This window comes from Allobosea sp. P4_C6 (genome assembly GCF_056402015.1).
Genome location: NZ_JBFUIF010000029.1, coordinates 1 through 57,340, shown reverse-complemented (window position 1 = coordinate 57,340; position 57,340 = coordinate 1). Strand labels below are relative to the sequence as shown.

General features: G+C 66.7%; 49 protein-coding genes and 2 pseudogenes. 25 read left to right on the top strand and 26 right to left on the bottom strand.

Annotated features, from left to right (window positions below):
• Positions 1-261 precede the first annotated feature (261 nt).
• A complete protein-coding gene (locus AC1DVA_RS19450; RefSeq protein ID WP_476806957.1) occupies positions 262-537 on the bottom strand; it encodes a YMGG-like glycine zipper-containing protein in 276 nt (91 codons plus the stop codon).
• A gap of 141 nt (positions 538-678) precedes the next feature.
• Positions 679-912 (bottom strand): annotated as a pseudogene (locus AC1DVA_RS19445) (IS110 family transposase); the annotation flags it as partial.
• A gap of 686 nt (positions 913-1,598) precedes the next feature.
• Between AC1DVA_RS19445 and AC1DVA_RS19440 the strand changes: the two are divergent.
• Positions 1,599-1,943, top strand: a complete 345-nt coding sequence (locus tag AC1DVA_RS19440) for a Rid family hydrolase (protein ID WP_265051886.1) — start codon at positions 1,599-1,601, stop codon at positions 1,941-1,943.
• Between the two features lie 48 nt (positions 1,944-1,991).
• On the opposite strand, the gene AC1DVA_RS19435 is transcribed toward AC1DVA_RS19440, so the two are convergent.
• Both AC1DVA_RS19435 and AC1DVA_RS19430 read right to left on the bottom strand, forming a co-directional pair.
• Positions 1,992-2,291, bottom strand: coding sequence for a hypothetical protein (locus AC1DVA_RS19435; RefSeq protein WP_265051885.1), 300 nt, complete (start codon positions 2,289-2,291; stop codon positions 1,992-1,994).
• Between the two features lie 163 nt (positions 2,292-2,454).
• A complete protein-coding gene (locus tag AC1DVA_RS19430) occupies positions 2,455-3,243 on the bottom strand; it encodes an enoyl-CoA hydratase/isomerase family protein (RefSeq protein ID WP_476806955.1) in 789 nt (262 codons plus the stop codon).
• Between the two features lie 176 nt (positions 3,244-3,419).
• Here AC1DVA_RS19430 and AC1DVA_RS19425 point away from each other — a divergent pair, with 176 nt between their 5' ends.
• The 9 genes and pseudogenes from AC1DVA_RS19425 to AC1DVA_RS19385 all read left to right on the top strand — a co-directional run bounded on the left by AC1DVA_RS19425 (position 3,420) and on the right by AC1DVA_RS19385 (position 15,722).
• Positions 3,420-5,768, top strand: coding sequence for a molybdopterin guanine dinucleotide-containing S/N-oxide reductase (locus AC1DVA_RS19425; RefSeq protein WP_476806954.1), 2,349 nt, complete (start codon positions 3,420-3,422; stop codon positions 5,766-5,768).
• A 105-nt stretch (positions 5,769-5,873) separates the two neighbouring features.
• Positions 5,874-7,178 carry an NAD(P)/FAD-dependent oxidoreductase gene (locus AC1DVA_RS19420; protein WP_476806953.1) on the top strand — a complete coding sequence of 435 codons (1,305 nt, stop codon included), beginning with the start codon at positions 5,874-5,876 and terminating at the stop codon, positions 7,176-7,178.
• A 139-nt stretch (positions 7,179-7,317) separates the two neighbouring features.
• Positions 7,318-8,955 (top strand): HAMP domain-containing methyl-accepting chemotaxis protein, encoded by a 1,638-nt coding sequence (locus tag AC1DVA_RS19415; RefSeq protein ID WP_476806952.1) that lies wholly within the window; start codon positions 7,318-7,320, stop codon positions 8,953-8,955.
• 24 nt (positions 8,956-8,979) lie between these two features.
• Positions 8,980-9,444, top strand: a complete 465-nt coding sequence (locus tag AC1DVA_RS19410) for a chemotaxis protein CheW (RefSeq protein WP_265051880.1) — start codon at positions 8,980-8,982, stop codon at positions 9,442-9,444.
• Positions 9,369-10,717, top strand: a pseudogene (locus AC1DVA_RS19405) (CheR family methyltransferase). The gene AC1DVA_RS19410 and the pseudogene AC1DVA_RS19405 overlap by 76 nt, the downstream one beginning before the upstream one ends.
• A complete protein-coding gene (locus AC1DVA_RS19400) occupies positions 10,717-11,397 on the top strand; it encodes a chemotaxis protein CheW (protein WP_476806951.1) in 681 nt (226 codons plus the stop codon). Before AC1DVA_RS19405 ends, AC1DVA_RS19400 begins: the two are co-directional and overlap by 1 nt.
• Positions 11,394-13,646, top strand: a complete 2,253-nt coding sequence (locus AC1DVA_RS19395; RefSeq protein WP_265051877.1) for a hybrid sensor histidine kinase/response regulator — start codon at positions 11,394-11,396, stop codon at positions 13,644-13,646. The genes AC1DVA_RS19400 and AC1DVA_RS19395 overlap by 4 nt, the downstream gene beginning before the upstream one ends.
• Positions 13,647-13,674: 28 nt before the next feature.
• A complete protein-coding gene (gene cheB / locus AC1DVA_RS19390; protein ID WP_265051876.1) occupies positions 13,675-14,691 on the top strand; it encodes a chemotaxis response regulator protein-glutamate methylesterase in 1,017 nt (338 codons plus the stop codon).
• An 11-nt stretch (positions 14,692-14,702) separates the two neighbouring features.
• Positions 14,703-15,722, top strand: a complete 1,020-nt coding sequence (locus AC1DVA_RS19385; RefSeq protein ID WP_265051875.1) for a GGDEF domain-containing response regulator — start codon at positions 14,703-14,705, stop codon at positions 15,720-15,722.
• A gap of 26 nt (positions 15,723-15,748) precedes the next feature.
• Here the strand turns inward: AC1DVA_RS19385 and AC1DVA_RS19380 are convergent, their stop codons facing one another.
• Entirely contained in the window at positions 15,749-16,453 is a 705-nt protein-coding gene (locus AC1DVA_RS19380) for an SDR family oxidoreductase (RefSeq protein WP_265051874.1), read from the bottom strand.
• 130 nt (positions 16,454-16,583) lie between these two features.
• Between AC1DVA_RS19380 and AC1DVA_RS19375 the strand changes: the two genes are divergently transcribed.
• From AC1DVA_RS19375 to AC1DVA_RS19365, 3 genes are all read left to right on the top strand, one after another.
• Positions 16,584-17,477, top strand: coding sequence for a LysR substrate-binding domain-containing protein (locus tag AC1DVA_RS19375; protein WP_476806950.1), 894 nt, complete (start codon positions 16,584-16,586; stop codon positions 17,475-17,477).
• Between the two features lie 102 nt (positions 17,478-17,579).
• Positions 17,580-18,743, top strand: a complete 1,164-nt coding sequence (locus tag AC1DVA_RS19370; RefSeq protein WP_476806949.1) for a M20 aminoacylase family protein — start codon at positions 17,580-17,582, stop codon at positions 18,741-18,743.
• Positions 18,744-18,850: 107 nt separating this feature from the next.
• Positions 18,851-19,858: an amino acid ABC transporter substrate-binding protein gene (locus AC1DVA_RS19365; protein WP_265055010.1), complete on the top strand. Its 1,008-nt coding sequence runs from the start codon at positions 18,851-18,853 to the stop codon at positions 19,856-19,858.
• A 102-nt stretch (positions 19,859-19,960) separates the two neighbouring features.
• Here AC1DVA_RS19365 and AC1DVA_RS19360 read toward each other — a convergent pair whose 3' ends face one another.
• Both AC1DVA_RS19360 and AC1DVA_RS19355 read right to left on the bottom strand, forming a co-directional pair.
• Entirely contained in the window at positions 19,961-20,599 is a 639-nt protein-coding gene (locus AC1DVA_RS19360) for an NHL repeat-containing protein (RefSeq protein WP_265051871.1), read from the bottom strand.
• A gap of 45 nt (positions 20,600-20,644) precedes the next feature.
• On the bottom strand, positions 20,645-21,853 hold the full coding sequence (locus tag AC1DVA_RS19355) for a helix-turn-helix domain-containing protein (RefSeq protein WP_476806948.1): 1,209 nt from the start codon (positions 21,851-21,853) through the stop codon (positions 20,645-20,647).
• 122 nt (positions 21,854-21,975) lie between these two features.
• On the opposite strand from AC1DVA_RS19355, the gene AC1DVA_RS19350 reads away from it, so the two are divergent.
• Together AC1DVA_RS19350 and AC1DVA_RS19345 are read left to right on the top strand one after the other, a co-directional pair.
• Positions 21,976-22,755: a DUF899 domain-containing protein gene (locus tag AC1DVA_RS19350; protein ID WP_265051869.1), complete on the top strand. Its 780-nt coding sequence runs from the start codon at positions 21,976-21,978 to the stop codon at positions 22,753-22,755.
• The gene (locus AC1DVA_RS19345; RefSeq protein WP_265051868.1) at positions 22,752-23,579 is read left to right on the top strand and encodes a DUF2182 domain-containing protein; all 828 of its coding nucleotides are present in this window, start codon (positions 22,752-22,754) and stop codon (positions 23,577-23,579) included. Before AC1DVA_RS19350 ends, AC1DVA_RS19345 begins: the two co-directional genes overlap by 4 nt.
• Positions 23,580-23,606: 27 nt before the next feature.
• Here the strand turns inward: AC1DVA_RS19345 and AC1DVA_RS19340 are convergent, their stop codons facing one another.
• From AC1DVA_RS19340 to AC1DVA_RS19295, 10 genes are all read right to left on the bottom strand, one after another.
• Entirely contained in the window at positions 23,607-26,120 is a 2,514-nt protein-coding gene (locus AC1DVA_RS19340) for a DNA translocase FtsK (protein WP_476806947.1), read from the bottom strand.
• A gap of 112 nt (positions 26,121-26,232) precedes the next feature.
• On the bottom strand, positions 26,233-26,382 hold the full coding sequence (gene ccoS, locus AC1DVA_RS19335; protein ID WP_265051866.1) for a cbb3-type cytochrome oxidase assembly protein CcoS: 150 nt from the start codon (positions 26,380-26,382) through the stop codon (positions 26,233-26,235).
• Positions 26,383-26,384: 2 nt separating this feature from the next.
• Positions 26,385-28,571 carry a heavy metal translocating P-type ATPase gene (locus tag AC1DVA_RS19330; protein WP_265051865.1) on the bottom strand — a complete coding sequence of 729 codons (2,187 nt, stop codon included), beginning with the start codon at positions 28,569-28,571 and terminating at the stop codon, positions 26,385-26,387.
• A 1-nt stretch (position 28,572) separates the two neighbouring features.
• Positions 28,573-29,094, bottom strand: coding sequence for a FixH family protein (locus AC1DVA_RS19325; protein WP_476806946.1), 522 nt, complete (start codon positions 29,092-29,094; stop codon positions 28,573-28,575).
• Positions 29,095-29,114: 20 nt separating this feature from the next.
• Positions 29,115-30,539 carry a cytochrome c oxidase accessory protein CcoG gene (gene ccoG, locus AC1DVA_RS19320; protein WP_265055009.1) on the bottom strand — a complete coding sequence of 475 codons (1,425 nt, stop codon included), beginning with the start codon at positions 30,537-30,539 and terminating at the stop codon, positions 29,115-29,117.
• 31 nt (positions 30,540-30,570) lie between these two features.
• Positions 30,571-31,455: a cytochrome-c oxidase, cbb3-type subunit III gene (gene ccoP, locus AC1DVA_RS19315; protein WP_476806945.1), complete on the bottom strand. Its 885-nt coding sequence runs from the start codon at positions 31,453-31,455 to the stop codon at positions 30,571-30,573.
• Positions 31,456-31,457: 2 nt separating this feature from the next.
• The gene (locus tag AC1DVA_RS19310) at positions 31,458-31,613 is read right to left on the bottom strand and encodes a cbb3-type cytochrome c oxidase subunit 3 (protein ID WP_265051862.1); all 156 of its coding nucleotides are present in this window, start codon (positions 31,611-31,613) and stop codon (positions 31,458-31,460) included.
• A gap of 11 nt (positions 31,614-31,624) precedes the next feature.
• Positions 31,625-32,389 carry a cytochrome-c oxidase, cbb3-type subunit II gene (ccoO, locus tag AC1DVA_RS19305; RefSeq protein WP_476806944.1) on the bottom strand — a complete coding sequence of 255 codons (765 nt, stop codon included), beginning with the start codon at positions 32,387-32,389 and terminating at the stop codon, positions 31,625-31,627.
• A gap of 13 nt (positions 32,390-32,402) precedes the next feature.
• On the bottom strand, positions 32,403-34,025 hold the full coding sequence (gene ccoN, locus AC1DVA_RS19300; protein WP_442865057.1) for a cytochrome-c oxidase, cbb3-type subunit I: 1,623 nt from the start codon (positions 34,023-34,025) through the stop codon (positions 32,403-32,405).
• A 171-nt stretch (positions 34,026-34,196) separates the two neighbouring features.
• A complete protein-coding gene (locus tag AC1DVA_RS19295; protein ID WP_265051860.1) occupies positions 34,197-34,853 on the bottom strand; it encodes a helix-turn-helix domain-containing protein in 657 nt (218 codons plus the stop codon).
• A gap of 319 nt (positions 34,854-35,172) precedes the next feature.
• Between AC1DVA_RS19295 and AC1DVA_RS19290 the strand changes: the two genes are divergently transcribed.
• The gene (locus AC1DVA_RS19290) at positions 35,173-35,646 is read left to right on the top strand and encodes a hypothetical protein (protein ID WP_476806943.1); all 474 of its coding nucleotides are present in this window, start codon (positions 35,173-35,175) and stop codon (positions 35,644-35,646) included.
• Between the two features lie 49 nt (positions 35,647-35,695).
• Here the strand turns inward: AC1DVA_RS19290 and pcaF are convergent, their stop codons facing one another.
• The 6 genes from pcaF to AC1DVA_RS19260 form a co-directional block, all read right to left on the bottom strand.
• Positions 35,696-36,904 carry a 3-oxoadipyl-CoA thiolase gene (gene pcaF, locus AC1DVA_RS19285; RefSeq protein WP_265051858.1) on the bottom strand — a complete coding sequence of 403 codons (1,209 nt, stop codon included), beginning with the start codon at positions 36,902-36,904 and terminating at the stop codon, positions 35,696-35,698.
• 112 nt (positions 36,905-37,016) lie between these two features.
• Complete coding sequence (locus AC1DVA_RS19280) at positions 37,017-37,934, bottom strand: dihydrodipicolinate synthase family protein (protein ID WP_265051857.1); 918 nt, start codon at positions 37,932-37,934, stop codon at positions 37,017-37,019.
• Between the two features lie 51 nt (positions 37,935-37,985).
• Positions 37,986-39,497 carry a tripartite tricarboxylate transporter permease gene (locus tag AC1DVA_RS19275; protein WP_476806942.1) on the bottom strand — a complete coding sequence of 504 codons (1,512 nt, stop codon included), beginning with the start codon at positions 39,495-39,497 and terminating at the stop codon, positions 37,986-37,988.
• 19 nt (positions 39,498-39,516) lie between these two features.
• A complete protein-coding gene (locus AC1DVA_RS19270; RefSeq protein WP_265051855.1) occupies positions 39,517-40,005 on the bottom strand; it encodes a tripartite tricarboxylate transporter TctB family protein in 489 nt (162 codons plus the stop codon).
• 170 nt (positions 40,006-40,175) lie between these two features.
• Positions 40,176-41,171 carry a Bug family tripartite tricarboxylate transporter substrate binding protein gene (locus tag AC1DVA_RS19265; protein WP_265051854.1) on the bottom strand — a complete coding sequence of 332 codons (996 nt, stop codon included), beginning with the start codon at positions 41,169-41,171 and terminating at the stop codon, positions 40,176-40,178.
• A gap of 71 nt (positions 41,172-41,242) precedes the next feature.
• Entirely contained in the window at positions 41,243-42,277 is a 1,035-nt protein-coding gene (locus tag AC1DVA_RS19260; protein WP_476806941.1) for a 4-hydroxythreonine-4-phosphate dehydrogenase PdxA, read from the bottom strand.
• Positions 42,278-42,443: 166 nt separating this feature from the next.
• On the opposite strand from AC1DVA_RS19260, the gene AC1DVA_RS19255 reads away from it, so the two are divergent.
• From AC1DVA_RS19255 to pepT, 9 genes are all read left to right on the top strand, one after another.
• Positions 42,444-43,850, top strand: coding sequence for a flagellar biosynthesis protein FlgA (locus AC1DVA_RS19255; protein WP_476806940.1), 1,407 nt, complete (start codon positions 42,444-42,446; stop codon positions 43,848-43,850).
• A 52-nt stretch (positions 43,851-43,902) separates the two neighbouring features.
• Complete coding sequence (locus AC1DVA_RS19250) at positions 43,903-44,568, top strand: GntR family transcriptional regulator (protein WP_265051851.1); 666 nt, start codon at positions 43,903-43,905, stop codon at positions 44,566-44,568.
• A gap of 244 nt (positions 44,569-44,812) precedes the next feature.
• Positions 44,813-46,405: an ABC transporter substrate-binding protein gene (locus AC1DVA_RS19245; RefSeq protein ID WP_476806939.1), complete on the top strand. Its 1,593-nt coding sequence runs from the start codon at positions 44,813-44,815 to the stop codon at positions 46,403-46,405.
• Between the two features lie 146 nt (positions 46,406-46,551).
• Positions 46,552-48,168, top strand: coding sequence for an ABC transporter substrate-binding protein (locus tag AC1DVA_RS19240; protein WP_476806938.1), 1,617 nt, complete (start codon positions 46,552-46,554; stop codon positions 48,166-48,168).
• A 286-nt stretch (positions 48,169-48,454) separates the two neighbouring features.
• On the top strand, positions 48,455-49,465 hold the full coding sequence (locus AC1DVA_RS19235) for an ABC transporter permease subunit (protein WP_265051848.1): 1,011 nt from the start codon (positions 48,455-48,457) through the stop codon (positions 49,463-49,465).
• 40 nt (positions 49,466-49,505) lie between these two features.
• Positions 49,506-50,417 (top strand): ABC transporter permease subunit, encoded by a 912-nt coding sequence (locus tag AC1DVA_RS19230; protein WP_476806937.1) that lies wholly within the window; start codon positions 49,506-49,508, stop codon positions 50,415-50,417.
• Between the two features lie 4 nt (positions 50,418-50,421).
• On the top strand, positions 50,422-51,444 hold the full coding sequence (locus AC1DVA_RS19225; RefSeq protein ID WP_476806936.1) for an ABC transporter ATP-binding protein: 1,023 nt from the start codon (positions 50,422-50,424) through the stop codon (positions 51,442-51,444).
• The gene (locus AC1DVA_RS19220; RefSeq protein ID WP_265051845.1) at positions 51,441-52,418 is read left to right on the top strand and encodes a peptide ABC transporter ATP-binding protein; all 978 of its coding nucleotides are present in this window, start codon (positions 51,441-51,443) and stop codon (positions 52,416-52,418) included. Before AC1DVA_RS19225 ends, AC1DVA_RS19220 begins: the two co-directional genes overlap by 4 nt.
• 106 nt (positions 52,419-52,524) lie before the next feature.
• The gene (pepT, locus tag AC1DVA_RS19215; RefSeq protein WP_476806935.1) at positions 52,525-53,769 is read left to right on the top strand and encodes a peptidase T; all 1,245 of its coding nucleotides are present in this window, start codon (positions 52,525-52,527) and stop codon (positions 53,767-53,769) included.
• A 22-nt stretch (positions 53,770-53,791) separates the two neighbouring features.
• On the opposite strand, the gene AC1DVA_RS19210 is transcribed toward pepT, so the two are convergent.
• From AC1DVA_RS19210 to AC1DVA_RS19200, 3 genes are all read right to left on the bottom strand, one after another.
• Positions 53,792-54,652, bottom strand: a complete 861-nt coding sequence (locus tag AC1DVA_RS19210) for an HTD2 family dehydratase (protein ID WP_476806934.1) — start codon at positions 54,650-54,652, stop codon at positions 53,792-53,794.
• Entirely contained in the window at positions 54,652-55,809 is a 1,158-nt protein-coding gene (locus AC1DVA_RS19205) for an acyl-CoA dehydrogenase family protein (RefSeq protein ID WP_476806956.1), read from the bottom strand. The genes AC1DVA_RS19210 and AC1DVA_RS19205 overlap by 1 nt, the downstream gene beginning before the upstream one ends.
• Positions 55,810-55,872: 63 nt before the next feature.
• Complete coding sequence (locus AC1DVA_RS19200) at positions 55,873-57,165, bottom strand: alpha/beta hydrolase (protein ID WP_476806933.1); 1,293 nt, start codon at positions 57,163-57,165, stop codon at positions 55,873-55,875.
• Between the last annotated feature and the right edge of the window lie 175 nt (positions 57,166-57,340).

The window sequence follows — 57,340 nt, the reverse complement described above, 5'->3', positions numbered from 1 at the left end:
CGCGAAAATCGTCGCAGCGGCCTTTCGCAAAAGGCCGCTGCGACGCCTCAACCCGCAACCGCCTGAAAGGCAGTCGGCATGGGGGGCAGTTCTTCATGACGAAAAGGGGTCAGTTCTGAATGTCGCTGGACGCGGTCTGTTCCCGGAAGTGTTGCCTGGTTGATCCTCACGCGCAACAGCCGCCCGAGCGGAGCGGCTGTGTATGAAACCAGATGCTGCCGGTCGCCACGCTAATTGGCCCGACAGTTGTGCTCAGGCGCCTTACGGGCAGGGACCTGTGAAACGGCGACCGCTCGTGTCCTGGAAGATGCAGTTGTTCGGGGTCGTCGCCCGGCCGACCACCGCGCCGGCCACGCCACCTGCAACGGCACCGATAGCGGCCCCACGTCCGCCGCCCGCGATCCCACCGATGAGCGCACCACCGCCAGCGCCAATGGCGGCGCCGCCAAGCGTTCGGTGCGACCGAGACTCAGGGTTGCAGCCTGCGAGTAAAAGGCCGAGGCCGATAAAGCCGGCGACTGTGATCGAACGGATCATATTGGGGTCCTTGTTCAAGTCTGCGCGCGAATGCGAACGCATCAATCTATAGGCCAAGACGTCGGATCCGCCATCGCAGAGCGGCCGCGTCAGTCGGGAATTCCTGTGGATGCTCATCCGGTTTCCCCCGATAGCTGAAGCTGTGCGAAGAGCCCGCAACCCGGGGCGGATGGCGATACCCTGTTCGATCAAGGACGCCCGGATCTGGTTGACCGTCGCGGTCCGGCGCGAGACCAGCCGCGACCGGTGATAGGCCTGCAGGTCGAGTTCATCTTGTGTCTTCTCCCGCACCACCCGCAGGTTAGGACGCAGCGAGGCCTCCGCTATGGCCTCGGCGTCGTTGTAGTCGTTCTTCTGGCCCTTCGCGAAAGGTCTCCACATCATCGCGCCCGGCGGCGGCCTGTCGCCGGACGGCTGGCGATAGACTCGTGCCGGCCCGGCTGCGCAGGTCAACAAGGCCGGCCGGGACGATCACGCCACTGCGACGATCGAAACCACACAAATCTGAGGGTGCGACAATCTGCCAACCCTGCGCCACAATTCATCGCCGTGCGCTGGCGTCCGAAWATGACAAAGTTGGCCTAACTGTTGGCCTTTTACCGAAGTGTAATTKCTAATTACTTTATGTTTCAATTACTTAATCTTTTAATTTGCAGCCTTCTCCTGCACCACTCTTTCTCGCTTCGGCGTCAAAGAGTGGTGCAGTAACAAGGGTTTGGTTGACACCCGTTTTTACAGAACGGTTTCATGTCAGCGCCCATTTGATGCCGGCTCCTTTGCCAATTAAGGCCGGCCAGAACGTCTCAGCATCAAGCTTCGCAAAGCTCGCGGCGGAAGCGAGCGGCCAGCAGGTCGCGCTGCCGTTCGCGGTCGACAGCGGGCTGCACGGGCGATCCGCGCCCCGATTGCGGAAGCCAAGCCAGTCACTTCGAAACCAAAGCCTGCGATGACGAGGCATCCGCGACTCCATTCCGGCAGAGTCCCGAATCTCAGATACGTGGCCCCATAGCATCCTTGCTTGTGGCGCAGGTGAACGCACCATCACACGGGAGAGAAGACCCATGACCATCAAGCGTTCGATCCGCACACCGATCCAGAACCGCATCGTCGAAACGGGGAATCTCGTCTTTGTCGGTGGTGTCGTCGCCGACGACACCACACAGTCCATGGGCCCGCAGACCCAGAACATCCTCGGCAAGATCGAAGGCTATCTCGGCGAGGTCGGGCTCGATCGCAAGGCGATCGTCGCCGCGCAGATCTTCGTCACCGACCTCTCCCGGAAGAAGGAAATGGACGCCGCCTGGACCGGCTTCTTCGGTGACGAAATGCCGACCCGGGCGACCGTCGGCGTGGCCGATCTGGGTGGCGCCATGATCGAGGTCGTGGTCACTGCCGCGCGCTCCTGACGCGGCGCCTGTGGCGCTGATGCCGGATGAAATCAGACCGCCGGCCCATCAGGCCGCATCATGATTGCTGGTCACGAGATCCTCGACATAACGGCGGCGGTTCTCGGCCGTATTCGGCAGGCCTCGAGCCTCAAGCCAAGCCAGGAAGGGCCCTGGCCGGATCGTGACGATCTGCAAGGCCCGCCCTCTGGCGAGCCAGACGTTCATCACGGCCTCCGCGTTACTGCGCCAGTCCTCATAGCGCGGCGGCATCTCGGAGCGATCATGGGCGAGTTCCCATAGCAGCGGGAAATCCTCTGGTTCGTACCAGGGCATCGCCACGGCATAGTCTGAGACTGTAGGTTTCATGTGAAAGCCGACCATCCGCGCGCGGCGCGGGAACCGAGGGTGCAAACCTTCCGATCAGGGTCAACCAACTCACCTTCATGACACCGCTGGACATGATAAATGTCAAGCAAAGGCGGCGTTGCAAACGATTTTCGGGGCCTTCCCGCTTTCAAGGTGACACCTGTCAGAACCGCGGCGCGCGCTTCTGGAAAAAGGCCTGAATGCCCTCCCTGAAATCCGCCGTTCCGGCATTGGCCGTGAAGGCGCGTTTCTCCAGATTCAGCTGTTCGTCGAAAGTGCCTTCCATGGCTGCCTGGACGAGAGCCTTGCTCGACTGGTTGGCACCGAAACTGCCCTGGCTCAGGCGCCCGGCAATAGCCAGCGCCGCCTCCGCCAGCTCGCTGTCGGGCACCACCCGGTTGACGAGGCCGAGATGCAGCGCGGTCTCTGCGTCCATCGCTTCGTTGAGCAGCACGAATTCGAGCGCGCGCCGGGGGCCGAGCAGCCGCGCCAGCGACCATGTCGTTCCGCCGTCCGGATTGGTTCCGAGCTTCGTATAGGCCGAGAGGAAGCTCGCGCCCTGCGCAGCAATGACAATGTCGCAGGCCAGCGCCAGACCGACGCCGCCGCCCGCTACCGGCCCCTGGACCGCCGCTATCACCGGTTGCGGCATGGCCTTGATCAGACGCATCAGCGCATGGAAGCGGTCTATGAGCAGGCCGGCGGTTGCGGGCGCGTTCGCGAGATCGGCGTGGAAACGGGAGAGATCGCCGCCTGCCATGAAGGAACGGCCGGCTCCGGCGAGGACGACCGCCTTGATGGTCGAATCCGCCGCGATGGGCGCGAAAGCGGCCAAGAGAGCATCCGCCAGCGCCTCGTCCAGGACATTCAGCACCCTGGGCCGGTTCATGGTCACCGTCAGCACGGCGCCCTGCCTTTCGATCACGACCATCTCTTCGGAGATATTCTGCATAGTCCCGTCACTCTCCATGCAATGCCGCCGCCCACTCTGACTTGCCGGGACCATGAACTCCAGCAGAAGGGGTCTGCCTCCAACGCATCGATCAGGCCCCGATTTCTCTTGCGATCCGCCCTGGACCGGCGGATGACGGATCATCGTTCCCAGCTCACTTGACGAGGATCGCGGCGATGACGAGCCCCGCCGGCCAGGCACCCGAGGCTTCGACCGAAAACGAGGCCTTTCGCCCGCATACCTCGCATTGGGGCGTGTTCTCGGCGCGGATGAAGGACGGGCAGCTCGAAGTCCGCCCGCATGCCGGCGATCCCGACCCCAACGAGATCATCCAGAACTTCCCGGCGGCCCTGCGCCATCGCGCCCGCATCGCGCAGCCGATGGTGCGGCGCGGCTGGCTCGAAGACGGGCCGGGCCCGGACGACCGCCGCGGCCGCGACGAATACGTGCCGATGTCCTGGTCGGCGGTGCTCGACAGGCTGGCCGGCGAACTGCGGCGCGTGCGCGACGATCACGGCCCCGGCGCGATCTTCGGCGGCTCCTATGGCTGGGCCAGCGCCGGTCGCTTCCACCACGCACAAAGCCAGATCCACCGCTTCCTCAACACCTCGACCGGCGGCTATGTGCGCTCGGTCAACAGCTACTCCTCGGGCGCCTCCTCCGTCCTCGTGCCGCATATCATCGGCGACTACGAGGATCTGGTGAAACGCAACGTCTCCTGGGAGCAGATCGCCGAGCACAGCGAGATCGTGCTCGCCTTCGGCGGCATGGCGCTGAAGAACAGCATGGTCGCCGGCGGCAGCATCAGCCGCCATGTCGAGCGCGGCGCGATGGAGCGCGCGCAGGAGCGCGGCTGCGAGTTCGTGCTGGTCAGCCCGCTGCGGAGCGACCTGCCTGCCGAGGCCGGCGCCGAGTGGGTGGCGAACGTGCCGGGCAGCGACACGGCCCTCATGCTCGCACTCGTCCACACGCTCGTCGTCAACGGGCTGCATGACCGCGCCTTCCTCGACCGCTATACGGCCGGCTGGCCTGTGTTCGAGCGCTACCTGCTCGGCAAGAGCGACGAGCAGCCCAAGGATGCGACCTGGGCCGCGCCGATCACCGGCCTGCCGGCCGACGAGATCGTGGCGTTGGCCAGGCGCCTGCACGGCAAGCGCGCCCTGATCGTCGTGGCGCACGCCCTGCAGCGCGCCGCGCATGGCGAGCAGCCGGTCTGGATGGGCATGGTTCTCGCGGCAGCGCTCGGCCAGATCGGCCTGCCCGGCGGTGGCTATGGCTATGGGCTCGGCGCGATCGCCTATTACGGGCGGCGCTACAACTCCGTACCCATGCCGACGTTCTCGCAAGGCCGGAATCCGGTCAGCGACTACATCCCGGTGGCGCGCATTTCCGACATGCTGCTGAACCCGGGGACGACCTACCGCTACAACGGCCAGACCCGGACCTATCCCAAGATCAAGCTGGTCTACTGGGCCGGCGGCAACCCGTTCCACCACCATCAGGACCTGAACCGGCTGCGGCAGGCCTTCGCCCGGCTTGACACGCTCGTCGTCCACGAACTGGCCTGGACCGCAACGGCCCGCCACGCCGATGTCGTCCTGCCCTGCACGATGACGCTGGAGCGCGAGGATATCGGCGGCAACTCCAACGATCCGCTGCTGGTACCGATGCATCCGGTCGTCGCGCCCTATGGCGAGGCGCGCGACGACTACGCGATCTTTGCAGGCCTCGCCGAGCGGCTCGGCACCGCCGACGCCTTCACCGAGGGGCGCGACGTCCGGCAGTGGCTCGAACATCTCTACGAGCCGACGCGCGAGGCCCTGGCGGCGAAAGGGCTGCCGGCGCCGAGCTTCGCCGATTTCTGGGCGAGCGAGGGCTACGAGCTGCCGCAGCAATCCGACGATGGCGGCAAGCTGCGCGCCTTCCGCGCTGACCCGGCCGCCTCGCCCTTGCCGACCCCGAGCGGCAAGCTGGAAATCTTCTCCGAGACCATCGCGAGCTTCGGAGAGACGGACTGTCTCGGCCATCCGGCCTGGCTCGGTGCGACGAACGTTCCGGACGCAGCCAACCCCTATGTGCTCGTCGCGAACCAGCCCCGCACGCGCCTGCACAGTCAGTTCGATTTCGGCGGCCATAGCAGCGATGCCAAGCATCGCGGCCGCGAAGTCGCGCATATGCACCCGGACGACGCCGCCGCGCGCGGCATCGCCCACGGCGACATCATCCGCCTCTCGAACGAGCGCGGGGCGTGCCTTGCCGCGGTCCATGTCACCGACGGCATCCGCCGCGGCGTGATCCAGCTGCCGACGGGCGCCTGGTACGATCCCGTCGACCCGACCGACGACAAGCCGCTCTGCGTCCACGGCAATCCGAACGTGCTGACCCGCGATATCGGCACCTCGGCGCTGGCGCAGGGTTGCACCGGGCAATTGACGACGGTGCAGGTCGAGCGCTTCGACGGCAACCTGCCGCCGATCCAGGCCTATGACCCGCCGGGTTCGTCCGTGTCGGAGGCCGCTGAGTAGGTGCTGGCGGCATGAGCGCCATCTGATCCGGCCCTCTGGAAGGCGGCGGCGGATCGCGCGATAGCTGCCCGCCGAACCTGCCTTCAGCCTGCCGCGCGAGACCGCATGTCCCCGTCCTATGTCGACACCTATTATCGCCGTACCCTTGCTTCGGGTGAAAGCTACCCGCCGGCTGACGGGCAGATCAAAGCGGATATCTGCATCGTCGGCGGCGGGTTGGCGGGTCTGACCGCGGCGCTGGAGCTGGCGCGGGCCGGGCGTTCCATCGTGCTCCTGGAAGCCGAACGTGTCGCCTGGGGGGCTTCGGGGCGGAATGGCGGCTTCGTCAGCGCGGGATATGCGACTTCGCTCTCCGCCATCGAGCGCCAGGCAGGCCGTCAGCAGGCCGAGGAACTCTATCGCCTGACCATCGAGGGCGTCGACATCGTCCGGCGCAACATCGAAAGGCTCGGCATCGACGACGCCGCGCCTTCGCCGGGCATCATGCGGGCCTTACGCTATGACGGGGGCGCCGCGCTTCAGGCAGAGCGCGACGCTCAAGCGAAGCGCTTCGGTCGCAAGCTGCGCTATCTCCCGCGCGAGGAAACGCGCGAATTGCTGCGCTCGCCGAAATATCACGCCGCGCTCGCGGACGACGACGCCTTCCACTTCCATCCGCTCAACTATGCCCGCGCGCTCGCCCGCGAGATCGTCAGACTCGGCGGCGCGATCCACGAAGCATCGCCGGTCCTGTCCTGCGACCTCGCCGGGCCGGTGAAGCGCCTGCGCACGGCGCGCGCGACCATCGAGGCCGAGCAAGTGCTGTTCACCACGGGCGGCTACACCGGTGGACTGTTCGCGCCGCTGAAGCACGCCTACCTGCCGATCGCGACCTATGTGCTGCTCACGGAGGCGGCGCCGGAGCTGATCCGCGAGGCCATCCGCACCGGCGCCGGGGTGGGCGACGACCGGCGTGCGGGCGACTATTACCGGCTCGTCGAAGGCGGCAAACGCATACTCTGGGGCGGCCGGATCACGACACGCACGACAGAGCCGCGCGATGTCGCGGCGCTGCTGCGCCGCGAGATGGTCACGACCTATCCGCAGCTTTCGGGGCTGAAGGTCGAACTCGCCTGGTCGGGCCTGATGTCCTATGCGCGCCATCTGATGCCGCAGATCGGGCAGCATCGGCCGGGTGTCTGGTACTGCGCGGCCTTCGGCGGCCATGGCATGAACACCACGGCGATCGGCGGGACCGTCATTGCCGAGGCGATCCGGGGCGACAGCGACCGGTTCAAGTTGTTCACGCCCTTCGGCCTCGCCTGGAATGGCGGCCCGTTCGGCACGGCTGCCGTCCAGCTGACCTATTGGCGCTATCAGGCGGCCGATTTCCTGCGGGAGCGCCGGCAAGCTTCGCCGCGTCTCGATTGAGATAGTCGGTCGAATCGTAACGGCGCTCTTCAACAGTCGGGAAATAACTCCGCGCTAACGATGATTTGGCAGCGCTCCGTTCGCACGCCCGTATTGCGGCCGAAACGCGCTTCACAGTGCCCCGACGATGGAATGAATCATGAAGAGCCTGACGATACGCCGCCGTATCCTGCTCAGCTTCGCCGCAGTTCTCGCGGTGATGTCCGCTATCGCGGCGCTCTGCTATGTCTGGTTTCTGCAAACTGAACGCGAGGCGCTGGCCGTCGAGACCAAGACGGTCCCCGGCCTCTACTACAGCGCCCAGTTGACCACGGCATGGGCGGAGGCCGACGGCCTCAGCCATGAATTCCACCTTTCGGACACCGTGGCGGAAAGGAACCGCGTGAGCGAAGCCATCCTGACGAGCAGGGAGCGGATGCGCTCGCTGTTGAAGTCGTACGAGCCCACCATCGATTCCGAGCAGGACCGCAAGAACCACACCGAGGCGCAGCGCCTGTTCGAGCAGTTCGTTCCGGTCGAGGACGCGATGATCGCGGCCGCAAAGCTTGCGGCCAGCAACGGGCAGGCGATCGACCAGAGCGCGACGGTGAAGAACGAGATCGAGCCGCGCGCCGCCCGGCTGCGCACCGCGCTCCGGACGATGATGGACTTCAACAAGACCGAGGCCGACGAATCGACCCGCAATATCGTCCGCATCGTCCGCGCCGCCGAGTTCGGGTTGATCGTCGCATTCATCGTCGCGCTCGGCCTTGCCCTGCTGTGCGGCTACCTGCTGTTCCGGGCGATCACCGTGCCGCTCGGCAAGCTGCTCGGAATGGTCGAGATGATGCGGCGCGGCGATTTCAGCGAACGGCTCGCGCTATCTCGCCGCGACGAGTTCAGCACTGTCGCCGATGGCGTCAACGCGATGGCCGACGATCTGGCCGGGCTGATCGGCCAGATCCAGAAGTCGAGCATCCAGGTCAACACCTCGATCACGGAAGTCGCGGCGACCTCGAAGGAACAGCAGGCGACTGCCAGCGAGATCGCCGCCACGACGACGGAGATCGGCGCTACCGCCAAGGAAATCTCGGCGACCTCGAACGAGCTGGTGCGCACGATGGACGAGGTCTCTGGCGTCGCCGAGCAGACCGCGACGCTGGCCGGCGGCGGGCAGGCCGGGCTGGCGCGGATGGAAACCACGATGCAGCAGGTCATGGATGCGGCGGGCGCGATCAACGCCAAGCTCGCGATCCTCAGCGAGAAGGCCGGCAACATCAACCAGGTCGTCACGACCATCACCAAGGTCGCCGACCAGACCAACCTGCTCTCGCTCAACGCCGCGATCGAGGCGGAGAAGGCCGGACAATATGGCCGCGGCTTCGCCGTGGTGGCGACCGAAATCCGCCGCCTCGCCGATCAGACAGCGGTCTCGACCTACGACATCGAGCAGATCGTCAAGGACATCCAGTCGGCCGTCGCGGCCGGCGTGATGGGCATGGACAAGTTCTCGGAGGAGGTGCGGCGCGGCATGCAGGACGTCCAGCAGGTCGGCGGCCAGCTTTCGGAAATTATCGAGCAGGTGCAGGGCCTCGTGCCGCGCTTCGAGGTCGCCAACGAGGGCATGCAGGCGCAGGCGACCGGCGCGGGGCAGATCAGCGAAGCGCTGGGGCAGCTCAGCGAGGCCGCCCAGCAGACCGTCGAATCCCTGCAGCAATCCACCCTCGCGATCGACGAGCTGAACCAGGTTTCGGGCGGGCTGCGCAGCAGCATCTCGCGCTTCAAGCTGCGAGCGTAGCGGAAACCGGAACGGGGCCGACAGATGCTGTTCCTGATGTTCCAGCTAGGGCAGGATCGCTATGTGCTCGATGCCGCGCAGGTCGAAATGGTGCTGCCGCTGCTCTCGGCAAAGCAGTTGCCGGCTGCTCCCGCCGGGGTCATCGGCGCGATCAGCTATCACGGCACGCCGGTGCCGCTGATCGACCTTTCCCTGCTGGCGCTCGGGCGCCCGGCCGCGCCGGTGCTGAGCACGCGAATCCTCCTGCTTCGCTATCCGACGGGCCCGGGAGAGCATAAGCTCCTCGGGCTGGTCGCGGAGCGGGCCATCGAGACGACCAAGCGCGACCCCGCGGATTTCGTCGCCTCCGGCGTCGAGGCTGGAACGCCTCCCTATCTCGGACCGGTCGCTGCCGACGAGACCGGGCTCATCCAATGGATCAAGCCGGAGGCTCTGCTGCCGCCGGAAATCCGCGACATCCTGTTCCGGCAACTGACGGCAGAGCCGTGATGGAGAACAGTGCAGCCACCGGCGATTTCGAGCAGATGCTGCGGGACATGATCGGCCTGAGCACCGAAACGGTCGGAGCTTCCGTCATTCGCCACGCGCTGACACGGCGCATGACCGCTTGCGGACTGCCCAGCCTCGACGCCTATCGGAGCTATCTGGCCGGGAACAAGAGCGAGCGCCAGGAGCTGATCGACACGGTCATCGTGCCGGAGACCTGGTTCTTCCGAGATCGCGAAGCCTTCGCCGCCATGGTCCGGCACGCACGCGAGACAAAGCTCACAGACCGCCCCATCAGGCTGCTGAGCCTGCCCTGCTCGACCGGGGAAGAGCCCTATTCCATGGCGATGGCGCTGTTCGATGCCGGCTTCGGGCCAACGGATTTCGCGATCGACGCCATCGACGTCAGCAGCCGCAACCTCGCCCTGGCCGGGCGCGCGATCTATGGGAAGAACTCCTTCCGCGGCAGCGATCTGTCCTTCCGCGAGCGCTATTTCGAGGCGCTGAAGGCGGCTTCCGGCCGCACGAGATCGTGCGACGCCCGGTCCGCTTCTCGCTCGGCAACGTGCTCGACCCCACCAGGCCAATGGAGCGCGAGGCCTACGACATCATCTTCTGCCGCAACCTGCTGATCTATTTCGATCGGGAGACGCAGGCATCCGCCCTCGCAGCGCTCCGGCAGGCCTTGTCTGGCAAAGGCCTGCTTCTGGTCGGGCCGGGCGAGTCGGGCCTGCCTTCCCTGCATGGTTTCACATCGGCAAGGCTGCCACGCGCCTTCGCCTTCACGAAGGAAGCGCCCACGCCGGGCGCCACGGCCAGATCGCGTTCGGAAGCGAACGCGCCCGCAATTCGCAAGCTGCCGGCATCGACCGCCTCGAGCGCTCCCCCCAAACCGAAGCCTCGCCCCTTCGCAAGCCGAGCGACCATGGCGCCGAGCGCTCCGGCTTCGTCACCGGAAAGCGAGGCCGCGGGTCTTGCCGCCATCGAGAGCGCGGCCAATGCCGGACGCCTCGCCGAAGCCCGTGCGGCGGCCGAGCGCCATATCGCGGCCTTCGGCCCGTCGGCCGAGGTCTTCTATCTGCTCGGCCTCGCGCAGGACGCGGACGATGCCGAAGAGGATGCGGCGGGCAACTACCGCAAGGCCCTCTACCTCGCGCCGGACCACCGCCAAGCGCTGGCGCATCTGCGGTTGCTGCTGCAGCGCCGGGGAGACGAGGCGGGAGCGCGGGCCTTGGCTGACCGGCTCGACCGGCTGACGAAGAGGAGCGGAGCCTGATGTCCGCCACAGCCGACGTGAACACACCGCACGCCACAAGCAGCCTCGACAACGGGGGCCAGCCCGGTCCGGAAACCGAGACGTCGCGGCCTGGCCGCAACGGTGCTTCGCACGCGCAGATCGCCCGTCGGCTGCTGGATCGACCGCTGCCGCCGGGCTATCGCGAGGAGTGGACGCGGCTCTTCGCCCGGCCCGCGAGCGAGGAGGTGGATCACGACGCGCTCACCAGTGTCCTCATCTTCCGGCTCGGGACGGAATGGCTCGGCCTGCCGGCCGCGAGCTGCCAGGAGATCGCGGAGCCGCGCCCGATCCATTCCCTGCCTCATCGCCGCAGCGGCGCGGTGCGCGGCATCGTCAATGTCCGCGGGGAGCTGCTCGTCTGCGTTTCGCTGTCCGAGCTCCTCGGCATCGACACCGAGGCGGCACCGCGGGCCGGCGAGCGGATCACCGCCTTCCGCCGACTCGTCGTGATCGGCACCGCGGGCGGGCGCTCGGCCTTCGAGGTCGATGAAGTCCACGGGCTGCATACCTTCGACCGGCACGGCCTGGGCGCCGTTCCCGCCACGATCGGCAGGGCCGCGGCCAGCGTTGTCACGAGCGTGCTCCCGTGGAACGATCGGGCGGTGGGCTGCCTCGACGAGACCCGGCTGACCGAGCTGATCGACCGGAGCATCGCATGAGCGGCGAGGACTTCAGCGAGCTCTCCATGCTCGAGCTGTTCCGCGCCGAGCTCTCCTCGCAATCGCAGGCGCTGACGACCGGACTGCTCGCGCTGGAACGGGACCCGGTCTCGGCAGCTCATCTCGAAGCCTGCATGCGGGCCGCCCACTCGCTCAAGGGCGCGGCGCGGATCATCGACCTGACGCCGGCGGTGCGGGTCGCCCACGAGATGGAAGAGTGCCTGGTCGCGGCGCAGCGCGGAACGTTGCGCCTGAACCACGCCCATATCGACGCGCTGTTCAAGGGCATCGACCTGCTGACCGCCCTGTCTTCCGAGCGCGGGCCGGGCGAGGCCGAGGCCGAGCGCCGTATCGATCGGCTCATGCATGCGCTTCAGCAGGCCTCCGCGACGGGCGACGCGAATAGCCTCGTGCGCAGCGACGCGGAGGCTGCTCCCGCCCGCATCGACCGGAAAGCCACGACTCCATCCTCCGGAGAGCCGGCGCCATTGCCGGGCGATGGGCCGGGCAGCCGGATGGTCAGGGTCACGGCCGAGAGCCTGAACCGCCTCCTAGGGCTCGCCGGCGAGTCCCTGATGGCGTCACGGCGCCTGCGGCCTTTCAACGACGGTCTGCTGCGGCTGCGGCGGGTGCATGCCGATCTCGTCCGGAGCGTCGATGCCCTGCAGGCCGCAATGCCGGCCGCGACCAGCGATCCCCGCGCCCTGCTGGCGCTGGATGCCGTGCAGCTCAAGCTGCAGGAAAGCCAGGCGATCCTGGGCCAGCGGCTCGACGAGCTGGATGCCGTCGACCGGCAGGCGACGGACCTTGCCAGCCGTCTCTACGACGAGACGCTGGCAAGCCGGATGCGGCCCTTCGAGGATGGCGTCAGCCATTTTTCCCGAACCGTCCGCGATATCGGGCGGGCGCTCGGCAAGAGGGTGCGGCTCGACATCGTCGGCGGCGCGACCAGCATCGATCGCGACATCCTCGAACAGCTCGACGCGCCGCTCGGCCACCTGCTGCGCAATGCGATCGATCATGGGCTCGAAGAACCGGAGGAACGCGAAACCGCCGGCAAGCCGGCCGAAGGGATCATCCGGATCGAGGCGCGCCATCACGCCGGGCTTCTGCAGATCATCGTCACGGACGATGGTCGCGGCATCAATCTGGACGCCTTGCGGCAAGCCACCGTCGATCGCGGCTTCACCACGGCCGAGGCGGTGCACGATCTCAGCGAGGCGGAGCTGCTCGAATTCCTCTTCCTGCCGGGCTTCTCGATGAAGTCGACGCTGAGCGATATTTCAGGGCGCGGCGTCGGGCTCGATGCCGTTCAGGCGATGGTCCGCCAGCTGCGCGGCCAGGTGGAGATCAGCTCGCAGCTGGGGAGCGGCACCCGCTTCCAGCTCCAGTTGCCGTTGACGCTCTCGGTAATCCGAGCGCTCCTCGTCGAGATCGACGGCGAACCCTATGCCCTTCCGCTCGCGGGCATCGCGCGAGCGCTGCGTTTGCCGCGGGAGCACATCGCTTCCCTCGAAGGCCGGCCGCATTTTCGTTTCGACGACCGGCAGGTCGGGCTCATCACCGCCCATGAGATTCTCGGCCGCGGCGAGCCGCAATCCGCCGAATCCGATCTTGCCGTGGTCGTCGTCGGCCAAGGGAGCGATACCTACGCGCTGGTAGTCGACCGTTTCCTCGGCGAGCACGAACTCGTGGTGCGCCCGCTGGACGCGCGCCTCGCCAAGGTCAAGGACGTCAGCGCCGCCGCCTTGCTGGAGGACGGCTCGCCCGTACTGATCCTCGATGTGGACGATTTGGTCCGCTCGATGGAGAAACTGGTCTCCAGCGGCCCCATCAAGACGCTGGAGCACCGTCCGGTTCGCGCGGGGCAGAAGCAGCGCAAGCGCATCCTCGTCGTCGACGACTCGCTCACCGTGCGCGAGCTGGAGAGGAAGCTGCTCGACCATCGCGGCTTCGAGGTCGAGATCGCCGTCGACGGCATGGATGGCTGGAATGCTGTCCGCACCGGTTCGTTCGACCTGGTCGTGACCGATATCGACATGCCGCGCATGGACGGCATCGAGCTGGTGACGCTGATCAAGAAGGACAGCGGGCTGCGCAAGACCCCGGTGATGATCGTCTCCTACAAGGACCGCGAGGAGGATCGGCGCCGCGGGCTCGATGCCGGTGCGGATTACTATTTGACCAAGAGCAGTTTCCACGACGAGACTCTGATTCACGCCGTCGAAGATCTTATCGGCGAACCATGAGGCTGCGCGACCAGATGAGAAGCTTCTCATGAGAGTCGGTCTGGTCAACGATCTGCCGATGGCCGTCGAAGTCCTGCGCCGGATCGTCACCTCGACGGCGGAGCACACGGTCGCCTGGATTGCGAGGGACGGCAGCGAAGCCGTGGAGACCTGCCGGCACGATCGCCCCGATCTGGTCCTGATGGACCTGAACATGCCGGTGATGGACGGCATCGAGGCCACGCGGCGCATCATGACCGAGACGCCCTGCCCCATCCTGCTCGTCACGGCCAGCGTCGATGCGAATGTATCCGGCGTCTACGAAGCGATGGGCTACGGCGCCCTCGATGCCGTCGACATCCCCTCGGTCGGCACCAATGGCATCGCTTCCGGCCAGGGCGACGCGCTGCTGGCGCGCATGACCGCCATCGCCCGCCTCTCCCGCGATCTGCCGCCGGCGCGCAGGGCCCGCATGCCGGCCAGGCGCTTCGGCTCGGCACAGCTTGTCGCCATCGGCGCTTCGGCCGGCGGCCCCACCGCCGTCGCGACATTGCTCGCGGGGCTGCCGCGCGGGTTTCCGGCGGCCATCATCCTGGTTCAGCATCTCGACGCCCAGTTCGTGCCGGGTTTCGCCAGCTGGCTGGAGCAGCAATGCGGACTCGCGGTTCGCCCTGCCCTGGAAGGCGATCGACCGGTGCCGGGAAGCGTGCTGATCGCGGCGAGTGCCGACCACCTCGTGCTCAAGGCGGGAGGCGAGCTCGGCTACCGAGCCGAGCCGCGCGACTACCCGTACCGGCCCTCGGTCGACACGTTCTTCGAGAGCGTCGCACAGCAGTGGCGGGGCGAGCCGGTCGGCGTGCTCCTCACGGGCATGGGGAGGGACGGCGCGCGCGGCTTGAAACTTCTGCGCGACAAGCATCATTTGACAATCGCACAGGACCAAGCGACGAGCGCCGTCTACGGCATGCCCAAGGCAGCCGCGGCAATCGGCGCTGCCGCCGAAATTCTGCCGCTGACCGCGATCGCGCCGCGCCTTGTCGAGGCCTGCGGCCAGCCGGCCCCATAAAAAGGCTTCCCATGGCAGGCGAACCATCTCCATCCGCGCCCAATGTGCCCTCCCCGGCCGACAGCTACCTCTCGATGGTCCTGCTGGTCGACGACCAAGTGATGGTCTGCGAAGCGGTCCGGCGGGCGCTGGCCCATCATGGCGATCTGGACTTCCATTATTGCACCGATCCGCTCGAGGCGATCGAGGTCGCCCAACGCGTCAAGCCGACCGTCATCCTGCAGGATCTGGTGATGCCCGGCGTCGACGGGCTCGATCTGGTGCGGCGCTACCGCCAGCACCCCTCGCTGCACGCTGTCCCGGTGATCGTGCTCTCGACCAAGGAAGACCCGGCGATCAAGAGCGAAGCCTTTCAGGCCGGCGCTAATGACTATCTGGTCAAGCTGCCCGACAAGGTCGAGCTGATCGCCCGAATCCGCTATCACACCCGCGCCTATCTCGATCACGTCCAGCGCGACGAGGCCTATCGGGCCCTGCGCGAGAGCCAGCGCGAGCTGATGCGCGCCAATCTCGAGCTGGAACGCCTGACGCGGATCGACGGGCTGACCGGGCTCGGCAACCGCCGCTATTTCGACGAATATCTCGCAGCCGAGTGGAAACGGGGCACGAGGACTCGCAATCCGCTGTCCGTGCTGATGATCGATGTCGACCATTTCAAGCGCTACAACGATGCTTACGGCCACCTCGCGGGCGACGATGTCCTCAAGCAGGTTGCCGGCGTGATCCAGAGCGGCGCCTGCCGCGCGACCGACCTGGCCGCCCGCTTCGGCGGCGAGGAGTTCGTGGTGATCCTGACAGACGTATCGCAGGAAGGCGCCGTGCTTGTCGCTGAGCGCATGGTCGAGGGCGTGCGCGACCTGAACATCGCCCATGGCTCGGGGCGCGTCACGATCAGCGCCGGCGTCGCGACCGCCTGGCCGAACAGCGAAAACAACCCGGAGAGCGTCGTCAACGCCGCCGACCTCGCGCTTTTCCGCGCGAAGAATGCCGGGCGGGACCGCGCGGTCTTCGCGGACATGCCCGCCGGCTGAAGTCCGAGGCGACGAGGCGCCTGGTCTCAGATGGACCGGGTGATGCCGCCGTCGACGCGCAGATTCTGGCCGGTGATGTAGGCGGCATCCGGCGAGACCAGGAAAGCGATGGTGCCTGCGATCTCCGCGCTGGTGCCGTAACGCCCCATCGGCACGCTCTGGCGGCGCTCCTCCGTCGCCGGCAGGCTATCGATCCAGCCCGGCAGGACATTGTTCATGCGGATGCTGTCCGCCGCATAGGTGTCGACGAAGATCTTGGTGAAGGATGCGAGACCCGCGCGGAACACCGCCGAGGTCGGGAACATCGCGCTCGGCTCGAAGGCCCAGGCCGTCGAAATGTTGACGATGGCGCCGGATTTCTGCTGCTGCATGATCGGCGTCACCAGCCGCACCGGGCGGATGACGTTCAGCAGATAGGTGTCCATGCCCCGGTGCCAATCCTCATCGGTGATATCGAGGATGGGCGCGCGCGGCCCGTGGCCGGCGCTGTTGACGAGGGCATCGATGCGCCCCCAGCGCTCCATCGCGAGATCGACGAGGCGGCGCAGATCGTCGTTCGACTGGTTGGAGCCGGTCACGCCAATCCCGCCGAGTTCGCTCGCCAGCGCCTCGCCCTTGCCGGAGGACGAGAGAATGGCGACCCGGAAACCGTCCGCGGACAGACGCCTGGCCGCGGCAGCGCCCATGCCGCTGCCGCCCGCAGTCACCAGAGCCACTTTTTCTGCCGACATGCTTGTCTCCGTCGTCGCTGCGCAGCACTATCGAGTTGCGCATTCCAAAAGGTCAGAAGGCCTTCTTATCACTCCGGCCCGGACCTGACGAACGAGTTCCGTTCGCGTCTGCCTGTAGAAAAACTATCGCATGAACGGCCAAACCCATCGCCTTCCCTCGCTCAACGGCCTGCGCGTCTTCGAGGTCGCCTCCCGGCATCTGAACTTCCGCCTCGCCGCCGAGGAACTCGGCGTGACGCAGGGCGCGGTCGCCCAGCAGATCCGCCAGCTCGAAGCCGAGCTCGGGCTCAAGCTGTTCGAGCGGCAGCCGCGGACCCTCGTGCCGACGGAGGCCGGGCGCAGCTACGTCGCCTCGGTCCGGCGCGCCTTCGAGCTGATCTCCGATGCGACGGAGAATCTCAGACCAGCGCCGCTGCACCTGACCATCAGCGTGACGCCGAGCTTCGCCTCCCGCTGGCTCATTCCGCGCCTGCCGGATTTCACGGCCGCGCATCCGGGGATCGAGCTGCGCATCGTTGCGACCGATCGCCTTTCCGACTTCCGAACGGATGCGGTCGATCTCGCCATCCGGCTCGGGCGGCCACCCTTCGGCTCGGGGCTGAACGCCGAACTGCTGTACGAGCAAGCGATCATCGCGGTCGGCAGCCCGCTGCTTCTCGAGAGAATCGGAGATCCTCGAGATCCCGGCCATTTCGCGCGCTACCCGCTCCTGCACGACGGCCATGATTTCTGGCCGGCCTTTCTGGAAAGGGTTTTCCCGGGCACGGCACCGAAGCCCGCCCAGAACATCCGTTTCAACCAGACCGCACTCGCGCTGGAAGCGGCCATCGCCGGGCAGGGTCTGGCCTTGACGAGCCGGTTCCTGGCCGATGACGACATCGCGCGCAGCCGCCTGGTGCCCCTCTTCGGGATCGAGCTTGTGGCCGAGGCGGGCTTCTACATCGTCTCGCCGCGCCGGCCGCGGCACCCGGAGCCTATCGCAACCGTGTGCCGATGGCTGAGCGAAGCCGCCAAGGCCCGATGAGGCCCTGCGCAACAAACTTGCATCCCGCGCGCAGGATTGCAGCGCCTCTTTCGCGCCGAAAGCACTATCCATCGGCCGGAGATGCAAACGAGGCTGCGACCGATGCCAAAACTCGATCCTGATGCCCTTCAGACCGAAATGACGTCATGGCGGCGTCAATTGCATGCCCATCCCGAATTCGGTTTCGAGGAAAAAGTGACCTCCGCCTTCGTCGCCGCGAAGCTGCGCGAGTTCGGGCTCGACGAGGTGGTCGAAGGCGTGGGCGGCACCGGCGTCGTCGGCACGCTGAAGCGGGGCAACGGGAACAGGGCTGTCGCGCTGCGCGCCGATATGGACGCGCTGCGCATCACCGAACAAGGCGACCATCCTCATCGATCGCAGACGCCCGGCGTGATGCATGCCTGCGGCCATGACGGGCATACGGCGATGCTGCTCGGCGCGGCCAAGCTGCTGGCGACGGAGGGAGGCTTCGACGGCACGGTGCGCTTCCTGTTCCAGCCCGCCGAGGAGTGGGGCAAGGGCGCGCTCGCGATGCTGACCGATGGCCTGATCGAGCGGTTTCCCTTCGACGAGATCTACGGGCTGCACAACATGCCCGGCCTCGCCATCGGGAAGTTCCAGACACGGGTCGGCTCCTTCATGTCGGCTGAGGACAATTTCGAGATCGTACTCAAGGGGGTCGGCAGCCACGCGGCGCGGCCGCATACGGGCAACGAAGTGCTGGTCGCCGCCTGCGCGCTCGTCACTGGTCTCCAGACCATCGTCTCGCGACGGCTAAGCCCGGCGGATATCGCGGTCGTTTCCGTCACCGAGCTTCTGACCGACGGCACGCGCAACGTCCTGCCCGGAACCGCGCGCATCCTCGGCGATGCCCGCAGTTTCCGGCCCGAGGTCAGCGCCGAGATCGAGCGGCAGATGGGGATCATCGCGCAGGGTACGGCGCAGAGCTACAATCTCAGCGCCACCCTGCATTACACCCGCGAATTCGTGCCGCTGGTGAACGACGAGGCCCTGGTGCAGGAGGCATTCGCAGCAGCCCGAACCGTGTTCGACGATGGAAACGTCGCCGTCGCGCGCGAGCCGATGACGGGTTCGGAGGATTTCGCCCGCTTCCTCGATTTTGTCCCCGGCTGCTTCGCCAATATCGGCAATGGCGAGGACTCCGCGCCGCTGCACAACCCAGGTTTCGACTTCAACGACGATAGCCTGCGCTACGGCGCCGGCTTCCACGCCGCCATCGTGCGTCGGCGCCTGCCCGCCGCCTGAGCCATCCCCCTCGCATTCTCCGCGACATCCTTTCGGCCACCGAAGGCGATGCCCGGCGGAGCTGTGCCATCGCCCCTTCCCAACGATAAAAACCGGAGGAGAACATGCTGAAATCAATCGGAATCGCCACCCTGATCTGCTCTGCGACGCTTTCGGCCAGCCAGGCCGCGACGCTCGACACCGTGACCAAGCGCGGCGCGGTGAAGTGCAGCTCGACCGCCGGAACGCCCGGCTTCTCCATCCCAGACGCGAGCGGCAAATACCGGGGCCTCGACATCGATGTCTGCCGGGCCGTCGCAGCGGCGATCTTCGGCGATCCGGACAAGGTCATGATCGTGCCGCTAACCCCGGCCTCCCGCTTCACCGCGCTCCAGACCGGCGAAGTCGATATCCTGTTCAACACCACGACCTGGACGCTCGGCCGGGAGACCACGAACGGCATCATCTTTGCCGGCGTGAACTACTATGACGGCCAGGGCATCATGGTCCGCTCCGGCGTCATCCAGAACGCCAAGGAGTTGAACGGCGCGACCATCTGCACCAACCAGGGCTCCACGACGGAGCTCAACCTGACCGACTTCTTCCGGGTCAACGGCCTGAAGAACGAGATCGTCGCCTATGCGACGCAGGAGGAAGCGGCGCAGGCCTACCAGTCGGGGCGCTGCGACGCCTTCTCGTCCGACCGCTCGGTGCTCTACGCCTTCCGGTCGAAGCTGACCGAGCCCGACAAGCATGCCGTGCTTGGCGAGACGCTCTCGAAGGAGCCCCTCGGCCCGGCCGTCCGGCAGGGCGACGACCCCTGGTACAACATCGTCAAATGGACGCTGCACGTCCTGCACTCCGCCGAGGAGCTCGGCCTGACCTCGAAGAACATCGACCAGGCCGCATCGACGACCGCGAACCCCAACATCCTCAGGCTGGTCGGCAAGGAGGGCGAACTCGGGCCCGGCCTCGGCCTGCCCAGGCAATGGGCCTACAACATCGTCGCGAAGGTCGGCTCCTATGCCGAAATCTTCGAGCGCAATGTCGGCAAGGACAGCCCCCTGAAGATCGCGAGAGGGCTGAACGCGTCCTGGAAGGACGGTGGCCTGCACTACGCGCCGCCGATCCGATAAGACTTCGTCGAAAGGCCACGGCCCGGGATGCATCCGGCCGTGGCGCTAGCTTCACCGGAGTGGTGATCGCGCTCCCTCGCCGATCTCGGCGGGGCGCAGTGCTCAGGCCCGCCTCGGCCGGCGTACGGCCCTGACGGTGCCCTTGCCGGCGCTGCCGCAGAAGAACAGGTCTCCCCCGTCCGACTCCAACCCGGAGACACCCTCTCCCGCCGGCATCACGAGACTGTCCAGCACCTCGCCGGAAACCGGGTCGATGCGCCGCAACTCGCTCTCGTCGCCCTCCCAGGTGCCGTGCCAGAATTCGCCGTCGACCCAGGTGACGCCGGTGACGAAGCGGTTGGACTCTATGGTGCGCAGCATCTTGCCGGTATCGGGATCGATCTGGTGGATCTTCCGCTCGCGATAATGCCCGACCCAGAGCGTGCCCTCCGCCCAGGTCAGACCTGAATCGCCGCCACCGGCGGGGGCCGGAATGGTCGCGACGACGCGGCCGGTCTCGGGCTCGATCTTCTGGATGCGATCCTCGGCGATCTGGAACAGATGCGTGCCGTCGAATGCGGTCCCGGCATGGGCCGGCACCTCGATCGCGCGCTCCACCTGCCCGCTTTCGGGATCGAGCGCGTTCAGCCGGTCGCCCGAGGCGAACCAGACCCGCCGGCCGTCGAAGCTGACGCCGCCGACCTTCTCGACGCCGGGGAAGGGGCCGTATTCGCGGATGATGTCGGCGTTGGATGTCGTCATGGCTTCACTCCGGTGGATGCGATGCCGTCCATCTAGTCTGCCCCATCATAGGGCGGTGAGTAACAAGGCGGTCGCGAATCCCGGCGTCGGCGGCATCACCCAGCGCCGCGCCCGGCCCCGCCCATAGGACTGGATCTTGCCGCCCTCGGCCAGTGCGTCGAGCGCGCGCTGAATGTTCCGCTGGCTGCTGCCGAGCGCAACCGCCAGCGCGGAACTCGCCCAGGTCTCGCCATCGGCGAGGAGCGCGAGCACCGCCGCATGCTTCTCCTCGACCGGCCGCGCCAGCACGACCACCTCGGGAGCTGCGCGTGGCGAAAGCGCGAAGCCGCGCGGCGTCGCACTCACCTGCGCCAGCGGCTCGATGGCGGCGCGAAGCCGGCCGATCTCGACGCGCAGCCGGGCACGATGCGATTCATCCGTCAGCTTCGAGCGGAAGGCCCGCGCGATCAGGGCATCCCGCGGCGCATCGGCCGGCCATGCCTCGGCCAGCTCGCGCGCCAGCGCAAAGAGGACAGGTCGCGTCGCCAGAGATACAGCCCCGTCCGGCCCGCGCACGGCATAGCGGCAGGCATCGACGACCAGCGCCTCGGTCGATTGCAGGGCCTCGACCTCATCCAGCCGCAAGAGCCGCTCCTCGCCCCGCGCAAGCAACCGCGCCGTCGGCGCCTCCAGCATGAGCTGCGCGCCGTCGACCTCGGCCATCAGGGCGGGGATCCCGGCCCGGCGCGCGGCTCCTGATGCGGCAGCGAGCGCCGAGCGCGCGGCCGCCGCCTGAAGCCGCCTCAGCGCGATCCCGGCGCCGGCCAGCCAATGCACCGCTTGCAGCGCCGGCGGCAGTTCCTCAGGCTCGATCGTCGCGAGCGCCCGTTCCGCCGCATCGAGCTGCCCGATCAGAAGGAGACGGCGAATCTCGATATAGCGCGCATGGGCGGCGTTGATCCGGTCACCATGCGTCGACAGGACCGCGGCTGCAGCAGCAAGCCGCTTCACAGGCCAGTTCAGATCGCGCGAAGCCAGCGCGATCTCGGCTTCCGCGACGACGCAGCGCGCCTGGGCGGCGGCCTCCCTGTTGCCGAAGCCGCGGGCCGCGCGTCGCAGCAATATCTTGGCGCGCGGGAAGTCCCCGAGCTGCGCCATCGCGATGCCGCGCAGCGCCAGCGCCGGCGGATCGTCCCGCAGCGCGACCCGGTCCAGCGCGCCGAGCGGATCGCCCGAGGCGAGCGCCCGCGCCGCGGCCGTGATCAGCGAGTCCATCCGAATCCCGCCAAACTTGTCACTCCCACCCCTCTGTCACTCCGCCTTACCACCGACCGGGACGCCGCATCGAGAGCAGAACGGGCGGCGCTGATCACATCCGACGACAGGAGCGAAGCACGATGACGACACATACCATCGGAACGCGCGAGGAATGGCTCGCGGCGCGGCTCAAGCTGCTGCAGGCCGAGAAGGAGCACACGCAACGCGGCGACGAGCTGGCGCAGCTGCGGCAGGGATTGCCCTGGGTCCGGGTCGACAATGACTATCGCTTCGACACCGAAGAGGGGGAGGCCGCGCTCGCCGACCTGTTCCAGGGCCGCTCGCAGCTCCTCGTCTACCATTTCATGTTCGGCCCCGATTACGAGGCCGGCTGCCCCTCCTGCTCGGCGATCGCGGACGGGTTCAACGGCGTGACGACCCATCTCGCCAACCATGACGTGATGCTCTGGGCGGTGTCGCGCGCACCGCTCGCCAAGCTGCTCGGCTTCCGCAAGCGGATGGGCTGGAGCTTCCCCTGGGCCTCCTCGGGCGGAAGCGACTTCAACTTCGACTTCAACGTCTCCTTCACCGAGGAGCAGGAGCGCACGAAGGGGGTCGATTACAACTTCCAGCACACGCCGAAATTCGAATGGCGCTCGGGCGGCAATGCGGTCGAGCGTGCCTTCGCCACGATGGCCGGAACGGACGTCCCGACCTATCACCGCGACCGGCCGGGCATGAGCGCCTTCATCCGCGAGGGCGGCGCCATCTACCACACCTATTCGACCTATTCGCGCGGGGTCGACGGCATCTGGGGCATGTATCCCTGGCTCGACCGCGCTCCCAAGGGGCGCAACGAGGCGGAGGGCCCCTGGTGGCGCCATCATGACCGCTATGGCGCCCGGCAGGTCTCCGCGTGACGGCGATCGAGACCGGCTTCGGCAAGGGAGAGGGACGCGGCGCAGCCGCCGCGCCCCTCGCGGGAGCCGTCTTTCTCGGTGCCCTCGCCCTGCTCTTCGGGGCTGCGACCGGCATCACGATCGCCCAAAGCGACGCGATGGCCGCGATGCCCGAAGTGCCGATGGCAGGCGGCTGGTGGATGTCGGGCGTCTGGCTGCCGATGTGCGGCCAGTCATGGCCCGATGCTGCCGCTTCCTTCCTCGGGATGTGGCTGGCGATGACGATTGCGATGATGCTGCCCGCCCTGACGCCGGCGCTGTGGAAGTACCGGCAGGCGTTTGCGACGGCGGGCTGTCCGTATCCCGATTTCCTGGCGGCAGTCATGGCAGCCGGCTACCTCGCCATCTGGACCGGGCTGGGCGCGATCCTCTTCGTGCTCGGTGGCGCCTTGGCCTCGGCGGCGATCCAGGCTCCGGCGCTGGCGCGCTCGCTTCCGAGCGGGGGAGGCGTGGCCCTCATCGCCGCCGGTGCGTTTCAGCTCTCCTTAGCCAGACAGCGACTTCTAGCTGCCTGTGGGAAAGCGCCGGGGAAGATCGGGCTGCCTGCTGGCAAGGCTGCGGTCTGGGCTCAGGGCCTGCGCCTCGGTTTCCGCTGCTGCGCGTCCTGCATCGCTCCCATGACGGCTCTGATCGTCGGTGGCATCATGGACCTAAGGCTCATGGCGCTCGTCACGGCGGCGATCTCCGCGGAGCGGCTTTTGCCGAGAAGCGGCCCGGTCGGCCAGGCATTCGGTGCGGGCATCATCGTAGTTGGCGCGCTTCAACTCGCGTGCAGACTGGCCTGAACGCCGCACTGCCTCGGCTGCCGCCGATCAGTCCTCTTCATCGCGCGGACGGGCAGCATCTCCGAGTATCTCGCGCTTGCCTGCGTGATTGGCCGGCCCGACGATGCCGTCGTTCTCCATGCGCTCCATGATCGAGGCGGCGCGGTTGTAGCCGATCTGGAGGCGGCGCTGGATGTAGGAGGTCGAGGCCTTCTTGTCGCGCAAGACGACCGCCACGGCCTGCTCGTAGGGGTCGTCGCTCTCGACCGAACCCATGCCGGTCTTGTCGAAGACGGCGCCGTCCTCGTCCTCGCCGGCTTCCTCCTCCTCGGAGGTGACGGCGTCGAGATATTGCGGCCGGCCTTGCGTCTTGAGATGGGCGACGACCTTCTCGACYTCGTTGTCCGAGACGAAGGGGCCGTGSACGCGGGTGATGCGSCCGCCGCCGGCCATGTAGAGCATGTCGCCCTGGCCGAGCAGCTGCTCGGCGCCCATCTCGCCGAGGATGGTGCGCGAGTCGATCTTGGAGGTGACCTGGAAGGAGATCCGGGTCGGGAAGTTCGCCTTGATCGTGCCGGTGATGACGTCGACCGAGGGSCGCTGCGTCGCCAGCACGACATGGATGCCGGCGGCGCGCGCCATCTGGGCRAGGCGCTGGATCGTGCCCTCGATCTCCTTGCCGGCGACCATCATCAGRTCGGCCATCTCGTCGACGATGACGACGATATAGGGCAGAGGCTCGAGGTCCATGACCTCCTCCTCGTAGATCGCCTCGCCGCTGTGCTTGTCGAAGCCGGTCTGGACSGTGCGGGTGATRACCTCGCCGGCGGCCTTGGCCTCGCCGACGCGGGCGTTGAAGCCGTCGATGTTGCGCACSGCGAGCTTCGACATCTTCTTGTAGCGCTCCTCCATCTCGCGCACCGCCCATTTGAGCGCCACGACCGCCTTCTTGGGGTCGGTGACGACGGGGGTGAGCAGATGCGGGATGCCGTCATAGACGGAGAGCTCGAGCATCTTGGGATCGACCATGATCAGGCGGCACTCCTCCGGCTTCAGCCGGTAGAGGATCGACAGGATCATGGTGTTGATCGCGACGGACTTGCCCGAGCCGGTGGTGCCGGCGACGAGCAGGTGCGGCATGCGCGCCAAATCCGCGATCACCGGCTCGCCGCCGATGGTCTTGCCGAGGCAGAGCGCGAGCTTGTGCTTGGTCGCCTCGAAATCCTGGCTGGCGAGCAGCTCCCGCAGGAACACCGTCTCGCGCCTGGCATTGGGCAGTTCGATGCCGATGGCGTTCTTGCCCTGCACCACCGCGACACGCGCCGATACCGCGCTCATCGAACGCGCGATGTCGTCGGCTAGCGAAATCACGCGGGAGCTTTTGATGCCGGGAGCCGGTTCGAGCTCATAGAGGGTGACGACGGGGCCGGGGCAGGCTTGGACGATCTCGCCCCTGATATTGAAGTCTTCGAGCACGCCTTCGAGCAGGCCGGCATTCTGCTGGAGGACCTCGACCGGCAGTTCCTCATCCTGCGTCAGCGGCGGCTCGGCCAGGAATTCGATCGGCGGAAGCTGGAAGCCCTCATCCTGCACCGGCGCCGGCAGGACCTCGATGACGCGAGCCCTCGGCCGGACAGGTTTGGGCCTGACGGGCTCGGGATCGACATGAGGCCGCGTACCGCGTGCCACCGCTACGCCAGGCTTCGCCACGATCTCGCGCTCCGGCTGGACGGCAGCGACGGTCTCGACCGGGCGCTCCTTCGCGACCGGAGCGAGCCAGGTTTGGCCCGAGAGCTGGAGGCTCACCTGATAGCCCTGGCTCCAGCCGAGACCGGACCAGGCCGGAACGCCAACGGAGGTGGAAACATGCGGCGTTTCAGGCTGAAGCGACACGTTATCTGTCCGCCGCGCGCGAGGCTCTTCGTCAGGCAAGGCGTCCAGCACATCCGGAACGCCCGCGCGATCTGCGGGAAGCGGGATGGTTTCGAACGAAAACTCGGCGTCGTCCCGTTCGGCAGCGGGCACGCATTCCCAGAAGGCATGATCGGAAATGAAGGCGAGCGGGGTGGTCGCCTGCTCGGCCTCGGTCTCAAGCTGCGGCCAGACGACCTCTTCCACCACCTCGAAGGCTTCTTCGATAAGCGGAGCCATCGCTTCGTCCGGTTCGGCATCGAGGGCGGCAGGCAGATCCGCAGGGCTGTGCGGGATGCCCGCCAGCGACGGCGTGCCCCAGACTTCCTTGATGAGATGGTCTGGCGTGCGCCAGAAGCGGACGCGATTCGCGCCGGCTGCCGGCTCGGCCAACGGGCTGGCAACGTCGCCGTCGCCAAGCTCGACTGAGGAGGCAGCCTTTTCGGCCTGCGCCGCCTTGCGCAACCTGTCCGGCGTGCGGGTGAAACGCACGTTCTCGGGCCACGTGAAAGAGGGCTCCGCCGGCTCTGCCGCAGGCCGGCGGGCCGACCTGTGCAGCACCAGAGCCTGCGCCGGCTCCTCGGGCTGATCGGAACGAAAACCCTCGGAAACGATGGGGTTCGCGCGGCGGTGACGATCCGTTTTATGCATGGGCTTGGGCGAACACGACAACTCGTTAACCTGTCCCGCAGGACTAGCCGGGCAGGGTTAAGGCCCCATGAATCGAGCGCTCCCGAAGTGACGCGAAACGAGCCGACGGACCTCAGTCGTCGGCGTCGTCATCCTGCAGGACGCGCCACGCCGCCCCTTCGAGATCGGCGAACTGGCCTGATCGCATGCACCAGAAGAAGGCGCCGAGTCCGGCCAGCCCCAGCCCCAGCGCCAACGGAAACAGGATCACGATGATGTTCATGCCTAAGCCTCCGAAGCCGCCGAGCGGGCGCGCAGGGCGTTGAGCGTCACCACCAGGGAAGAGCCGGACATGGCGACGGCGGCGACGAGCGGCGTCGCCAGCCCGGCAATCGCGATCGGCACCGCCACCGCATTGTAGAGCACGGCGAACCATAGGTTCTGCAGCATCAGCCCACGCGCCTTGCGTGAGATGTCGAGCGCAGCGGCAACCGGAGCGAGGCTGTCGCCGAGGAAGACGACATCGGCCGCCGCCTGCGCGAGATGGGTGGCGCTCACCGGCGAGATCGAGACATGCGCGCCCGCCAGCGCCGGCGCGTCGTTGAGGCCGTCGCCGATCATCAGGACCTTGTGGCCATTCGCCGCCATGCTGTCGAGCAGGTTGAGCTTGTCGCCCGGCAGCAGGCCAGCCTGCACATGCGTAATCCCCAGCTCGGCCGCGATCGGCGCGACAGCTTCCGGACGGTCGCCGGAGAGGATCGCGATCTCGAGCCCCGCCGCGCGCAAGGCTGCAATCGTCTCTCGGGCTTCCGGACGCAGGCTCTGCCCCAGCGCAAGCACGGTCCGGTAGGCGCCATGGCGATAGGCGATGAGGGAGGCGCCGGGGTGTTGCGTCTTGACCGAAGCGGCCTCCGCTTCGGCATTACAGAACCCGAGGCTGCCGAGCCGCTGCTCATCCTCGCCCGCGCCAGTCGAGAGGCCCTGGCCGCGCTCTTCACGGACATCGGTTTTCGCGGAAGTGACGCCGAGCGCTCGCGCCAATGCTTGCGCCAGCGGGTGATGACTGGCAGCGGCAAGCGCGCCGATCTCGGCCCGGCGCTCGGGCGGGAGCGCGTCGGGATTGAGGATGTCGGGCTCGGGCAGGGTCAGCGTTCCCGTCTTGTCGAAGACGGCGATATCGGCCTCGGCAAGGCGCTCCAGCGCGTCGCCCTCCTTCAGCATGATCTTGCGCTTGAACAGGGCGGAGGCCGCGACGACCTGCACGGCGGGTATCGCGAGGCCGAGCGCACAGGGGCAGGTGATGATCAGCACGGTGACGGCAATCATCAGGGCCTCGGGCCAGGCGAGTCCCCAGGCGAGCCAGCCGAGGAAGGTCGCCGCCGCCAGCGTGTGGACCACCGGCGCATAGAGCCGCGCAGCGCGGTCCGACAGGCGGACATAGCGCGAGCGGCTGCCGACGGCCTGGCTCATCAAGCGGTCGATCTCGTCGAGCAGCGTGCCCTGCCCGGCCGCCTCGACGCGGATGGTCAGCGCGCCCGTGAGGTTCAGCGTGCCGGCATGGACGCGCTCGCCATGGCCGATCGCGGCCGGGGTGGTCTCGCCGGTGATGAGGCTCCGGTCGAGTTCGGAACTTCCCGTCTCGACAATGCCGTCGACCGAGACCCGCTCGCCGGGGCGTAAGAGGACGCAATCGCCGGGCTCGATCGCGGCGATGGGGGTAATCGTCCAGCTTCCGTCCGGGGCGAGCCGCGTTGCGGTCTCGGCCTTGAGCGCGGCGAGATTGCCGGCGAGATCGCGGGTGCGCCGCCGCATCAGCTGGTCGAGATAGCGTCCGATCAGCAGGAAGAAGAGCAGCATCACCACGCCGTCGAAATAAGCGTGGCGGCCATGGCTCCAGGTTTCGGCGACCGACATGGCTAACGCCAGCACCACACCGATGGTGATCGGCACGTCCATATTGACCGCGCCGGCCTTCAGCGCCCGGAGCGCGCTTTCGAAGAAGGGCCTGCCGGCATAGGCGGCGGTCGGCAGGGCGATCAGGGCGGAGAGCCAGTGGAAGAAGTCGCGCGTCGTCGGGTCGATGTCGCCGCTATTGCCGGACCAGACCGCGACCGAGAGCAGCATGATGTTCATCGAGGCGAAGCCGGCGACGCCGAGCCGGCGCATCAGGCTGCGCTCCTCGGCGACGGCGCCATCCTCCTGCCGCTCCGGCACGAAAGGATAGGCCTTGAAGCCGAGCACGGCGAGCTTGTCGACGACCGCTTCAGGCCGCAGCAGCGCCTCCCGCCATTCGACCGAGACGCGCTTCAGCGCGAGATTGACGCGGGCGCCGAGGATGGCGGGCTCGCGGCTAAGCCCGCTCTCAATCGCCTGCATGCAGCCGGCACAGCGGATGCCGTCGACAGCCAGCTCCATGCTGGCGACGCCGCCATCGCGACGACGCACGAAGACGGAGAGATCCTGCCCGGCCATATCATCTCTCCGGCAAGGTGATGCGGCTGCGGGAGACGAAGACGACCTCATCTCCGCGCCGCGCCTGCAATTCGAGAATCCAGGCGCCGCTTTCGATATGGTCGAAATTCGCGTCGTATCGTCCGGGCTGGCCCTCGTTCAGCGTGACGGCGTGATCGCGCGCGGAGGTCGCTGGGTGGCGCAATCGCGCCGTCGCGGTGAAGCCGGAGAGCGGCTGGCCGAGACGGTCCGCCAGGGTCACGCCGAGCGTCGCACCCTCGCCTTGCCGGGAGAGCGTGGCCGCGGCCTTCCAGCCACGCGCGTCGCGCTCGTGCTGGCGGGCGATTTCCTCGTTGAAATGCTGGCTGGTCTCGTAGGCGCTGCGCGTCTCGACGCCCGGCATGGTGCGCAGCGCCACCGTGAGGATCGTCGCGTTGACGGAGACGATGACGCCGAAGAACAGCACCAGCATCGCCGCGACCATCCACCCGGTCAGTTCGAAGGGGCGTCGTGGGCGCGGGGCGGCAGGGGCGTCGCAGGACATCAGGAAAACTCCGCAGCAGCTCATGGTTTGGCTCCGGGCGCCATGAAATGGTCGGTCGCGCGCACGGTCTCCCCGGCGAAGAGATCCGAGGCGGTGATGGTGATGGCCTGCGACGCTTCCAGCGGCACGCCGGCCGGCACGGTGACGAGCACGCGCACCTCGCGCGAGGAATCGGGATCGACGGTGACGACCGGCCGCAGATCCGCAGTGGGCGCGATACCGACCGCATCGATGCGGATACCGGGCAGGCCGGCCACAGTCAGCGCGAAGGGGCGAACCTGCGGGCGCTTGTTGAGCAGACGGACGGCATAGGCATTGCGGATCGAGCCGTCGCTCAGCGTCACGAAGAGCGGGGCGCGCTCGTGCAGCACGGAAATGTCCGCGGTCCGGCGCGTCGCGAGCTGCCAGAGCATGGCGCCGCCGACGACGACGATCAGCGCCGCATAGATAAGCGTGCGCACCCGCAGCGGACGATAGATCGCCGGCTTTCCGGCCATGCGCCGCTTGACGTTGGTCTCGGTGTCATAGGCGATCAGGCGGGTCGGGCGGCCGATCCTGGCCATGACGGTGTCGCAGGCATCGATGCACAGGCCGCACTGAATGCAATCGACCTGCGCGCCGTCGCGGATGTCGATCCCGGTCGGGCAGACCGCGACGCATTGATGGCAATCGATGCAGTCGCCGGCGGGCGCGCCCTGCGCCCTGAGCTTCTGGGCCTGTTTGACCGAGACGCGCGGCTCGCCGCGATCGTAGCGATAGGTGACGTTCAGCGCCTCGTCGTCGGTCAGAGCGGCCTGGATCCGAGGCCAGGGGCACATGAACTTGCAGACCTGTTCGCGCATGATGCCGGCGAGCGAATAGGTGGTGAAGGTCAGGATCGCGATCCAGACATAAGCCGAGATCGGCGCCGTGAAGGTCGCGAGCTCGCGCACCAGCGTCGGCGCATCGGCGAAGTAGAGCACCCAGGCGCCACCGGTCCACCAGGCGATGACGAGCCACACCGCGTGCTTGGCGCTCTTGCGCCAGAGCTTGTCGGCACTCCATGGCGCCTCGTCGCGGCGCATGCGCTCGCGCCGGTCGCCCTCGAAGAAACGCTCCACGGCGAGGAAGAGGTCGGTCCAGACCGTCTGCGGGCAGAGATAGCCGCACCAGACCCGGCCGGCGACCGCATTCATCAGGAAGAGGACGAAGGAGGCCAGGATCAGCAGGCCGGTGAAGTAGTAGACCTCCTGCGGCCAGATCTCGATGAAGAAGAAGTAGAAGCGGCCGTTGGCGATATCTGCCAGCACCGCCTGATCAGGCAGATGTGGGCCGCGATCCCAGCGCAGGAAGGGCAGCAGGTAGTAGATGCCGAGGCACAGGAAAAGGATGAGCCATTTCGCGCGCCTGAAAGGGCCGGAGACGCTCTGCGGATAGACCTTCCGCGACGCCGCGAAGAGCGGCATGTCGTCGGGATCGGTCCCGGCGGTGCTCACGCTACTGCCCTCCCCCCAACGAGTGGACGTAGACGGTCAGCGCCTTCAGCGTCGTCTCGTCCAGCCGCCCGCCCCAGGCCGGCATCACGCCGTTGCGGCTGTTGCCGATGGTTTCGGTCAGCGAGGCCATGTCCATGCCGTAGAGGCTGATCGCGTCGGTCAGATTCGGCGCGCCCAGTTCCTGGTTGCCCTTGCCGGCCGGGCCGTGGCAGGCGGCGCAGTTGTCGGCGAAGAGCTTGCGCCCGAGTGCCAGATCCGCCTTCGGCTCCGTCGGCAGGCCGGCGAGTTCGCGGACATGGTTGGCGACGGCGTTGATCTCGCCACGCTTCAGCAGGCCGTCGCGGCCGAAGGCCGGCATCTGGCTGACGCGCGTGTCGTCATTGCCGGCGACGCGGATGCCGTGGCGCAGCGTCTGCATGATCGTGTCGAGCGAGCCGCCCCAGAGCCAGTCGTCGTCGTTGAGGTTGGGATAGCCCTTGGCACGGGCGCCGCCGACGCCATGGCAGGCCGCGCAATTGTCGCCGAAGGCGGCCTTGCCCTGGGCCGTCGCGATCTGGAACAGCTTGGGATCGGCCTTGATCTGCGCGGGTGTGGCCTCAGTCATGCCGGCCGCCAGCGCCGCGCGCTGAGCCTTCAGCTCGTTCATCTGCACGGTGATGTCCGAGCGGGTGGCGTAGCCGATCACGCCCCTGGTCGCGTCGGTCAGGAGCGGCCAGGCCGGGTAGACGATCCAGTAGCCGAAGGACCAGATGATGGTGGCGTAGAAGATGCCGAGCCACCAGCGCGGCAGCGGCGTGTTGAGCTCGCGGATACCGTCCCATTCATGGCCGGTCGTGGCGTGGCCGGTGACGGGGTCGATCTCGGGGGCGTCGTGACGCTGGTCCATGGTCAGTCCTCGCGCAGCGGATTGAGCGCGGCCTGCTCGAAGCGGGCGCGGTTCTTCGGCCAGAAGGCGTAGAAGCAGACGCCGAGGAAGACGGCGACGAAGTAGAGAAGGCCGGCGGACTGGGCGAAGCCGGCGAGCCAGTGATAGGTCGTTTGCATGGTGGCCTCGCTCAGCGGATGTTGGCCTTGTCGTCGTAGAGCTTGAAGTCGACCAGCGTGCCGAGCGCCTGCAGATAGGCGATCAAGGCGTCGGCTTCGGTGATGCGATGCGGGTCGCCGTCGAAATCGCGCGACTGCGCCTTGGGGTAGCGTTTCTCCAGATCGGACTGGCCGGGATGGTCCGGCGTCGCCTGCGCTTTCAGGTCGCTCTGCGCCTGCGCGATCATCTCGTCGCTATAGGGCACGCCGCCGGCGCGGTTGGCGCGCAGCTCGTCGGCGATGTCGCTATGGGACAGCTCGGTTTTGGCCAGGAAGGGATAGCCCGGCATAATCGACTGCGGCACCACCGCGCGCGGCTCGGCCAGATGCGCGCGCTGCCATTCGTCGGAATACTTGCCGCCGACGCGGGCGAGGTCCGGTCCCGTGCGCTTGGAGCCCCATTGGAAGGGCTTGTCGTACATGCTCTCGGCGGCCAGCGAATAATGCCCGTAGCGCTCGACCTCGTCGCGCAGCGGCCGGATCATCTGGCTGTGGCAGTTGTAGCAGCCCTCGCGGACGTAGATCGCGCGGCCCGCAAGCTCCAACGGGGTGTAGGGACGCATGCCCTGCACGGTCTCGATAGTGTTCTTCAAATAGAAGAGCGGCGCGATCTCGACGAGGCCGCCGATGGAGATCACCAGCAACGTGCCGATGACCAGGACGATCGAGTTGGTCTCGAAGATCTTGTGCTTGGCCCAGAGCGAGCGGCGCGCGGGCTTGTGTTCGATGCTCGTCATTGCGGAAGCTTTCTCAGGCGGCCACGGCCAGCAGCGACGAGGGGACCTCGGAGCGCGGCATGTCTGCCTCCGCCTCGGAGCGCACGGTCATCCAGAGGTTGAAGGCCATGATCAGCGCGCCGATCAGGAACAGCGCCCCGCCCATCGCGCGGATGACGTAGAAGGGGTGCATCGCCGCGACGGTCTCGATGAAGGAATATTCGAGGAAGCCGAGCGCGGTGTAGGCGCGCCACATCAGGCCCTGCAGGATGCCCGAGACCCACATCGCCGTGATGTAGAAGACGATGCCGAGCGTCGAGATCCAGAAGTGCCAGCTCACCAGCTTGAGCGAGTAGAGGCCCTTGCGGTTCCACAGCCAGGGCACGAGGCAATAGATCGCGCCGAAGGAGATGTAGGCGACCCAGCCGAGCGCGCCGGAATGGACATGGCCGATGGTCCAGTCGGTGTAGTGCGACAGGCCGTTCACGGCCTTGATCGACATCAGCGGGCCTTCGAAGGTCGACATGCCGTAGAAGGCGAGCGAGACCACCATCATCCGCAGCACGGGATCGGTGCGCAGCCGGTCCCAGGCGCCCGACAGGGTCATGATACCGTTGATCATGCCGCCCCAGGAGGGCATCCACAGCATGATCGAGAAGGTCATGCCCAGCGTCTGCGCCCAGTCCGGCAGCGCGGTGTAGTGGAGATGGTGGGGGCCGGCCCAGATGTAGATGAAGATCAGGGCCCAGAAATGGATGATCGAGAGCCGATAGCTGTAGATCGGCCGTTCCGCGCGCTTGGGCACGAAGTAGTACATGATCGCGAGGAAGCCGGCAGTGAGGAAGAAGCCGACCGCATTATGGCCGTACCACCACTGGAACATCGCATCCTGCACGCCCGACCAGAGGCCGTAGGATTTCGGCGACAGGATCGAGATCGGCACGGCGACGTTGTTGCCGATATGCAGGACCGCGATGGTGACGATGAAGCCGAGATAGAACCAGTTCGCCACATAGATATGCGGCTCCCGACGCTTCATCACCGTGCCGAGGAAGACCAGAAGATAGGTGACCCAGACGATGGTCAGCCACAGGTCGGCGTACCATTCCGGCTCGGCGTATTCCTTGCCCTGGGTGATGCCGAGCAGGTAGCCCGTGCCGGCGATGACGATGAAGAAGTTGTAGCCGAGGACGACGAACCAGGGCGACAGGATGCCCGCCAGACGCGCGCGGCAGGTGCGCTGAACGACATAGAAGGATGTGCCGATCAGCACGTTGCCGCCGAAGGCGAAGATCACGGCCGAGGTGTGCAGCGGGCGCAACCGGCCGAAATTGATCCAGGGCAGGTCGAAGTTCAGCACGGGAAAGGCGAGCTGGAGCGCGATGATCAGCCCGACGGTRAAGCCGGCGATGCCCCACACCATCGCGGCCACCGTCGCGAACTTCACCGGCTCCATGTTGTAGTTCGGCTTGCCGTCGATCTCTTGCGGCGAAACCGCGGGCGAGCCGTCGAAGCAGCGGTTCGCGATCAGGATCACGGCAGCCGCGGCCGCGACGACGCCGAGCGCCGCATGGAAGGCGTAGCCGGAGCTTTCGGTCAGCGCCGAGACGACGATCAGCGGCAGCACGCAGGCCGCCGCGATCAGCATGCCGATCATTTCGCCGACAGTCGCCTGCCTGACTTGGCTTGCCGTTGCCGTCACATCCGACTCCCGCTTCGTCCGGCGCATGAGCGCGCCATGAAGAGGAGGCTTAGCGAGCGGCCGGAAGCCGGGCGTTGATTCAGGTCAAGGAAACGGGCAGGCGGTTGCGGCGAGAGCGCGCAGGCCTCAGGCCGCGACGGCGCTCATCCGCTCGGGATTCATCACGCGCACGCCGCCGGGAACGATCAGGATCGTCTTGTCCTTGGCGAGGCGGGTGAAGGTGCGGCTCACGGTCTCGATGGTGAGGCCGAGGAAGTCGGCGATGTCCTGCCGCGTCATCGGCAGCGGCACCGTGACGGAGGGCTTGCCGAGCCTTGCCCAGCGCTGCTGCATGCCGAGCAGGAAGCAGATCAGCTTCTCTTCGGCGGTGCGCCGGCCGAGCAGCATCATCTGCTCATGGGCGAGCGTCAGTTCATGCGTCGCGAACTCGTGCAGCCGCTTCAGCAGATGCGGCTTGGCGTCGACCAGCGCGGTATAGGCGCCGCGCGAGAAGGCGCAGACCGCGACCTCGCCGATCGCATCGGCCGAGAAGCCATAGGCGTCGCGCATGGCGAGCCCGAGGAAATCCCCCGGCAGGGCGAAGCCGACGACCTGGCGCCGGCCATCCGAGAGCAGCTTGTAGAGACGCACCACGCCGGCGGTGACGTTGTAGACGGAATGGGCCTCGCGCCCCTGCGTGAACAGCGTCTCGCCGGAAGAGAAATGCGTGGGATGGGCCAGGGATTCGAGCAGGGCCAACTCGTCATCCGAGAGCGAGGCGCAGACGCTCACCAGGCGGACCATGCAGTTGCGACAGCCGCCATCGCCGCGGTTCGTAGCGCTACAGGCCGAGGGGTGACAGTTCACGATCGCATCTTCCCGCTAGAGCATCGGACCGAGAAAAGTGGAAACCGCTTTTCGGAAAAAGCCCGATGCCCAAACTAAAGAGTAGATCGCAACCTCGCGTCCAAGAGGACGCATTGCGATCTATGGCGACCATAACCGAGGCGGACAGGGTCACAAAGCACGCTTGCCGTCGCAGCCGACGAAATTGATCCAGATCAATGCGACAACACAGGCCCGCCAACCACCGTGCGCGCCTGCAATTCGGGAGAAGCCGCACGTGACGGGCGATGACATCTTCGAGGTCGCGCGCATCGCGCCGGCCGGAGCCGACGCCGTCTACGGCCTCGTGGCCATGCTGCATCCGGAGGTGACGCCCGACGACTGGGCCGCCTTCGTGCGCGACCATTCGCAGGACGGGGCGCGGCCGCGCGGCGTCTTCTCGCTGCGCGATGTGCGCGGCATGCCCCATGCCCTGTTCACCTTCCGTGTCGCGCAAACGATCAGCGGAGGAACCACGCTCGAGATTTTCGAACTGGCGATGCTGCGCCTGCCGGGAACGCATCTGGTCGACGCCTTGCTGCGCTTCGCCAACCAGCTCGCGGTCGAGCTCGACCTGCCCCGGATCGCGATCTCGCTGGAACGCTCCGCCGCCTGGCCGCAGGATCACGATGCCCTGCAGCGCTCGGGGTTCCAGGTCGATCGCGTGATGGTCCTCGGGCGGGCCCGCATGGAGCCCGCCCCCTGGAATTGACCTGTCTCAATCAGGCGTGGAGCCGGGCTTAGCGCCGCCAGCCGAGCTGTCAGACTCGTTCCAGTGCGATGGCGATGCCCTGGCCGACGCCGATGCACATGGTCGCGAGGGCAAGACGCTTGCCGGTCAGCGACAGTTCGAGCGCCGCCGTGCCGGCAATGCGGGCACCGGACATGCCGAGCGGGTGGCCGAGTGCGATCGCCCCACCGTTCGGGTTCACATACGCGCCGTCCTCGGCGATGCCGAGCTCGCGAAGCACCGCGATGCCCTGGCTCGCGAAAGCCTCGTTCAGCTCGACTACGTCGAAATCGGTCGGCTTGAGGCCAAGGCGCTCGCAGAGCTTGCGAGTGGCCGGGATCGGCCCGAGGCCCATCACGCGCGGCGCGACGCCGCCTGCAGCACCACCGAGCACGCGCGCCAGCGGGGTCAGGCCATATTTCGCCACAGCCTTCTCCGAGGCGACGATCAGCGCGGCGGCGCCGTCGTTGACGCCCGAGGCATTGCCGGCCGTGACGGTGCCGCCCTCCTTGCGGAACGGGGTCCCCAGCTTGGCGAGCTTCTCCAGCGTGGTGTCGCCGCGCGGGTGCTCGTCGATCTCGACACGGATCGCATCGCCCTTCCGCTGCGGGATCAGGACCGGCACGATCTCCCTGGCCAATCGGCCATTCTGCTGGGCAGCGACTGCCTTCTGCTGCGAGCGCACAGCGAAGGCATCCTGATCGGCGCGGCTGACCTTGCAATCGGCGGCTACGTTCTCGCCGGTCTCCGGCATGGAATCGACGCCGTATTGCTGCTTCATCAGCGGGTTGACGAAGCGCCAGCCGATGGTGGTGTCGTGGATTTCGGCGTGGCGCGAGAAGGCGCTTTCGGCCTTCGGCAGCACGAAGGGCGCGCGCGACATGCTCTCGACGCCGCCGGCGATCATCAACTCGGCCTCGCCGGCCTTGATCGCCCGGGCGGCGGCGATGACGGCATCCATGCCGGAACCGCAGAGCCTATTGATCGTGGTGCCCGGCACCTCCTTGGGCAGGCCGGCGAGCAGGAGCGACATGCGCGCGACGTTGCGGTTGTCCTCTCCCGCCTGATTGGCGCAGCCGAAGATCACATCGTCCACGGCAGCGAAATCGACGCCCGCATGACGCTCGAGCAGAGCCTTCAGCGGCACTGCCCCGAGATCGTCAGCGCGGACCGAGGACAGGGAGCCACCGAAGCGGCCGATCGGCGTGCGGACATAGCCGCAGATGAAAGCTTCGCTCATCGTCGGGATCTTCCCTCTGTAGCCGCCCTTGAGGCCCGGCTCGTCAGGTGAGGTTCTCGCTGCCCCTCCCGGCTTTGTAAAGACGACGTGGCACGGGCTCGCGGCGTCGGACCTACTTGCCCCAGCGCAGCGCCAGCGGATCGAGCTCGCGGGCGAGCTCGATCAGCCCCTCGCGCGTCTTCGGATGCAGGGGCGTCAGCGGGTGGCGCACGGCCTCGGACTTGATGACCCCGCCCTCCTTCATCACCGCCTTGGCCGAGCGCAGGCCGCATTGGCGGTTCTCGTAGTTGATGATCGGCAGGACGCGGGCATAGAGCGCCGCCGCCTGCTTGCGGTCACCGGCAGCATGCGCGGCGAGGATCGGCTTGATCAGGTCGGGGATCATCGCCGACGTCATGGTGCCGGTGGCGCCGGCATCGAGATCGGCCATCAGCGTGATCGCCTCCTCGCCGTCGAAGGGGCCGACGACGGCGTCGCCGCCCGCCTCGATCAGCGCGCGCAGCTTGTTCGCCGTGCCGGGCACCTCGATCTTGAAGTAGCGGACGAGCGGCACTTCCTTGGCCAGCCGGATCATGAAGGGCACGGTCATGGTCACGCCCGAGAGCGGCGCGTCCTGCAGGATGATCGGGATACCGCAGGCATCCGCCACCGCCTTGAAATGCTCGATCATGCCCTGCTCGTCGGCCTTGAGCAGCGCGCCGTGATAAGGCGGCATCATCATCAGCATCTTGGCGCCGGCATCCGCGGCGGCCTTGGCGCGGGCGGCGGCGATGCGCGTCGAGAAATGCGAGGTGGTCACGATCACCGGCACGCGGCCATCGATCTGCTCCAGCGAGAGCCGCATCACCTGATCGCGCTCCTCGTCGGTCAGCAGGAACTGCTCCGAGAAGTTCGCGAGGATGCAGATGCCGTCGACGCCCTGGTCGACCATCAGGTCCATGACGCGCCTGTTGCCCTCGATGTCGAGGTCGCCATTGTCGTGGAAGATGGTCGGCGCGATCGGCAGGATGCCCTTGTAGGGTTCGGTCATGGCGTCATCTCGTATGGCGGACGGGGCGGAAAGCGAACGGCGATACGGTTGTCAGACCGTGCTGGCGGCCTTGGTGCCACGCAAGCGACGGGCGATGCTGCCGATGACCGGCAGCACCAGCAAAGCGAGGCCGATCGTCATCAAGGTCGCCACCAGGGCGTTCGACCAGAAGATCGAGAGCGAGCCCTGGCTGAAGATCATCGACTGGCGGAAGGCGTCCTCGGCCTTGTCGCCGATGACCATGGCGAGCACGAGCGGCGCGATCGGGTAATCGAGCTTCTTGAAGAGATAGCCGACGAGGCCGAAGACCAGCGCGAGCCAGATATCGAACTCCTTGCTCGCGGCGGTGAAGGCGCCGATGAAGCAGATCACCACGATGATCGGCCCGATGATCGAGAAGGGGATGCGCAGGATCGAGGCGAAGAGCGGCACCGTCGCCAGCACGATCACCACCGCGACGACATTGCCGAGATACATCGAGGCGATCAGGCCCCAGACGAAATCGGGGCGGTCGGCGAAGAGCGTCGGGCCGGGGTTGAGGCCCCAGATCATCAGGCCGCCCATCATCACCGCCGCCGTCGCCGAGCCGGGGATGCCGAGCGCCAGCATCGGGAGCATGGCGGCGGAGCCCGCGGCATGGTCGGCGGTCTCGGGCGCGATCACGCCCTCGGGCTCGCCCTTGCCGAACTTGGCGGGGTTGCGCGACGAGCGCTTAGCCATGGCGTAGCTCATGAAGGACGCCGCGGTCGGCCCGCCCGGCGTGATGCCCATCCAGATGCCGATCAACGAGGAGCGCAGCAGAGCGAGCCAATAGCGCGGCAGCTTGGCCGCCGTGCGCAGCACGTCACTGATACGGACCTTGGCGGCGACGCCCTCGAAGCGCAGCCCCTCCTCCATCGTCAGCAGCAATTCGCCGATGCCGAACAGGCCGATGACCGCGATCAGGAAGCTGACGCCGGCCAGCAGCACATCGAACTCGAACGTCAGCCGGACATTGCCCGAGACCGAGTCCATGCCGATCGTCGCAAGCGCGAAGCCGATCGCCATCGAGACGACCGTCTTGAAGGGCGAGGCGCCGCCGAGCCCGATGAAGCTCGCGAAGGTCATGAAATAGACGGCGAAGTACTCGGGCGAGGAGAAGCGCAGCGCGAATTTCGCGACCCAGCCGGACAACAGCGTGATCAGGATCACGCCGGCCATGGCGCCGAAGCCGGCGGAGAGGAAAGCGAAGGAAAGCGCTTCCGTCGCCTTGCCCTGCTTGGCCATCGGGTGGCCGTCGAAGGTCGTCGCGACGGATGAAGGCTCGCCAGGGATGTTGAACAGGATCGAGGTGGTGGAGCCGCCGAAGAGCGCGCCCCAGTAGAGCGAGGTCAGCAGGATGATCGCCGAGACCGGGTCCATCGAGAAGGTCAGCGGCAGGAGCAGCGAAACGCCGTTGGGGGCGCCGAGCCCCGGCAGCACGCCGACGAGCACGCCGAGCAGCACGCCAGCGATCATCAGCAGGATATGGTGCGTGGTGAGCGCGACCGAGAAGCCGTGCATCAGGTTGGCGACGTTGTCCATRCGCGTTTCCCTGCCGCCTCTAGAGGCCGATGAGCGGCTCGATCGGGCCCTTGAGCAGGCCGATCTGAAAGAATTTCTCTAGGGCGAAATAGAAGAACGCCGCCGTCACGAAGGCGGTCGCAAGGCTCGGCAGCCAGCCATAGCCACCCTGGAAACGCATCGCGAAGACGAGATAGAGGATCGTCGCGACATACATGCCGAGCGTGGCGCTCAGCACCACGAAGCCGACGAGCGGCAGCAGGAAGGACAGCACCCGCTTGCCGCGCTCGGCATCGAGGAACGCCTCGGCCAGCGCAGCCTTGCCGGCCACGCGCTGACCCACCGTCATCGCCAGCGTGCCCAGGCTCGCCAGCGCGATCAGCGCCCCGGCATAGAAAGGAAATGCACCGGGCTGCGGGCCCGACGTATCCCAGCCGATGCCGAACTCCAGCGAGCCCTTCACGATGACGAGCCCGAAGACGAGCGTCAGGATCGCGGTCCCGATTTCGGCCCAGAAGCGGGTGATCATGGGGTGGGTTCCTCCTTGCGGGGGCCGCCGAAAAGCGCCTCGTCATTCCGAACGCAGCGAAGCGGAGATCCGGGATCCATCATGGGGCGTAGCGGCCTTCGATGGATCCCGGGTCGGCCAAGCGCCGCCCGGGATGACGTCCAGGTCGCTGCGTCTTGTCGAGTAGGCCCTTACTTCGCGACCCAGCCTTCGTTCTCGAAGACCTTCTTGTTCGCGGCCTCGTCCTTGGCGACGAAGTCGGTCAGTTCCTTGCCCTTCATGAACTTGCCGGTCTGGGCGGTGCGCTGCACGAACTCCTGCCATTCCGGCGTCTTGGAGACCTTCTCCATGAGGCCGGCATAGTAGGTCACGGCGTCGGCCGGAACCTCGGCGGGCAGCCAGACGGTGCGCGGCATCTGGAAGGTCTCGAGCGGCAGGCCCGCTTCCTTGCAGGTCGGGATGTCGCCCCAGCCCTTGCCCTCGAAGACCGGATCGCTCTTGGCGAGGCGGGCTGGCGAAAAGACGCAGAGCGGCTTCACCTGGCCGGCCTTCCACTGGCCGATATTCTCGTTGGGATTGTTGACGTTGGAGTCGATATGGCCGCCGGCGAGCTGCACGGCAGCGGCGCTGCCGCCCTGGAACGGGACGTAGATCCATTTCACGCCGGAAGCGTCCTGGATCATCGAGGTCAGCGTCTGGTCGGTGTCCTTGGACTGGCTGCCGCCCATCTTGAAGCCCATGGGCTTGGCCTTGACCGCCTCGATATAGGCCTTCGCGTCGGCGTAGGGAGCATCACCCTTCACCCAGAGCAGGAACTCGTCGAGCGCCAGCGCGGCGACCGGCGTCAGGTCCGTGTATTTGTAGCCGAGCTTGGCAACGTAAGGCAGCAGATAGGCGTTGTTGGTGCCGAAGATGACGCGGTTCGGATCGCCCTTGGCGCCCTTGCCGTAGACATAGCCTTCCGCGCCGGAGCCGCCGCCCTTGTTCACCACCACGATCGGCTGCTCGGTGAATTTGTGCTTGGTGATGATCGACTGGATGACGCGGGCGAAATTATCGGTGCCGCCGCCGGCACCCGAGGTCACGACGAACTCGATCGGCTTGGTCGGTTCCCAGGCCTGCGCCGCACCGACGCCGCCCAGCGCGAACGCGCCGGCGAGCGCGACAGTCATGGCAATGGTCTTCATGAGGTCTCTCCCTAGGGTTTTGAATTTGAAGGGCCACTCTTGCCGGCGGCCTTGTTGAAAACGAAACCGGATCAGGCGGCGGCGCGGGCCTTCGTCTTCCCGTCCTGCGCCATCTTGATGGCCAGCGACAGCGCGGCGCGAGTGGCGCCGAGATTGGCGATGCCCTTGCCGGCGATCTCATAGGCCGTGCCATGGGCGGGCGTGCAGATCGGGAAGGGGAAGCCGCCGATCAGCGTGACGCCACGGTCGAAGCCGATCAGCTTCATCGCGATCTGGCCCTGGTCGTGATACATCGTCAGGACGGCGTCGAAATCGCCGTTCTTTGCCCTCAGGAAGACGGTGTCGGAGGGGAACGGCCCCTCCACAGTGAAGCCCTTGGCCTTGGCGGCCTTCACCGCCGGCTCGATCGTCTCGATCTCGTCACGCCCGAAATTGCCGCCGTCGCCGGCATGCGGGTTGATGCCCGCGACAGCGATGCGCGGCGGGTTAAAGCCGGCAGCGCGCAGATTGGCGTCAGCCAGCGTCAGCGCGCGCAGGATGCGCTCCTGCGTGATGTTGCTGGCAACCTCGGACAGCGGGATGTGGGAGGTGACGCGAGCGTTCCAGAGCTTGTCGAGGACATTGAATTCGCTCGCGGGGCCCTCGAAGCCGATGGCATCGCGCACGAAGCGGATCTCGTCGTCGTAGCCGGGATAGGCGAAGCGCATCGCCGCCTTGTTGAAGGGCGTGAAGAAGACCGCATCGGCCTTGCCGGAGGCGGCGAACTGGAGCGCGCGGCGGAAATTCTCTGTCGCGGCCTTGCCGCCCGCGAGCGTCGCCTTGCCACGCTGGAGATCGGCCGGATCATGGTTGCCGAGGTCGATGAAGACGGGCCTGTCGCCGAGCGGCAGCGCCTCGCCGTCCTTCACGACCTGCACCTGCGGATCGACGCCGCTGTCCTCGATGCCGAGATCGAGCAAACGCTTGTCGCCGAACACGACATAGCGCGCCGCGGACCGGAGATCGGGCTCCGCCAGGATGCGCGCCATCAGTTCCGGGCTGATGCCGGAGGGATCACCCATCGCTGCGGCGATCACCGGCAAGGCGTCATTCGTCCGCTCATTCATGGCCGCACTCCGCTGCCTTTTCATCCCTGTTGCCCTCTTCGCTACCACAAGCACCTCATCGTCTCAAGTATGCTGTATGCAGCATAACGAGATTGCTGTAGTCATTTCCGAAAGCGCGGGCCCGAACGAGCCACGCCGTCATCGGCCGCGCGGGGAGAGAAGCCTGATGAATTTTCACGCGCATTACGCGGGGGTCACCGAGCCGGTCGAAACCTGCCTCGTCGGCAGCGGCAGCTTCGGCCGCAGTTATCTCGCGCAATCGCGGCGGACGCGGCTGGTCAATGCGCGCATCGCGGTGGACATGACGGCTGAAGCCGCCGGGCGCGCCTTTGCCGCCGCCGGCTTTGCGCCATCGGAGATCGCCCTGTGCGAGACCGCAGCCCAGGCGCGCGCGGCCTGGGACGGCGGCAAATGCGTCGCCGCCGCCAGCCTCGACATCGTCCTCGAACTGCCGTTCCAGCTGCTTGTCGAAGCGACAGGCAGCCCGGAAGGAGCGACCCAATACAGCCTCGCCGCGATCGAGGCCGGCCGCCATGTCGCGCTGGTCTCGAAGGAGGCCGACAGCGTCGTCGGACCGGGGTTGGCGCGCCTCGCCCAACAGAAGGGCGTCGTAGTGACGCCGGTCGACGGCGACCAGCCGAGCCTGCTGATCGCGCTGGCGAGCTGGGCCGAGGTGCTCGGCCTGGAGATCATCGCTGCCGGCAAGTCGAGCGAATATGATTTCGTGCTGGACGCCGCCACGGGCAACGTCACCTGCAATGGCGTGACCCATGCCCTGCCGGCGCTGCGCGAGCATTGGCTGCCCGGTTCTCGCTCGATCGTCGCCAATGCGGCCGAGCGCGCGCGCATCCTGGGCGAGGCCTTTCCGCTGCGGGCCGTGCCCGATCTCTGCGAGATGACGCTCGTCGCCAATGCGCTCGGCTTCTCGGCCGACGCGGCCGGCTTCCACGCACCGCCGGCCCGCATTCCGGAGATCGCCGACCTCTTCGCGGAACGCGGCGAAGGCGGGCTCCTGACCGGCACACGCCGCATCGACGTGTTCCATCATCTGCGCCTGCCCGAGGAGGCGAGCTTCGCCGGCGGCGTCTTCATCGTCGTGCGCTGCGACAACGCCGAGACCTGGGAAATGCTGGCCGGAAAGGGCCATGTCGTCAGCCGGAGCGGCCGGGCGGCGGCGCTCTACCTGCCGCGCCACCTTCTGGGTGTGGAAGTCGCCACTTCCATCCTCGATGCCGCCGGCCTCGGCCGCTCCGGCTATGGCGAGGACTATCGGCCACGAGAGGACCTCGTCGCCGTGGCGCAACGCGACCTCGCCGCCGGCACCGCGCTCGTAATGGGCGGGCACCATCACAGCATCGATGGCGTCGGGGCCGAGATCAGGCCGGCCGCGCCGCTCGCTGCCGAACGCCCTGCCCCGTTCTACCTCGTCGCCAACCGGACCCTCGTCCGAAACGTCAGGGCCGGCGACGCGATCCGCCTCGGCGATGTCGAGATACCCGGCGATTCCGGGCTGCTGGCGATGCGCCACCGGCAGGACGCGCTGTTTGCCACCGAGGCGGCCGCCGTCGTTTGACAGCACAGACGCCGCATGCCGTAACGGACGCGCCGGAAACGATGGAACAGCGATGAGCGAGACGGCCACCGATTATCCCCGGATCACGCGACGGACCCTCCATGACGAGGTTCTGGAGCGGGTGCGCGACATGATCATCGAGGGCCAGCTCATCCCCGGCCAGCGCATCAACGAGGGGCTGGTGGGTGCGCAGCTCGGCGTGTCGCGGACGCCACTGCGCGAGGCGATCAAGACGCTCGCCAGCGAAGGCCTGGTCGAGATCCTGCCCGCCAAGGGCGCGGTCGTGCGCAAGTTCTCGGCACGCGATCTCGCCGACATCCTCGACGTCATCAAGAGCCTGGAACAGCTCGGCGGACGGATCGCCTGCGCGCAGGCCAGCGACGCGACCATCGAGGCGATCCACAAGCTGCACCGGGACATGCTGGCGCTTTACGCGACGCGCGACCGGCTCGACTATTTCAAGCTGAACCAGGCGATCCACAGCGCCATCGTCGCCGCTTCCGGCAATCCGGTTCTCGCCGAGATGCACACCACCCTGCAGTCGCGCATCAAGCGGCTGCGCTTCGTCGGCAATGAGGGGCCGGAGAAATGGGCGGGCGCAGTAGCCGAGCACGAGGAGATGATCGCGGCGCTGCTCAAGCGCGACGCCGACGCCCTGTCGGAAGCGATCGGCCGGCACATGGACACCACGCTTCTGCGCGTCCGCGAGGTGCTTTGATAGCCAAGCCGGACGCTCATTCCGGCCCGAGCAGGCGACCTTGCGAGGCGACGGAAACCGCGCAGCGCAATCGTTTACCCTCCCATTCTCGGGTCGCAGAACGCCTGCGGAAACGACTATTCGCCTCCTTCGACTTTCAATAAGCTGTTGACAAGGCGGCTCGGGGAATTCCGCCGATGAAGCTTCCGATGCAACGGGGCCATCTTCCGCCGCAGGCGGCGGAGAGGCGTTCAAGGAGACATCCATGAAAAAGATCTTGTTGGCGACGCTGTCGGCCTCCGCGCTGATGGCGGCGCAGCCCCTGATGGCGAAAACGCTGGTCTATTGCTCCGAGGGCAGCCCCGAGAACTTCGCGCCGAGCGTCAACACGACCGGCACCTCCTTCGACGCGAACACCCAGATCTACGACACCGTCGTCCAGTTCGAGCGCGGCGGCACCAAGGTGCAGCCCGGCCTCGCGGAGAAGTGGGACATCTCGGCCGATGGCCTGACCTACACCTTCCACCTGCGCAAAGGCGTGAAGTGGCACTCCAACCGCGCCTTCAAGCCGACACGCGACTTCAATGCCGACGACGTGATGTTCATGATCGAGCGGCAGTGGAAGGAGGATCACCCGTTCTTCAAGGTGACTAGCTCGAACCACTCCTATTTCAACGACATGGGCATGCCCAAGTTGCTGAAGTCGGTGGAGAAGGTTGATGACTACACCGTGAAGATCACGCTGAACCAGCCGGAGGCGCCATTCCTCTCCGACCTCGCCATGCAATACGCCAGCGTGCAGTCGAAGGAATACGCCGATGCGATGCTGAAGGCGGGCACGCCCGAGAAGCTCGACCAGGACCCGGTCGGCACCGGCCCGTTCTATCTGGTGCAGTACCAGAAGGACGCGATCATCCGCTACAAGGCCTTCCCGGAATACTGGGCCGGCAAGGCGAAGATCGACGACCTCATCTTCGCGATCACGCCGGATGCCTCGGTGCGCTGGGCCAAGCTCCAGAAGGGCGAATGCCATGTCATGCCCTATCCGAACCCGGCCGACCTCGACGCGATCAAGAAGGACGCCAATGTCCAGATCCTGGAGCAGCCGGGCCTGAACATCGGCTATCTCGCCTACAACACCACCAAGAAGCCCTTCGACGACGTCAAGGTGCGCCGCGCCGTCAACAAGGCGATCAACAAGAAGGCGATCATCGACGCGGTCTACCTCTCCAGCGGCATCGCGGCGACCAACCCGATCCCGCCGTCGATGTGGTCCTATAACGAGACGATCAAGGACGATCCCTTCGATCCGGAGGCGGCCAAGAAGGAGCTGGCCGAGGCCGGCTACCCGAATGGGCTCGAGATCGACCTGTGGGCGATGCCGGTGCAGCGTCCCTACAACCCGAACGCCAAGCGCATCGCCGAGCTGATGCAGGCGGACCTCGCCAAGGTCGGCGTCAAGGCCGAGATCAAGTCGTTCGAGTGGGGCGAGTACCGCAAGCGCATGCAGGCGGGCGAGCACCAGACGGGCATGCTCGGCTGGACCGGCGACAACGGCGATCCGGACAACTTCCTGCACACGCTGCTCGGCTGCGACTCGGCCAAGACCAACGGCTCGAACGTCGCCAAGTTCTGCTACAAGCCCTTCGAGGATCTGGTGACGAAGGCGAAGACGGTCACCGACCAGGCCGAGCGCGAGAAGCTCTACCAGCAGGCTCAGGTGATCTTCAAGGAGCAGTCGCCCTGGTTCACCATCGCGCATGCGGTGCAGTTGAAGCCCGTCCGCAAGGAAGTGAAGGACTTCAAGCTCTCGCCGTTCAGCCGCCACGTCTTCTACGGCGTCGACATCGGCAACTGAGCCGAAGCGCCGGTCGCGCCCCGTTCTGGCGCGGCCGATGCATGCCAAACGACGCGGCCCCTCGGGGCCGCGTTTCGGGAGGTGGAGACGATGGGGCACGACGCCCCGCGCCCGATCCGTCTCCCCGCCTATCCGAGAGAAACGCCATGTCGGTTCGTGCCCGCTCCTTCGCTCTGACGCTGGGGCTGAGTGCCCTTTTCCTGCCCGCCGCCGCTGGCGCCCAGGCGCTCGTCGTCTGCTCCGAAGCCAGTCCCGATTTCCTGAATCCGCAATTCAGCAGCCAGAACACCGCCTATGACGTGGCGGCGCAGATCTACGAGCGGCTGACGGCGACCGAGCGCGGCGGCTCGCAGATCATCCCGAGCCTCGCCGAGTCCTGGACGATCTCGGACGATGCGCTGACCTACACCTTCAAGCTGCGCAAGGGCGTGAAGTGGCACGCCAGCAAGACCTTCACGCCGACGCGCGAATTCAACGCCGACGACGTGGTCTTCTCGTTCGAGCGGATGTTCGACGCCAATAACCCCTACAACAAGGTCGGCAGCGGCAATTACCAGTTCTTCAGCGAGATCGTGAAGCCGAGCCTGAAGTCGGTCGAGAAGGTCGACGACTACACGGTGAAGCTGACGCTGAACAAGCCGAACTCGCCGCTGCTTTCGGCGCTCTCGGTCGAGCCGATGTCGATCCTCTCGGCCGAATATGCAGCCGCGATGCTGAAGGCCGGCACGCCCGAGCAGGTCGATTTCGCGCCGATCGGCACCGGCCCGTTCTCGCTGCTCGCCTATCAGAAGGATGCCGTCATCCGCTTCAAGGCGGTGCCGGACCATTGGACCAAGGCTGTCGGCAACCGCGACCGCATGGCGCTGGTCAACGACCTGATCTTCGTGATCACGCCCGATGCCGCCGTGCGCTTCGCCAAGGTCCGCTCCGGCGAGTGCCAGATCGCGCGCTACCCCAATCCCGGCGACCTGCCGGCGATGAAGACGGAAGCCGGCATCAACCTGCTGCAGGGCAGCATCGCCGATCAGAGCTTCCTCGCCTTCAACCAGCAGAAGAAGCCCTTCGGCGACAAGCGCGTGCGCGAGGCGCTGGCCTATGCCACCAACATCCCGGCGATCATCGACGCGGTCTATCAGGGCACGGGCAAGCCCACGGCGGCGGCCGTGCCGCCTTCGCTGTGGTCGCACAATGACGAGCTGAAACCGCGCGCCTATGATCCCGAGAAGGCCAAGGCGCTGCTGAAGGAGGCCGGCCTCGCGGACGGCTTCGAGACGACGCTCTGGGCGATCCCCGTCGTGCGCGCCTATATGCCGAACGGCCGGCGCGCTGCCGAGCTGATCCAGGCCGACTGGGCCAAGATCGGCGTCAAGGCGACGATCCAGACCTTCGAATGGGGCGAGTACCTCAAGCGCGGCCGCGCCGGCGAGCACGAGGTCGGGATGTTCGGCTACACCTGGGACTATCCCGATCCGAGCCAGATCCTGCTTTCGGGCTGGACCTGCGAAGGCGTGAAGACCGGTGCCAACCGGGCGCGCTGGTGCAACCAGGAAGCTTCCGACGCGCTGGCAAAGGCCAACACGATCACCGACCAGGGCGAGCGCACGAAGCTCTACAAGCGCTTTCAGGAACTCTTCCACGAGGATGTCGCGGGCCTGCTCTTCGCCAATGCGCAGGCCTTCACGCCGGTGCGCAAGGAAGTGAAGGACTACAAGATCCACTTCTTCGGCGGCCAGCCCTTCTACGGCGTGTCGATCACCAAGTGACGGCTCGCCCCCGATAGTCATCGGCGCCGATGGAGCATTCATTGCTTCGTCGGCGCCGGCTTTATTCGCATTGTTTCGTTGGTGCCCCCGAGGTTTTGCAAGTCTTTCGTCGGGCATCCGAGTTCCACCCGCGCAGCACCATCGCGATCCACGGTTTTCGTCACGGCGTTCTTGATCTTTCCGGGATTCTGGTGTTTGCGCTGCGCCGGAATTCGAACTTGAATAAAACGACAAAACAGGCCGCCGCGTGGAACGCCACGCTCCGGCCGACAAGAATGGCAGAACCATGCTGCGCTTCATCTTCACACGGCTGAGCCTGGTCATCCCGACCTTCATCGGGATCACGCTTCTCGCCTTCTTCCTGGTGCGGCTCGTGCCGGGCGACCCGATCGAGACCATGGCCGGCGAGCGCGGCATCGATGCTGCCCGCCATGCACAGCTCCTCACCGAGTACGGTCTCGACCGGCCGCTTTTCGTTCAGTACGGCCGCTATATCGAGCGCGTCGTGCAGGGAGATCTCGGCAAGTCGATCGTGACGCGCGAGAACGTGCTGACCGAGTTCGGCCAGCTCTTCCCCGCCACCATCGAGCTCGCACTCTGCGCCATCATTCTCGCACTCCTCATCGGCCTGCCGGCCGGCATCATCGCGGCAGTGAAGCGGAACTCGATCTTCGACCATGGCGTGATGGGCATCTCGCTCACCGGCTATTCGATGCCGATCTTCTGGTGGGGGCTGCTGCTGATCCTGCTGTTCTCGGTTCAGCTCGGCATAACCCCGGTTTCGGGCCGCATCGCCGTGCAATACTTCATCGAGCCGGTCACCGGCTTCCTCACCATCGACAGCCTGCTGGCCGGTGACATCGACGCCTTCTGGTCGGCGCTGTCGCATCTCGTCTTGCCGGCGATCGTGCTCGGCACGGTGCCGCTCGCCGTCATCGCCCGCATGACGCGTTCGGCGATGCTGGAGGTGCTCGGCGAGGACTATATCCGCACGGCACGGGCCAAGGGCATGGCGCCGATCCGGGTCGTCGCGCTGCACGCGCTGCGCAATGCGCTGATCCCGGTCGTCACCGTCATCGGCCTGCAGGTCGGCACGCTCTTCACCGGCGCGATCCTGACCGAGACGATCTTCTCCTGGCCCGGCGTCGGCAAATGGCTGATCGAGGCGATCAGCCGGCGCGACTACCCCGTCCTGCAGGGCGGCACGCTGCTGCTCGGCATCGTCGTCATGAGCGTCAACCTCTTCGTCGATCTGCTCTACGGCCTGATCAACCCGCGCATCAGGCACGCCCGATGAACCGCCTTACGCATTTCAGCTCCCAGCGGAGCCCTCGCCCATGAGCGCCGAGACCCTCGAAGCCCCCGCCGTCGCCGCACCGAGCGGTGTCCCGCCCCATCCGGCGCGCGAATTCTGGACCTATTTCAGCGCCAATCGCGGCGCGGTGGCCGGGCTCGTCGTCATCGTCGTGGTGCTGTTCTGCGCGCTGTTCGCGCCGCTGATCGCGCCGCATGAGCCGAACCTGACCAACAACGCGGTCTTCCTGAAGCCACCGTTCTGGCAGGAAGGCGGCTCGCTCTCCTACCCGCTCGGCACCGACGCGATCGGCCGCGACATCCTCTCGCGCCTGCTCTACGGCGCGCGGCTTTCGCTGGTCATCGGCATCTTCGTGGTCGCCGTAGCGATCATCGTCGGCATCGTCCTCGGCCTCATCGCGGGCTATTTCAAGGGCCTCGCCGATATCGCGATCATGCGGMTGATGGACATCCTGATGACGATGCCGAGCCTTCTGCTCGCGATCGTCATCGTCGCGATCCTCGGCCCCGGCCTGATGAACGCCATGCTCGCCGTCGCCATCGTCGTGCTGCCGCATTACGTGCGCATCACCCGCGCCGCCGTCATCACCGAAGCCAGCAAGGATTATGTCATCGCCGCCCAGGTCAGCGGCGCGCAGACGGTCCGGCTGATGTTCTCGGAGATCCTGCCGAACTGCGCCGCGCCGCTCATCGTGCAGGCGACGCTCGGCGTCTCCACCGCGATCCTCGACGCCGCCGCGCTCGGCTTCCTGGGCTTAGGTGCCCAGCCGCCGACCCCGGAATGGGGCACGATGCTCGCCGATGCCCGCGAGTTCGTGCTGCGCGCCTGGTGGGTCGTCACGTTCCCGGGCCTCGCCATCCTCATCACCGTGCTCGCCTTCAACCTGCTGGGTGACGGCCTGCGCGATGCGCTCGACCCCAAGCTGAAGCGCTGATCCCATGCCCCTTCTCGAAATCGAAAACCTCAGCGTCGAATTTCCCACCTCCCAGGGAACGCTGCGCGCCGTCGACCGCATCGACCTCACCCTCGAGGAGGGCGAGGTGCTCGGCGTCGTCGGCGAATCCGGCTCCGGCAAATCAGTCACCATGCTCGCGCTGATGGGCCTCGTCGGCTATCCCGGCCGCGTCCGCGCCGACAAGCTGCGCTTCGACGGCCGCGACCTCCTGACCATGTCCGCCCGCGAGCGCCGCCAGCTCACCGGCAAGGACGTGGCGATGATCTTCCAGGAGCCGAGCACCAGCCTGAACCCCTGCTTCACCATCGGTTTTCAGCTCGCCGAGACACTGAAGAAACATGAAGGCATGGACGGCAAGGCCGCGAAGCGCCGCTCGATCGAGCTGCTCGAACAGGTCGGCATCCCCGCGCCGGAAAGCCGCCTGAAGGCCTTCCCGCATCAGATGTCCGGCGGCATGAACCAGCGCGTGATGATCGCGATGGCGATCGCCTGCAATCCGCGCCTGCTGATCGCCGACGAGCCGACGACCGCGCTGGACGTCACCATCCAGGCGCAGATCCTCGACCTGCTGATGTCACTGCAGCGCGAGCGCGGCATGGCGCTCGTCCTCATCACCCACAATATGGGCGTCGTCGCCGAGACGGCACAGCGCATCATGGTGATGTATGCCGGGCAGATCATGGAGGAGCGCAAGGTCGACGCGCTGTTCGCCGATCCACAGCACCCCTATTCCGCCGCGCTGCTCGCCGCCCTGCCGGAGCGCAGCGAGCATGCGAGCCGCCTCGCCACCATCCCCGGCATGGTGCCCGGCCTGAACGACCGGCCGAGAGGCTGCCTGTTCAGCCCGCGCTGCGCCTATGCGACCGAGCATTCGCGCAATGTCCAGCCGGAGCTCAGGAACTGGGCAGACGGGCGCGTGCGCTGCCATTATCCGCTCGGCGATCCCAATCGCGATGCCGAGCGCGCCCGCGACGAGGCCGGCCTGACGACGGAGGCGACGCGATGAGCACCGTCATCGAAGCCCGCGAGCTGACCCAGACCTATCCGGTCAAGCAGGGGTTCTTCCGCCCGCCGGCGCAGCTTCAGGCGGTGAACAAGGTGTCCTTCTCGGTCGAGGCCGGGCGCACCCTCGCCGTCGTCGGCGAGTCCGGCTGCGGAAAGTCGACGCTGGCGCGGATGGCGACGCTGATCGAGACACCGACCTCGGGCCATCTGACCCTCGACGGGCTCGATGCCATCTCGCCGCCCGCGAGCGAGCGCAGGCGCCTGCGCCGCACGGTGCAGCTCGTCTTCCAGAACCCCTACGGCTCGCTCAATCCGCGCAAGAAGATCGGTACGATCCTCGAGGAGCCGCTCAAGATCAACACCGACCTCTCCAAGGCGGAGCGGACCGAGAAAGCCCGCGCGATGATGGCCAAGGTCGGCCTGCGTCCGGAGCACTATGCCCGCTATCCGCACATGTTCTCGGGCGGCCAGCGCCAGCGCATCGCGATCGCGCGTGCTCTCATCCTCTCGCCAAAATTGCTGGTGGCGGACGAGCCGGTCTCGGCGCTCGACATCTCGATCCAGGCGCAGGTTCTGAACCTGCTGGCCGATCTGCAGGACGAGCTGAAGCTCGCCTATCTCTTCATCTCGCACGACCTCAGCGTCGTCCGCCACATCGCCCATGACGTCATGGTGATGTATCTCGGCAATGCCATCGAGCACGGCCCGAAGGAGCGCATCTACGCCCGGCCGCTGCACCCCTATACGCAGGCGTTGCTGGCCTCGACGCCGCGTGTCGGCGGGGCCAAGCGAGAGCGCATCGTGTTGCGCGGCGAACTGCCCTCCCCRCTCAATCCGCCGACGGGCTGCGTGTTCTCGACCCGCTGCCCCTATGTGACCGATCGCTGCCGGGCGGAGCGCCCAGAGAAGCGCGAGATCGACGGCCGGCAGGTCGCCTGTCACTACGCCGAGGACTTCCTAGCCAAGGCGGCGTGACCGCGTTGCTTCGGCGGGCCTTGCCGAAGCGCTCGCCGGCGCGATAGCTCTCGCTGTGCCCTGCCCCCGCAAGCTGGCAGGGCAGGAGATGCGAAGCGAGGTCGAGATGTCCATTGCGTCTGAATTGACGGAGCGCTTCCTGCGCTACGTCGCGGTCGAGAGTCAGAGCGACGCGCGGGCGACCAGCCTGCCCTCCACGCCCGGCCAGCAAAACCTCGCCGCCCTCCTCGCCGAGGAGCTGCGAGCCCTCGGCCTCGCCGACATCGTCATCGACGGCCACGCCACCGTCACCGCCCGCAAGCCCGGCACCCGTCCGAGCGCGCCGCGCATCGGCTTCATCGCCCATCTCGACACGGTCGATGTCGGGCTCTCCCCGGTGATCCGCCCGCAGATCCTGCGCTACGAAGGGCAGGATCTCTGCCTCGACCGCGAGCGGGACATCTGGCTGCGCGTGGATGAGAACCCACAGATCAAGCCCTGGGTCGGCGAAGACGTCATCGTCGGCGACGGCACCAGTGTGCTCGGCGCCGACAACAAGGCCGCGGTCGCGGCGATCATGACGCTGCTCGCCGAGCTCAGGCCCGAGGACGCCCATGGCGACATCGTCGTCGCCTTCGTGCCCGATGAAGAGATCGGCCTGCGCGGTGCCAAGGCGCTCGATCTCTCTCGCTTCGCCTGCGACTTCGCCTACACCATCGATGCCTGCGAACTCGGCGAGGTCGTCATCGAGAATTTCAACGCGGCACAGGGCGAGATCAGCTTCACCGGCGTCAGCGCCCATCCGATGTCGGCCAAAGGCGTGCTGGTCAACCCGTTGCTAATGGCGATGGATTTCATCGCCGAGTTCGACCGCGCGGAAACGCCGGAGAATACCGAAGGGCGCGAAGGCTATTTCTGGTTCACCGAGATCGCCGCCAGCCAGAGCGAAGCCAGGCTAAAGGTGATGATCCGCGAATTCGACAAGGCCCGGTTCGAACAGCGCAAGCGCCGCATCGGCGAGGTCACCAAACTGATCGCGCAGCGCTATCCGAGGGGACGGGTCTCGTCCGATGTGACCGACACCTACGGCAACATCCATGACAGCCTGGGCGAGGACCGCCGCTCGGTCGACCTGCTCTTCGCGGCGCTCGATACGCTGAAGATCGAGCCGAAGCTGATCCCGATGCGCGGCGGCACGGATGGCGCTGCCCTCTCGGCACGCGGTCTGCCGACGCCGAATTTCTTCACCGGCGGCTGCAATTTCCACTCGCGCTTCGAGTTCCTGCCTGTCCCGGCCTTCGTGAAGTCCTATGAGACGGCGCGTACGATCGTCCGGCTGGCGGCGGAAAAAGCGACCGCTTCCTCTCCCTGATTCATCGGTGGCGGCGCCGAACTCACGACCAGTAAGCTTCCGCCGTCATGCACAACGTGCCGTTCTGCTTGGCCGTCCAGAGCCTCAAACCGTCACCGTCTTCGGCGGCGTGCAGCGCGAAAGCGTCGTCGTCGAACAGCGGCGACAGCCCGCGGAAACTGAAGCGCTTCGGCGGGGCACCGCGCAGTTCCGTGGCGTAGTTGCAAAGCAGGGCCGCCTGCATGGGACCATGGACGATGAGACCGGGGTAGCCCTCGACCTCCGTCACATAGCGGCGGTCGTAATGGATGCGGTGCCCGTTGAAGGTCAGCGCCGAATAGCGGAACAGCAGCGGCGCCTCCGCCCTCATCGGGCGCTGGTGCATGCCTTGCTCGGCCAGCGGAGGCGTCTTCGCCGCACCCGTACCGGTCTCAAGGCCGCGATAGACGATGTCCTGTCGCTCCTCGAGCACGAGCGCACCGTTCGCCTCGATACGATGCTCGACCGTGACGAAGCAGAGCGCCCCGGTGCGTCCCTCCTTCAACACGACATCGGCAATGCGGGAGACACGCTTTGCGGTGTCGCCAACCTTGAGATCGCCATGGAAGGAGAACGCACCGCCGGCCCACATCCGGCGCGGCAAAGGCACGGGCGGCAGGAAGCCGCCGCGCGCGGGGTGACCATCGGGGCCGAGCCCGCTGGTCGGGGCTGCCGGTTGCGCCAGGCAGAAATGGATGAGCCTGGGAACCATCTCGCCGGTTTTCGGGGCCTCACCCGGATAATCGAAGGTCGCGTGGTATTTTCGCGCAAGGTCCTCGCTGACGATATCGACGCCGACATCCTCCCGGCCGATCCAGCCGCGCAGATAATCGATGTCGAGGTTGGGCGCGTCGGGAGCAGTCATYAGTACGACCTCGGCATGCCCAGCACATGCTCGGCGAGATAGGACAGGATCAGGTTCGTGGATATCGGCGCGACCTGATAGAGGCGCGTCTCGCGGAATTTGCGCTCGACGTCGTATTCCTCGGCGAAGCCAAAGCCGCCATGCGTCTGGATGCAGGCATTGGCGGCCTCGAAGGAGGCGTCGGCCGCCAGCATCTTGGCCATGTTGGCCTCCGCGCCCGGATTGGCGCCGGCCTCGTAGAGCCGGATTGCCTCGCGCACCATCAGTTCGGCGGCGCGCATGTTGGCGTAGGCCTTGGCGATCGGGAACTGGACGCCCTGGTTCTGGCCGATGGGCCTGCCGAAGACATGGCGTTCCCTCGCGTAATTCGAGGCCTTTTCGATGAACCATTTCGCATCGCCGACGCATTCGGCCGCGATCAGGATGCGTTCCGCGTTCATGCCGGAGAGGATGTAGCGAAAACCTTTGCCCTCCTCCCCGACGAGGTTCTCGGCCGGCACCTTCACATTGTCGAAGAAGACCTCAGTGGTGGCGTGATTCATCATCGTGCGGATCGGCCGGATGGTGAGGCCGGCCTTCAACGCCTCGCGCATGTCGAGGATGAAGACCGACAACCCGTCGGTGCGCTTGGCGACCTGGTCGCGCGGCGTGGTGCGGGCGAGCAGCAGCATCAGGTCGGACTGCGCCGCACGGCTCGTCCAGATCTTCTGGCCGTTGACGATGTAATGATCCCCTTCGCGCCGAGCCGTGGTCCTGAGCGCAGTGGTGTCGGTGCCGCTGGTCGGCTCGGTCACGCCGAAGGCCTGCAGCCTGAGCTCGCCCGAGGCGATCCTGGGCAGGTAGCGCTGCTTCTGGTCGGCCGTGCCATGTCGCAGCACGGTGCCCATCACATACATCTGGGCATGGCAGGCGGCGCCGTTGCAGCCCTGTCGCTGGATCTCCTCCATGATCACCGCGGCGGCCGAGAGGGGCAGGCCGGCGCCACCATATTCCTCCGGGATCAGGGCGGAGAGGAAGCCGCTTTCGGTCAGTGCGGCCACGAACGCGGCCGGATAGGCCATCTCGCGGTCGAGCTTGCGCCAGTACTCCCCGGGAAAATCCGCGCAGAGCTTCGCAACGGCGTCGCGGATGTCGGAATGGTCGGGGGCATGGTCCATGACGGCCTCGAGATTGTCCGGGACCGTAGCAATAGACAAAGGCCTCGGACGCGTCCTCCCCTCTCAGCGGCTCGGCAGCCCCGCTCCTGCCAGCGGCGCGGCGACGGCATTGCTCGTCGCGTCTCCGACATCGCTGACCGTGCGCCCGACCTCCTCGATCGTATCGTTGAAGTTGCGGCGCGTATGAGGGTCGACAACGGCGAGCGGCGCCGAAATCGCGAGGCCTGCGGCCGTGCCGACAGCCGCCGCGGTGCCGGCGGTCACCTGCATCAGGCGCTCGCCCAGACCGACGCGTGAATCCGTGATCGGCTGCCCCTCGACCAGCCGGGTGCCGATCAGCTGCACCACTTCCGGGCTTTCGGCGAATTTACCGTGGTTCAGGCTGTCGCCGGAGCGCAGCTTCGTCAGGTTTACGACCGTGATACCGGCCTTGGAGAGCTCGGTCCGGTAAGGCTCGACGTCCGGGTCGATCGCGCCGAGCCGCACCGTGCTGCCCCAGACGCGCCGCGAAACGGCCAGCGCCCGATCATCCTGCGAGACGAACATCGTGAAGCGCGGCAACTTGCCCTGGATATCACCGATCTGGCTTTGGAAAACATCGACATCGACATCCGGCGCCGCGAGCATGACGTTGGCGATCTTCGGTGGGATGCGCCCGTTCCGAATCGCCATCTGGCGCAGCGCTTCCATCGTCACCCAGTTCCCCATCGAATGGGCGAGGATCGAGACCTCTCCGACCGACGGATCGCGCGCGAGATCCTGCAAAAGACTCTCCAGCGCCGTGCGCGAATAGTTGCCGCTCTCGCGGTCATAGCCATAGGCGAAGATAGAGCCGCGCGAGGGCCAGGTGAAGAGGATCGGCACGACGTCGGCGGTCGAGTCATGAACGATCTGGGCGAAGCGGTAGACCGCGTCCTCGAAGCGGTTGTTGAAGCCGTGGATGAAGACCATCACCCTGCGCTTGGGCACCTTCATCACAGCCTTGTGGAAGCGCGACACCGCCTGTGCGCGGTCGAGCTTATCGACCCTAAGCGTGACGAAGTCAGTCTCCGGATTGCCGGGCAGCTGGCTCGGCCACTGCACCTCGCCGACCTTGCGACGCGCCGCCGGCGGCAGCGACACCGTGATTTCGGCGAAGGCCGGCTTGCCGCGCTCGCCGGAGAACAGGATGCCCGCATCCTCGTCAGGCGCGCGCGTCGTCGCGACCAGCATGGTGACCTTGCTGGTGTCGGAAGCAGACGAGCTTACAGGCAGGAGCACGCCCTTCACGTCCCCCGCGCAGCCCGTCAGCACCAAGGCCGCCGCTCCGGCACAGAAAAGCCGAAGCCTAGCCTTGTGGAGAAACGCAACACGCATTCTCACCTCGTCCCCGATCACGACGCAGTGCATCCCGAGATCATCTGATCTTGCGGGAATGATACCGAACTTTGACAGCCCGTCAGGACTAGGCAGCGTTCCTGCCGGGCGGTCAAGGCACCCTCGCCTCCTTACCGGCGGGACAGTCAGTCCGCCACTCGGTGCGCCTGCGTGG

Bases quoted from the DNA above. Each gene is read 5' to 3' on its own strand.
- AC1DVA_RS19415 (WP_476806952.1), top strand. From the start codon at position 7,318: ATGAAGAGCCTGACGATACGCCGCCGTATCCTGCTCAGCTTCGCCGCA.
- AC1DVA_RS19310 (WP_265051862.1), bottom strand. From the start codon at position 31,613: ATGCAAACGACCTATCACTGGCTCGCCGGCTTCGCCCAGTCCGCCGGC.
- AC1DVA_RS19240 (WP_476806938.1), top strand. From the start codon at position 46,552: ATGTCGGTTCGTGCCCGCTCCTTCGCTCTGACGCTGGGGCTGAGTGCC.
- AC1DVA_RS19280 (WP_265051857.1), bottom strand. From the start codon at position 37,934: ATGACCGAACCCTACAAGGGCATCCTGCCGATCGCGCCGACCATCTTC.
- ccoP (WP_476806945.1), bottom strand. From the start codon at position 31,455: ATGGACCAGCGTCACGACGCCCCCGAGATCGACCCCGTCACCGGCCAC.
- AC1DVA_RS19425 (WP_476806954.1), top strand. From the start codon at position 3,420: ATGACGAGCCCCGCCGGCCAGGCACCCGAGGCTTCGACCGAAAACGAG.
- AC1DVA_RS19440 (WP_265051886.1), top strand. From the start codon at position 1,599: ATGACCATCAAGCGTTCGATCCGCACACCGATCCAGAACCGCATCGTC.
- AC1DVA_RS19325 (WP_476806946.1), bottom strand. From the start codon at position 29,094: ATGTCCTGCGACGCCCCTGCCGCCCCGCGCCCACGACGCCCCTTCGAA.
- AC1DVA_RS19420 (WP_476806953.1), top strand. From the start codon at position 5,874: ATGTCCCCGTCCTATGTCGACACCTATTATCGCCGTACCCTTGCTTCG.
- AC1DVA_RS19225 (WP_476806936.1), top strand. From the start codon at position 50,422: ATGCCCCTTCTCGAAATCGAAAACCTCAGCGTCGAATTTCCCACCTCC.
- AC1DVA_RS19435 (WP_265051885.1), bottom strand. From the start codon at position 2,291: ATGAAACCTACAGTCTCAGACTATGCCGTGGCGATGCCCTGGTACGAA.
- AC1DVA_RS19245 (WP_476806939.1), top strand. From the start codon at position 44,813: ATGAAAAAGATCTTGTTGGCGACGCTGTCGGCCTCCGCGCTGATGGCG.
- AC1DVA_RS19330 (WP_265051865.1), bottom strand. From the start codon at position 28,571: ATGGCCGGGCAGGATCTCTCCGTCTTCGTGCGTCGTCGCGATGGCGGC.
- AC1DVA_RS19275 (WP_476806942.1), bottom strand. From the start codon at position 39,497: ATGGACAACGTCGCCAACCTGATGCACGGCTTCTCGGTCGCGCTCACC.
- ccoG (WP_265055009.1), bottom strand. From the start codon at position 30,539: ATGCCGCTCTTCGCGGCGTCGCGGAAGGTCTATCCGCAGAGCGTCTCC.
- cheB (WP_265051876.1), top strand. From the start codon at position 13,675: ATGAGAGTCGGTCTGGTCAACGATCTGCCGATGGCCGTCGAAGTCCTG.
- AC1DVA_RS19260 (WP_476806941.1), bottom strand. From the start codon at position 42,277: ATGAATGAGCGGACGAATGACGCCTTGCCGGTGATCGCCGCAGCGATG.
- AC1DVA_RS19395 (WP_265051877.1), top strand. From the start codon at position 11,394: ATGAGCGGCGAGGACTTCAGCGAGCTCTCCATGCTCGAGCTGTTCCGC.
- AC1DVA_RS19360 (WP_265051871.1), bottom strand. From the start codon at position 20,599: ATGACGACATCCAACGCCGACATCATCCGCGAATACGGCCCCTTCCCC.
- pepT (WP_476806935.1), top strand. From the start codon at position 52,525: ATGTCCATTGCGTCTGAATTGACGGAGCGCTTCCTGCGCTACGTCGCG.
- AC1DVA_RS19235 (WP_265051848.1), top strand. From the start codon at position 48,455: ATGCTGCGCTTCATCTTCACACGGCTGAGCCTGGTCATCCCGACCTTC.
- AC1DVA_RS19450 (WP_476806957.1), bottom strand. From the start codon at position 537: ATGATCCGTTCGATCACAGTCGCCGGCTTTATCGGCCTCGGCCTTTTA.
- AC1DVA_RS19385 (WP_265051875.1), top strand. From the start codon at position 14,703: ATGGCAGGCGAACCATCTCCATCCGCGCCCAATGTGCCCTCCCCGGCC.
- pcaF (WP_265051858.1), bottom strand. From the start codon at position 36,904: ATGAGCGAAGCTTTCATCTGCGGCTATGTCCGCACGCCGATCGGCCGC.
- AC1DVA_RS19400 (WP_476806951.1), top strand. From the start codon at position 10,717: ATGTCCGCCACAGCCGACGTGAACACACCGCACGCCACAAGCAGCCTC.
- AC1DVA_RS19380 (WP_265051874.1), bottom strand. From the start codon at position 16,453: ATGTCGGCAGAAAAAGTGGCTCTGGTGACTGCGGGCGGCAGCGGCATG.
- AC1DVA_RS19355 (WP_476806948.1), bottom strand. From the start codon at position 21,853: ATGGACTCGCTGATCACGGCCGCGGCGCGGGCGCTCGCCTCGGGCGAT.
- AC1DVA_RS19430 (WP_476806955.1), bottom strand. From the start codon at position 3,243: ATGCAGAATATCTCCGAAGAGATGGTCGTGATCGAAAGGCAGGGCGCC.
- AC1DVA_RS19295 (WP_265051860.1), bottom strand. From the start codon at position 34,853: ATGGTCCGCCTGGTGAGCGTCTGCGCCTCGCTCTCGGATGACGAGTTG.
- AC1DVA_RS19265 (WP_265051854.1), bottom strand. From the start codon at position 41,171: ATGAAGACCATTGCCATGACTGTCGCGCTCGCCGGCGCGTTCGCGCTG.
- AC1DVA_RS19210 (WP_476806934.1), bottom strand. From the start codon at position 54,652: ATGACTGCTCCCGACGCGCCCAACCTCGACATCGATTATCTGCGCGGC.
- ccoO (WP_476806944.1), bottom strand. From the start codon at position 32,389: ATGACGAGCATCGAACACAAGCCCGCGCGCCGCTCGCTCTGGGCCAAG.
- AC1DVA_RS19410 (WP_265051880.1), top strand. From the start codon at position 8,980: ATGCTGTTCCTGATGTTCCAGCTAGGGCAGGATCGCTATGTGCTCGAT.
- AC1DVA_RS19255 (WP_476806940.1), top strand. From the start codon at position 42,444: ATGAATTTTCACGCGCATTACGCGGGGGTCACCGAGCCGGTCGAAACC.
- AC1DVA_RS19370 (WP_476806949.1), top strand. From the start codon at position 17,580: ATGCCAAAACTCGATCCTGATGCCCTTCAGACCGAAATGACGTCATGG.
- AC1DVA_RS19350 (WP_265051869.1), top strand. From the start codon at position 21,976: ATGACGACACATACCATCGGAACGCGCGAGGAATGGCTCGCGGCGCGG.
- AC1DVA_RS19200 (WP_476806933.1), bottom strand. From the start codon at position 57,165: ATGCGTGTTGCGTTTCTCCACAAGGCTAGGCTTCGGCTTTTCTGTGCC.
- AC1DVA_RS19270 (WP_265051855.1), bottom strand. From the start codon at position 40,005: ATGATCACCCGCTTCTGGGCCGAAATCGGGACCGCGATCCTGACGCTC.
- AC1DVA_RS19250 (WP_265051851.1), top strand. From the start codon at position 43,903: ATGAGCGAGACGGCCACCGATTATCCCCGGATCACGCGACGGACCCTC.
- ccoS (WP_265051866.1), bottom strand. From the start codon at position 26,382: ATGAACATCATCGTGATCCTGTTTCCGTTGGCGCTGGGGCTGGGGCTG.
- AC1DVA_RS19375 (WP_476806950.1), top strand. From the start codon at position 16,584: ATGAACGGCCAAACCCATCGCCTTCCCTCGCTCAACGGCCTGCGCGTC.